This is a genomic window from Mesorhizobium sp. CA14, from assembly GCF_020165195.1.
Lineage (GTDB): Bacteria > Pseudomonadota > Alphaproteobacteria > Rhizobiales > Rhizobiaceae > Mesorhizobium.
On record NZ_JAIUHR010000013.1, the window covers coordinates 1 to 55,415 of the forward strand.

Below are 55,415 nucleotides of genomic sequence, written 5' to 3' on the forward strand. Positions count from 1 at the left end.
TGCCCACCCCGCCGCCGATCCCGGAGCCGAAGCCGGTGCGCGAGCCGGATCCGGACCGGCTGCCCGACGAGGAGCCTATCCCCAATCCCGACGAGAATGACGCGCCGCCCAAGCATTCCGCAACCAGGCGGCGCCGGCGTTGACAGCCTTGCGGGAGGCGCGCCGAACGCGCCTCCCATGCGCTGCCATCATTCCCCGCGCATGGTCGCCTGGAAGGTGGGCAGGTGCTTCTTCTGCGCCTCGATCATGCGCTCGCGGTAGACGCCGTAGATGACGTCGGTGTCGTGCAGCGTGACGCCCGCAATCGTCGGCGAGGCGAAGACCGGCAGCTCGATGCCGCGCTTCGACAATTGCTCGGCGGTGCGCGCGAGCAATTCATGCGCCATGATCATCGCCAGCACCGTCGAGGAACCCGCCACCGGGCGGCTCCAGCCTTCGATCGGCACCACCGCGTCCTCGATCGGCGAGCAGGTGTCGATGACGAGGTCGGCCGCGTCCGCCAACCGCTTGCCCGAGGAATGCGTGGCGGGCTTGTCGAGATTGTTCTTGCTGGTGACGGCGACCACGAAGATGCCGCGCTTCTTGGCATAGAGCGCGGTATCGATGCCCGACGAATTGCGGCCGCTATGGCCGAAGATGATGATGGAATCGCCCTCGTTCAGCGGCTGATGGTCCAAGAATTTCTCGGCATATTTCTCGGTTCGCTCCAGCCACAAAAGCTCGCGCACGCCGCCGGCTCCGAGCACGTTGTGCCACATCACGCGCGGGTCGGTGAGCGGGTTGAAGCCGACGAAGCTACCGTAGCGCGGGAACATCTCCTGCGCCGGCAGCACCGAATGGCCCGAGCCGTAGAGATGGACCAGCCCGCCATTTTGCAGCGTGTCGGCGAAGCGGCTCGCCGCCTGGCCGAAGGCTTCTTCATTGGCCTTCGATGCCTGTTCGATGAGGGCGACGAGACGGGGGATGTAGAGATCGGACACTTCGGTACTCCTGTTGATCGTGTCAGCTTCTGGTGTTCGGGAGGCGGCCGGCGCGCAGCGTCGAGCGTATCTCGTAGCGGTCGCCGCGCATGACGGAGACGGTGAATTCGAACGGGCTGCGCTCGTCGATGGTGATGCGCTCGACGACGAAGGCGGGACTGCCCGCGGGCAGGTCGAGCAACTCGGCGTCCGTCGCGCTGACGGCGCCGACGCGGTAGTTCTCGCGCGCCTCGACCGGCACGATGCCGTACTGGCGCTCCAGCGCCTCGTAGAGCGAGCCCTTGAGCAGGCCGGCGTCGAGGAAGCCCGGCACGCGCGCGGCGGCCAGTTGCGCCGTCTGGATGCCGATCGGCTCGTTGTTGCCCAGCCTCAACCGCCGGATCCGCACGATAGGATCGCCCTCCTCGATCTCCAGTGCGCCGGCCGCCGCCGCATTCGCCGTGGTCAGGCTGCAGTCGAGCAGGCGCGAGCCGGCGACCACGCCGATATTGCCCATCTCCTGGGTGAAGGAGGTGAGCTCTCGCGTGCCGGCGACCAGCGTCGCCGAGCGCACGAAAGTGCCCCTTCCGTGCTCGCGCCTGAGCAGACCGCTTTCCTCCAGATTGCGCAGCGCGTGGCGCAGCGTGATGCGGCTGACGCCGAACAAGGCGCAGAGCCGGTCCTCGGCCGGGATCTGGTCGCCGGTCGCCCACTCGCCGCTCTTGACGATGGCGCGGATCGCCTCCTCGACCTGGTACCAGAGCGGCTCAGGCCGCCTGCGGTCCGGCTGCTGAAAGCTCGCTTCGCTCATCGGATCTGCCTCCACCCGCTTCCCGCCTGTCCGGCAAGCGCGGCACCGACCAGGCCGGCGCGAGAGCCGAATTTTCCAGGCCTAAGTTCGATGCCGCGCAGATGCGGCGGCAATTGACGCCGCAGCGCCGCAAGCAAAGGCGGCGCGATCACATCCAGCGCATCCGCCAGGCCGCCCGAGATCAGGACGACGCCTGGATCGAGCAATCCCACGGCGCCGGCGAGCGCCGTGCCGAGCTGGCGCGCTGGCACCTCGAGCAGGGTCTGCGCGGCAAGCTGGCCTGCCTTGGCGGCGGTGATCAGCTGACGGCTGTCAGCCAGTCCGATCTGTGCGGCGAGGGCGTCCAGCGCACGGCCGGAGGCGACACGTTCCAGCCAGCCGCTGCGATCCTCGCCGTGGTCCTTGATGTCGGCGCTGGCCCAGCCGAAGGAGCAGGCGCCGCCATGCGCGCCGGCAACAATGCGGCCATTGGCGAGCACCGCCGAACCGATGCCGGTGCCGATGGCAAGCAGGATCGCGTCGGAGACGCCCTCGGCCGCGCCTTGCGCCGCTTCCGCAAGCAACGCGATCTGCGCGTCATTGCCGACCGCCACGCGAAGGTCGGGAAACAGCGTCGCAATATCGATGCCGTCGAGCCAGGGCAGGTTCGGGATCCAGCGGCAGACCGACCCTTCGATAAGGCCCGGGACAGCAAGCCCGAGCGCTTCGGCCTCGCCCGCGGCCGCAAGCGCGCGGATACGCGTTTCGAACGCGTCGAGACTGCCCGGCGCCGGCTCGCGGACTTGCGGCGCAAGGGCGCCGATATCGCCCGTGTTGACGGCGGCGCGCAGATTGGTGCCGCCGAGATCGATGGCAAGAACCCGTGTCATGTCTCGCGGCTCCGGTCAGCGGGCGGCGCGAACAAGCCGCTACCGGCATTCCAGGAATGCGAGGCCGCCGCGAAGGCCTGCGCATGGCGCGTGCCGCGCAGGCAGCCGCGCAGCCGGTAGAGCGCGCTGTAATAGTCGACATAGGGAAAGCTGCTTAAGCCCCGCGCCAACTCATACTCCATCACGGCCTCGTGCCAGGCATCGAAGCCGGCGCTGACATCGATGAGATGCTCGGGGCGAAAACCCTCGTCATCCTCCCAGTTCTCGCCGAAGAGCAGGAGCTGCGGCGTATGCGCGGGACGGGCACGCTTCAGCGTCGGCAGCGCGGCAAAGAAGATGCCGGTCTGGCTGAGATGCGCCGCCGCGCGATGGTCCTTGTGCCAGCTGCCGTGCCAATGCGTGATGACGACCTCCGGCCGCACGTCGCGAATGACGTCGCAGACTTGCAGGGCGGTCGCGTTGTCGTTGGGCAGGAAGGCGTCGCGCAGCTTCATGTTGCGCATGTCGACACCCAGCCGCGCGGCGGCCTTTGCCGCCTCATCTTCCTTCTGCGCCGAATAGTGCTCCGGGATCAAGCAGGGATGGCCCTGCTCACCCATCGACAGATGCAGGAAGGTGACCTCGGCGCCGCCCTTGACAGCAGCCGCCGCAAGAGGCCCGGCAATGACCTCGGCATCGAAAGCATGCGCCCCGACGACCAGGATCGAGCGCGCGGCATAGACCTTGTCCTCGATCATTTCATGCCTCCCCCGGCGCCGACGCCCTCGCGAATCTGGCGCGCCAGCAAACAATACATGATCAGGATCGGCGCCATGGAGATCGCCAGTGACGCGAACACCAGGCCCCAATCGGTGCGGAATTGTCCGACGAACACGCTGATTGCCAGCGGCACGGTCTTGTAGCGGTCATCGAAGATGAAGATCAGCGGGAAGAAGAAATCATTCCACACCGCAATTGCCGTGAAGATGGCGACGATCGACACCGCCGGCTTCACCATCGGCAGGACGATCTGGAACAGGATCCGCGCCTCGCCGGCGCCGTCCATGCGCGCCGCCTCGTCGAGCTCGGAGGGCAGGACGCGCATGAAGTTGGCGAAAATGAAGACCGCGAAGGGGATGCGGATCGCCGAATAGACGAGGATCAGCCCGGTGAGCGAATCGAGCAGGCCGAGGCTGCGCATCAGCGTGAACAGCTCGACCGAAGCCAGCCGGATCGGCAGCATGATGCCGGACAGGAAAAGGCCGAGCATGATGCCGTTCCAGCCGAGCCTGTAGCGGCTGAGCGGATAGGCGGCCATCGCCGAGACGACGATGGTGAGGACCACGGCGCCGCCGGTGACGATCAGGCTGTTGATGAAATTGTGGCCGAGATCGGCGCGCGTCCAGGCGCGGACGAAATTGTCGAAGGCGAAGCTTTGCGGCAGGCCGAGCCGGTTGTCATAGATCTCCGCCGTCGTCTTGAAGCAGGAGACGACGAGGATATAGAGCGGCAAAAGCACCGCCGCCGTCCAGACGAGCAGGATGGTCCAGCCGGGCAATCTCGCCAGCCTCTGCGGGATGGCCAGTTGTTGCTGAAGAGACGGCGCGCTCATAGCTCGACCGTCCGCTTGTCGAAGAAGCGCAGCATCAACAGCGTACCGATGCTGAGGATCAGGAACAGCATCGTGCCGAGTGCCAGCGCCAGCCCGATATCGGTGATGCCGACGGCGCCTTCGGCGCCGAAGGCGAACCGATAGAAATAGGTCACCAGCGTGTCGGTCGAATAGCTCGGATTGCCCTGCACGCCTTGCATCACATAGACGATGTCGAACTGGTTGAAGGTGTTGATGAAGGAGAGCGTCGTCAGCGTGCCGAGCGCCGGCATCAGCAGCGGCAGCGCGACGGAGAACATCATGCGCGAATTGCCGGCGCCGTCGAGCTTAGCCGCCTCGAACACCTGCGGCGAGATTTGCCTCAAGCCCGCCGTATAGATCAGCACCGGCAGTCCCATCCAGTTCCAGGCATCGACGGCGATCAGCATGCCAAGCGCGGTGTGGCTGTTGCCGAGCACGGTAAGGCTGCCCTGGTGCAGGCCAAGCCCGTTCAGCGCCCACTCGACGATGCCGCCGGGCGCCAGGAGCAGCCGCCACAGCGCGCCGACGATGACGGGGCTGAGCACCGCGGGGAAGAAGAACACCGACTGGAAGAAGGCAGCGCCCCTGTTGCGCAGGAAAAGCAGCCAGGCGAACAGCAGGCCGAGCCCGTTCTGCAACGCCATGATGCCGAAGAACCAGGCGATGTTGTGCCAGAGCGCCCCGTAGAGTCGCGCGCCGCTCGGGAACACGAACAGACGCGAGAAGTTCGCGAGCCCGGCGAACTCCTGCATGCGCAGCCCCTTCCAGCTGAAAAAGCTGCCCCACAGTGACATGAGCAGCGGATAGAGCACGAACAGCCCATAGATGGCCAAAGCCGGCAGGATGAACAGCACGGTCATGCGCTGCTGCGTGCGCTGGAGGCTGGTCGTGCGGCGGAGCTTGATCATACGCTGCGTTCTATCGAGGAAGGGCCCCGGCCGACTGGGGCATGATGCCGAAAAGTATGAAGCGGTTTTCGGACGACATCATGCCCCGTCTCTCTGACAATGCGGCCGGCGGCGCTCCTTACTGCTTGGGCTTGAACCAAGTGGCGACGGCGGCCTGCATGTCGGCCGCCAGCTTCTCCGGCGCGACATTGCCTTCGACCATGTCGATGATCTCGGACTGCAGCACCGACGACGCTGTCGGCGCCTGCCAGCGGAAGCCGACCAGCGTCAGATAGGGCGTCGAATTTTTCGCCATCTCCATCATCTTGGAAAGCACCGGATCTTTCACGGTGACGTCGGTGCGGGCCGGCGGCCAGCCGAGCTCATCGGCGAAGGCCTGGGCGAATTCGGCCGAGGCCGTGTAGTTCAGCACCTTGGTCGCCGCTTCCTTGTTCTGGCTTTCCGAGACGAGGCCATAGGAGCCATCCGAGAAGGCCGAGGTGTAGAGCTTGGTCGAGGCGTCGTCGGCGGGGAACGGGAAGATCGAGAATTTCAGCTTCGGGTTCTGCGATTTGAAGCTGCCATTCTCGAACGAGCCGCCGAAGAACATCGCCGCCTTGCCGCTGATGAACTGCTGCGTCGCGGTCGTGTAGTCGATGCCGGCAAAGCCGTCGGAATAATAGGGCTTCAGCTCGGCGAAGCGCTTCAGCGCCGCGACATAGCGCGGGTCCTCGAAGCTCGCCTTGCCGCTCATCATCTCGTCATAGAAGCCCGGGCCGTAGAGCGTCGGCCCGATGACGCCGACGCCGATCTCCAGCTCCCAGGCCGAGCCGTTGGCACCGCCATTGGCGATCGGCGTGATGCCGGCCGCCTTAAGCTTCTCGCACGCGGCGACGAAGTCCTTGTAGGTCTTCGGGATTTCGATCCCTTGCGCGGCAAAGATCTCCTCATTGTAGAAGACGCCCATCATCGGCACCGAATAGGGCACGCCGTAGAGCTTGCCGTCGGCGCGGCCGCGCGCGCCGCCAAGGGCTGCGTCCGGCATGTTCTTCAGTTCCGCCACGCTGTCGTCGAGCGCGTCGAGATAGCCGCCCTCGATGAAAGGCTGCAATTCGCCATAGGCCTTGAGCTGCGCGATATCGGGTCCGCGGCCGCCGCGCAGCGCCGTGCTCAGGCGGTTCTGGTAATCGGCGTCGGGCGTGAACTGGATGTCGATCTTGATATCGGGGTTCTTCTTCTCGAACGCCTCGAAGATGCGGTGCATCGCGGCCTCGTCCTCGGTGCGCCAGCTCCATAGCGTCACCGTCGAATCGGCGCGGGCTGGCAGCGTCGAGATGATGCCGGCGCAGGCGGCGGCAAGGCCGCCGATCAGACCGAGCGCGGCGCGCCGGTTTATGGAAAGCATGCTCATTGCCAGTTCTCCCATTGTTTCGGTTTTGAGGTTCAGCGCGGCAGCGGCACGAAGGCGCTCGTCGGCACTCGTCTGCTTTTCCGCAAAGTCATTATAACGACATGATGCTGTCCGCAAGAGCCGCAAGGAGGTTGACGGCTACTGATCGATCGGAGATCGGCTAGGAAGCCGCATCTCATCTTGCTGATTTACTTACGTTATATGCCTGGATTGACATCATTGAGTTTTTCATCTGCAAACATGATCCGCACGTCCATGTGCGAGAGGACTTGCGCCTTTGCTCAAACTTGTCATAACGTCAGCTGCTCTCATACGGTGAAGTGGAGGATGCCGATGTCGCTTGCTTGGATCTCGAAACTGGCTCTCGCCGCGGGCCTCGTTGCGCTGCCCGCGACCGGCTGGGCGCAATCGGTGAACATCTCCTATCTGACGCATTGGTCGCCGGACACGGTGGCCCTGCTCGAAACGGCGGCCAAGGATTTTTCCAAGGAGCACCCGGATGTCGCCATCTCCGTGCGCGCGGTTCCGTTCGGCGACCTCTTGACCACGCTGCGCTCGCAGGGCGGCTCCTCCGACGGTCCGACGATCGGCGGCATCTACGATCTGTGGCTGCCGGAACTGGCGCGGGACAAGCTCGTCGCCCCTGCTCCCGACGCGGTGGCAGCCGAGGTGAAAAGCGCCTGGCCGGCGGGCGTCGTCAGCGCCGCCTCGGTTGGCGGGACGCTCTACGGCATTCCGAACGAGATCGACGTCTACGCGCTCAACTACAACAAGGAACTGTTCAAGGAAGCGGGCATCGCCGCGCCTCCAAAAACCTGGGCCGAATTCAAGGATGCCGCCGCGAAGCTGACCAATAAGGACAAGGGGCAACAGGGCTTCGGCATGATCAATTCATGGGCGGCGGGGGTGGTCCATCCTTTCGCCTCGCTGCTCGTCTCCAATGGTGGCAACCTGGTCAAGGATGGCAAGCCGGCGCTGGACAGTCCCCAGGCCGGCGAAACCTTCGCGCTCTATGAAGACTTGATAAAATCCGGCGCGAGCAATCCGGCGATGGCGACGGCAGACGCCAACACAACCGGTCCGTTCCTCGACAATTTCGTGTCCGGCAAGACCGGCATGATCATCATGGCCAACTGGTGGGAAAGCGCGCTCAAGACCGGCATGGGCGACAAGTTCGCCAACGTCGCCACAGCGCCGATCCCCGTCGGCCCGAGCGGCGACAAGCCGCATTCGATCTCCTATTCCTGGATGACCGTCGTCAACGCCAAGGCTGGCGAAGCCGAGCAGAAGGCAGCCTGGGAGTTCCTCGCCTGGCTGAACAGCCCGAAGTCGGGCAAAAGCGGCGCCTCGGCCATGTCCGATATCCTGATGTCGATGGGCATCCTGCCGTCACGCAGTTCCGATATCGAGGCGCACAAGGACAAGCTTAGCTCCGAATTCCTGTCCGGCTATGTCTCCGTGCTTGCCGATGCGCGCCCCTTCCCGGTCGTGCCCGGCGGCCAGGAATTCTCGGAATCGCTGCAGCAGACGCTCGAGGCGTTGCAGTATGGCCAGGTCTCGGCCAAGGATGCGCAGGCGAACGCGCAGGCCGACGCCACGTCGATCCTGGAGCGCGCGGCGAAATAGAGTCGGGTTTCAGCCCGGCATGTTTTGGGTCCGATGAATGGCCAAAGCTTTTCGTGCCTCGGCGGGCATCCTGCTTGCGCCCGCCGTGACCTTGATCGGCGTGTTCGTTGTCGTGCCGATGCTGCTCACCATCTGGCTGTCCTTCCAGGACTGGTCGACGCAAACGCCCTTTTCCGACGCGAGCTTTACCGGCCTCGGCAATTTCCGCGAGATCTTCGGCCCCACCTCGGTCGGTCGCGACTTCAAGACGGCCCTGCTCAACACCGCGATCTACACCGCGCTGTCGGTCGTCCTCATCCTGCCTTTGTCGGTTGTCTTCGGCCTGATGGTCTATCAGCGCGAGGTCGCCGGCGGCACGGCGCTGCGCACGGTGCTGTTTTCCACCTACATGGTGCCGATGATCGCGGTGGCGCTGGTCTGGTCGAAACTCTATGCGCCGAGCGAGGGCCCGCTCAACCAGCTGCTCGGCCTGATCGGCATCGGCCCCCAGCCCTGGCTCTCCTCGCCACGCTCGGCGCTGGTCTCCATCGTCTTCCTCAATGTCTGGCAGCAGGTCGGCTATTTCACGGTGCTCGCCATCGCCGGACTGACGCAGATCCCCGGCAGCCTCTATGAAGCGGCGACGCTCGACGGCGCCAACGGCCGGGAACAGTTCCGCTTCATCTCCCTGCCCTTGCTTCGCCGCACGCTTCTGTTCAGCGCCGTCATCGCCATCATTAACGCGGTGCAGGTGTTCGAGCCGGTGGCGCTGATCACGCAAGGCGGACCGGTGGGCTCGACCAATGTGCTCACCTACCACATCCGCCGCGTCGGCATCGAACGCGCCCAGGGCGGGCTGGGCTCCGCCATGGCGGTGATGCTGATGCTGTCGCTGATCGTCAGCGTCTCCGCGCTGTTTGCCTTTGTCAATCGCAAGGACAGCGAATGAGCGCGGCAACCCGATCGCTGTCCCGCAAGCGCCCTTCGGGCCGCAAGGCGCTGCTTGCGACCGCAATGCTTCTGGTCGCCGTCGCATCCGCCTTCCCGCTGGCCTGGATGGTGCTCACCAGCCTGAAGACGCCGGCCGAGACCATGCAGGTACCGCCGGTCTGGCTCCCGCATACGCCGACGCTGGAGGCCTTCGGCAAGGTCGCCGACGTGATCAATGTCGGACGCTCGATGTGGAATTCCTTGGTCATCGCCACAGTCACCACCGCCGGCATCCTGGTCACCAGCATGATGGCCGGCTACGCCTTCGCCAAATATTCCTTCCCCGGCCGCTCGCTGCTCTTCTCGCTGCTGATCGCCACCATGTTCCTGCCACCGATCGTGACGCTGATCCCGCTCTACCGCATGGTCGGCTCGATGGGCTTGAGCGCCAGCCTTGCCGGCATCATCGTGCCCAACCTCGCCAACGCCTTCGGCATCTTCCTGATGCGCCAGTTCATAGCCGGCGTGCCCGACGATTTGATCGACGCCGCCCGCATGGACGGCGCCTCCGAGCTGCTCATCCTGTTCAAGATCGTGGCGCCGAGCGTCGCGCCCGCGATCGCAGCGCTCGCGCTCTTCGCCTTCGTCTATCACTGGAACAGCTATCTCTGGCCGCTCACCGTGCTGCAGGGCAATGCCGACGCCTATCCGATCGTCATCAGCCTCAGCCGGCTGCTCAGCTACAACCGCGGCGCCGTCAACACCGGCCTGGTGATGGCCGGCGCCACGCTCGCCGTGCTGCCGCCGCTGGTGCTCTTCGTCTTTCTGCAGCGCTTCTTCGTCGATTCGATCGTGGGGTCCGCGATCAAGGGGTAACCATCAGCACGACCGCTATCTTCATGATTTGATGCCCCGCAAGTAGTGCAGGCCGAGCCAGTTGAGCGGGCCGCCTTCTATGCGCTCGAATCCGGCTGCCGCCAGCGGTTCGCGGAAGCGGTGCAGGTCGAATTGGCCATGTAGGCCGTGCTTTGCCGACATGTGTCTGCGCTCGCTGACGGGGCCGGCATAGTCGATCAGCAGCAGCCGTCCACCAGGGGGCAGAACACGTGCGGCCTCGCGCAGGCAAAAGCCGCGCCTTGCCTCCGGCACCATGTGCAGCACCGTCGTGAAAGTGACGACATCGAAGCGACCTTCCTCGAACGGCAGCTCGGCCGCATCAGCATGATGAAATGGGATATCGAGGCCGGCCCGGCTCGCCTTGTGGCGCGCGGCGGCAAGCATCTTTTCGGAGACGTCGACCCCAACCACCGATCCACCGGGCTGCACGCGGCGCCAGGCCGAAATCGCCTGGGTGCCGGTGCCGCATCCGACGTCCAGCAAGTGGAAGCCCGGCGCCAGGCCGGCCAGATCGAGCAGCGCCTCGCGATAGGCCCTGTCGCGTCCACGGGTCAATATGAGCACCAGCAGATCATAGAGGCGCGGAAAGCCGATGCCCCTGTTGGCCTCGGGGCCGATTGCGGCCCCGGCGTGTGCCTCGCTTCGCATATGGTGCATATTCGTCACGTCCTTTCTTCAGCAGCGCAAGGTCCAGGCCAACACCGGCATAGCGACCGCGGCTGGCGCAGTTTCGAAACAGCTCATATGATAATGGACAGCTTGTTCGGATTTTCGACGGAAGAAGCGGAGGGAACGTTCGTTACCGGACAATCCGAGCCCGCTGTCCCGGAAAAGTCGTATCCGTGCGGACAGCAAAGGAGCGAACCCATGCCTCGGGAAATGGACCGGAGGGCCGCCCGCACCCGCAAAGCCCTTCATCAGGCGCTGCTGGCGCTGATGCTGCGCAAGGGCTACGAGGCCCTTTCGGTGCAGGACATTATCGACGAAGCCGACATCGGCCGCTCGACATTCTATGCGCATTATACCGGCAAGGAGGACTTGCTGCGCAGCGGCTTCCAGATGCTTCGGGAGGAGCTCAAGGAGGCGCAGTCGGCGGCGAGCGCCGGAGCCGAAGCATCGCACGATGATCCGTTAGGCTTTAGCGCAGCCATGTTCGAGCATGCGGCCCGATATGCCGACCATTACCGCACGATGATCGGCGGTCGGGGCGGCACCGTGACGGAGAACGAAATCCGCCTGATCCTGTCGGAAATGGTGCGGCAGGAATTGCCCCCTACCCTCCACGGCGATGCCGTCCCACGCGACTTCGTCGTGCAATTCATCGTCGGCGCCTTCCTCACGACGCTGAACTGGTGGTTCGAGCGAAAGCCGAAACTGTCGCCGTCCCAGGTAGACGCCATATTCCGGCGCCTCGCGCTCGAGGGGCTTTCACAGCTGATCGGCGACGAGCGCCGGCAGGTCGATCGCCCGGATGCAAGCCGCGATACCGCTTGATCGGTCTCAAAGACGCAAGAGACGTAGCGCTTATCCAAACCTCGCCGTCGTCCAAGCCCCTCCCGCCGCATTCGACTCCACCGCGGCGGCGACAAACTTCACGCCGCGCGCGCCGTCGACGACATCGGGTACCTGCGCCGCGCGCGCCACATCGATCGCACCGCCCGATCGATGCGCACGAATGATATCGGCGGCGTCGCGGTAGAAATTGGCGAAGGCCTCGATATAGCCTTCCGGATGCGCCGCCGGCATGCGCGAGACGCGCCGGGCTTCCGCCGTCGAGCCATGGCCGCCGCGCACCAGCGTGCGGGTTTCCTCGCCATAGGGCGAGAAGCGCAGTTCCTCCGGCCGCGAGCCCGACCACTCGAGCCCGGCCTTCTCGCCATAGATGCGTACCGAAAGGTCGTTGTAGTGACCGGGCGAGGTCTGGCTGGCGAGGATCGTGCCGCGCGCTCCGCCCGTCCAGCGCACGAGCACATGCGCGTTATCGTCAAGCCGCCGTCCCGGCACGGCGGTGAAGAGGTCGGCCGAGACCGCCTCGGCCTCGAAGGCGGAGACGAAGCTTGCCAGGTTGAAGGCGTGCACGCCGATATCGGCGAGCACCGCCGATTGTCCGGCACGCGCCGGATCGGTGCGCCATTCCGCCTGCTTCTGACCCTCGGCGTCGATCGGCTTGGTCAGCCAGTCCTGGATATAGGCGCCATGCACCGACACGATGCGGCCGAGCTCGCCCGCCGCCACCATCTCGCGCGCCTGGCGCACCATGGCGTAGCCGGTGTTGTTGAGCGTGACGACGAAGCGGCGCTGCTTCGCTTTGGTCAGCGCAACCAGTGCTTGCGCCTCTTCAAGCGTCGTCGACAGCGGCTTGTCGCAGATGACGTCGATGCCGGCCTCAAGGAAGGCGGTGGCGATCGGTGCGTGCAGATGGTTGGGCGTGACGATGACGACCGCCTCGATGCCGTCGGCCCGCGCCGCTTCGGCCTTCGCCATGGCGCGGTAGTCGGCATAGCTGCGCTCCGGCGCGATGCCGATCTCCGCGGCGGAGGCGGCTGCGTTCTCCGGATCGGAGGACAACGCGCCCGCGACCAGCGCGATCTGGTCGTCGAGCCGCATGGCCAGCCGATGCACGGCGCCGATGAAGGCGTTACGGCCGCCTCCGACCATGCCGACCCGCAAGCGTTGGCGCGACGTACCATCGGCGGTTGCATAGACCATGTTTCGATTCCTCGCGGATAACTGTCGTTGGCAGCGCGCGACTATACGGGGCTTCCCACCAGTTTCGAACAGTTTTTCCAGATTTTGTTTTGTAAAACGATCGTGCCGCACTAGGTTTGCGCGGACCGGTCGAAGGAGGGTTCGATGAGTTTGCGCGATTTTCCGTGCGCTAGCGCCGCCCCTCATCCACCTACCCGCACCTTCTCCCCGTATAGTGACGGGGAGAAGGGGACTGGGCGCGGCGCCGGCTCGTTTCCTGCAACGCTGGCGATTGGCGAAACCATCGATGACAGCGCCCCTCTCCCCGTCACTATACGGGGAGAGGATGCCGGCAGGCAGGTGAGGGGCGGCGCCGACATCGACAATTGGTGGTCCTCCGGTGTGATAGCTCAAACCCGGGCCGCCGCCACATGAGCGGCGTGCGAACCTCACCCGGCCAGGCCGGCGACAGCGCTCCCCGCAAACAAGGCCGTTCGCTGGCGGCGCTTGGCTACACCAAGCCGCAAACCTACGAGGAATTGCGGGCGGTGCTTGCGTCGGGGACCGTGCATTTCCCGAAACGTCTTCGCCAGGTGGCGATCTTTCTCTGGCAGCATCCGAGCGAGGTGGCGCTTGGCACGATCGCGCAGGTGGCGGACCAAGCCGGCGTGCAGCCTTCGACCCTGGTGCGCTTCGCGCAGATCTTCGGCTATTCCGGCTTTTCCGATTTCCAGCTCCTGTTCAAGGACCGCATGAAGGGATCCTGGCCGGATACGCAAGGCAGCCCGGACAAGGCCGAGGAGCCGAACGCCAACCTGCATTTCCTCAACGGCATGGTCGGTGCCTGCCAAGCCTCGCTCGGCCGCATCGGCAATGATTTCGATATCGCTGCCTTCGAGACGATGGTCGATCATCTGGCAGCGGCCGAACTGATCTATGTCATCGGCAGCAAACGCGCCTTCCCCGTCACCACCTATCTGTCGCTGACGCTGTCGCAGCAGGGCGTGCGCAACGTGCTGGTCGACAATGTCGGCTCGACCGCGCTCGACCAGGTCGGCTGCATCTCGCCGCGCGACGCGGTGCTGGCCGTCTCCTTCAGCCCCTACAACTCGATCACGCCCGATCTCGTCGCCGTGGCGCATGAGCGCAAGGCGCGCATTCTCACCATCACCGACAGCACCTTCTCGCCGCTGGCAAAACTCTCCGACACCTGGCTTGAAGTGGTCGAGCAGGACTTTGGCGGTTTCCGCTCGCTCGCCGCCTCGCTCGCGGTTGGCATGGCGTTGGTCCACGGCGTCGTCGCGCAGCGGACAGGCTGACAAGAGCAACTCCAGGAAAAGTGTGAGCGGTTAAGTTCGGCGTCTTCGCCGTAACCTTCCGTCCGGAATTGCGAAAGACAAGGAGACAGGGCGGTTCACCGGTTGCATGAAAACGGTGAACCGCTTTAGCACGATTGACTAAAGAGAACTATCATTCCATATTTGGAAAAATGGAAACTTTGTTCCGGGAGGAGGAATGGAGGTTCGTCTCGACGGCAAGGTGGTGCTGGTCACCGGCGCAACGCAAGGCATCGGCCGCGCGATCGCCGAGACTCTTGCACGTTCCGGCACCGCCGGACTGCTGATCACTGGCCGGGACCAGAAGCGCGGCGACGCGGTCACCGCCGAACTCGCGGCCATGGGCACTCCCGCCGCCTTCGCTGCTGCCGATCTCGGCGACCCCGAGGCCCCGGCGCGGCTGGCGCAAGCCTGCATCGACCACTTCGGTCGCATCGACGGGCTGGTCAACGCCGCCGGTCTGACCGATCGCGCTTCCTTCGTCGATGCCACGCTCGACGACTGGGCGTCGCTGTTTGCCGTCAACGCCCGCGCGCCCTTCTTCCTGATACAGGCGGCAATCGCCGATATGAAGAGACGCGGACAGGGCGGCTCGATCGTCAACATCCTGTCGATCAACGCGCATTGCGGCTCGCCGGAACTCGCAGTCTATTCCGCCACCAAGGGTGCGCTGGCGACGCTGACCAAGAACGCCGCCAATGCCCATCGCTTCGACCGCATCCGCGTGAACGGCATCAATGTCGGCTGGACCGATACGCCGGCCGAACGGATCATGCAGGCCGAGACGCTCGGCCATGGCCCGGGCTGGCTGGATGCGGCCAATGCGACGCAGCCCTTCGGCCGGCTTTTCTCCGTGACCGACATAGCCAATCTTGCCGTCTTCCTGCTTTCCGACGCGGCAGGTCCGATGACCGGGGCGCTAATCGACCAGGAGCAATGGGTGATCGGAGCCAATCGGTGAGCCCCGAGAACCTCAGCCCTGCCCTGCTCGGTCGACTGCCGCCCGAGGTCCGCACGCCGGCTTACGATCGCGCCGCGCTGAAGCCGAGCATCGCCCATATCGGCGTCGGCGCCTTCCACCGCTGCCACCAGGCCGAATACACCGACGACCTCCTGGCGAAGGATTTCGACCGCTGGGGACTGGTCGGCATCAATATCCGCCCTCCTCTGCTGGCCGGCACGCTCGGCCGGCAGAGCGGCCTCTACACACGGCTGATCCGCCAGAACGACGAAGTCGAAGCGCGCGTCATCGGCAGCATCGTTCGCGTCGTCGACAGCCAGGACAGTGCGGCGCCGGCGCTGGACGTGCTCGCCTCGCCCGACATCGAGATGGTCACCATGACTGTGACCGAGAAAGGCTATTGCCACATCCCCTCGAGTGGCGCGCTCGACCTCGACCACCCCGATATCGTCCACGACCTCGCCAATCCTGAGACGCCGCGCAGCGTGCCCGGTATCCTGGCGCGCGCGCTGGAACTGCGCATGGCCACGCATGCCAGGCCGGTGACACTGTTGTCCTGCGATAACATCCCGACCAACGGCATCATCCTCGGCACTGTCGTGCGGACATTTGCCAAACGGCGCGGCCGGCGGCTGGCGGACTGGATCGAAGCCAATGTCGCCTTCCCCTCGGCCATGGTCGACCGCATCGCGCCGGCGACGACCGAGGCCGATATCGACACCGTTGAGCAGCGCTTCGGCTACCGCGACGGCGCCGTGGTGGTGGGCGAGCGCTTCCGCCAATGGGTGATCGAAAATCGCTTCGCCGGCCGCGTGCCCCGCTGGGACCTTGTCGGCGCAACCTTCGTCGACAATGTCACGCCATTCGAGCATCTCAAGATGCGGGTGCTGAACGGTGCCCAGACGACGCTCAGCTATCTCGGGGTTTTGGGCGGCTTCGAACACACGTTCGAGACCATCGCCGACCCGGTTCTGGCCCGTTTCGCTCGGCGCATGCTGACCGAGGAAGTGGTGCCGACGCTGACGCCCGTGCCCGGCGTTCGGCCGGCGGCCTATGTCGAGCAGAGCCTGTCGCGCCTCACCAACACGGCAATCCGCCACCGCAACCACCAGATCGCCACCGACGGCTCGCAGAAGATCGTGCAGCGCCTGCTCAACCCGATCCGCGACCGGCTGGCGAAGGGCGAGGGCGTTGCGCTCCTCTCGGTGCCGGTCGCCGGCTGGATGGCTTACCTGATCAAGGCTTCCGCCCGCTTCGGCCGCGCCTGGCAGGTGTCAGATCCGTTTGCCGACAGGATCGCCGCCATTGCCGACCGCATCGGTGCGGACAACAAAGCGCTCGTCGATTCGATCCTCGCCATCGACGCTGTCTTCGACCCGTCCTTGGCCGCCAACGCGACATTCCGGGCGCATATCATCGCCGGGCTCGATGGTTTGCTCTCGAACGATCCGATGGGCTTTGTCGGACAGGTCTGCGCTGGGCCAACCGATGCGCGGTTGAAGCAGCCGGCGCGATCTGCATAGTTAGCAACCGGGAGGGATCATGAAGCTTGGACTGCTGACAGCACCGTTTCCGGATACGCCGCTCGGCGAAGTTGCCGACTGGGCGCGCTCGGCCGGCTTCGAGGCGCTGGAAATCGCCTGCTGGCCGAAGGCTTCCGGCGCCAGCCGGCGCTATGCCGGCACCAGCCACATCGACGTGGACGTCTCGGCCGCTGAGGCCAAGGACATCGCCGCCAAGCTTGCCGGCAACGGCCTGGCCATCTCCGGCCTCGGCTTCTATCCCAACCCACTCCATCCCGACCGGGCACATCGCGAAGCGGTGATCGATCATCTGAAGAAGGTGATCGTGCTGGCGAGCCGCATGGGCGTTCCGCTCGTCAACACCTTCTGCGGCGGCGACGCTTCGAAGACTGTCGACGCCAACTGGGAAGATGCGCAGAAAATCTGGCCGGCGATCATCGCCCATGCCCGCGAGCATGGCGTAAAACTCGCCTTCGAGAACTGCCCGATGATCTTCAGCTATGACGAATGGCCGGGCGGGCATAACATCGCCTACTCGCCCTATGTCTGGCGCCGCATCCTCGAAGCCTGGGGCGGCGATGTCGGCATGAATTTCGATCCTTCGCATCTCGTCTGGCAGATGATCGACAAGGAGCGCTTCATCCGCGAGTTCGGCAAGAGCGTGCTGCATGTGCATGCCAAGGACCTGATGATTGACCATGATGGTTTGTACGAGCGCGGAATCCTTTCGGCTGGCATAGGCTGGCAGGTGCCGCGCATGCCGGGGCTTGGGGACATCGACTGGAGCAGGATTTTTTCGGGCCTCTACCGGGCCGGCTATGACGGGCCGGTCATCATCGAGCATGAGGACCGGCGCTTCGAAGGGACGGACGAAAAGGTCAAGCGCGGTTTCCTGCTTGCCCGCGACGTGCTGCGCCCCTTCATCAAATGACGAAAAGCTTGGCGCCGATCGCATCGGCGCCCTGGAACTGAACTGAAAAGATCAATGTGGAGGAGTACTGAAATGAAAAGACATTTGACCGTGGCCTCGCTCCTTGCCGGCGCCGCGCTGCTTGCCTCGGTGGGCGGCTCGGCCGCCGCCGGCAAGTACACGATCGGCATTTCCAACACCGTGCAGGGCAATGGCTGGCGCGAGGAAATGATCTGCGCCATGAAGGCGCAGGCGCTCGCATCCGGCGAGGTGGCGAAGCTCAACATCGCCCACCGCAACACCGACGCCGCCGGCCAGCTCGAGGACATCCGCAACCTGATCAGCGCCAAGGTCAACGCCATCGTCGTCAACCCGGCCGATCCGGCCGGCATCAAGGCCGGCCTCGAGGAAGCCACCAAGGCCGGCATCGTCGTCGTCGCCGTCGACCAGGCGGTGACCGAGCCGTCCGCCTACATCATCTCCAACAACCAGGAACAATATGCCTATCTCGGCGCCAAGTGGCTGTTTCAGCAGATGGGCGGCAAGGGCGAGGTGCTCTATATGCGCGGCGCCGCCGGCGCTTCGGCCGACTCAGACCGCGACAAAGGCTTCAAGAAGGCGCTCGCCGAATTCCCCGACGTGAAGGTCGCGCAGGAAGTCTTCACCGGCTGGCAGCAGGATCAGGCCAAGCAGCAGATCCTGTCCTTCCTCGCCACCGGCACCCCGATCAACGGCATCTGGACCTCCGGCATCGACAACGTCATCGTCGACGCGCTGGTCGAGCAGCAGGCGCCGATGGTGCCTGTGGTCGGCGCCGACAATGCCGGCTTCGTCGGTCAGTTGAGCTCGGTCAAGGGCCTGGTGGGCGCGGCCGTCACCAATCCCGGCTCGATCGGCGGCGCCGGCGTGACGCTGGCGCTCCAGATCCTCGACGGCAAGAAGCCGGCGCAGCAAACCGTTCTGGTCGAACCGCAGCTTTGGGAAAACGCCACCGAGGAAGGCAAGGCCAAGCTGAAGAGCGTTGTCGATCCCTCGCTCAGCCCCGAATGGCCGGTCTCGATCTCGATCCCGGACTGGACGACCTACACCAAGGACCAGATCATCGCCTGCAAGGGCCCGGGCGAATAAGCGCCTGATCCGAACGCAAGCGCAAGGACGCTGGACCAAGGTCTGGCGTCCTTGCCATTTGATTTGGCACGCATAATTTGAGCCGTTAGACCGAGAACGCTTTGACCACCAATCCCCTCCTCGACGCCACCGGCGTGACGAAGAACTATGGCGCGGTTGCCGCGCTGCGCAACGCTTCGCTGTCCGTGCTACCGGGCGAAGTGCATGCGCTGATGGGCGCCAACGGCGCCGGCAAGTCCACGCTGGTGAAGATCCTGACCGGTGCGATCAAGGCGGATGCCGGACGCATCCTGATCCGCGGCCAGCAGCTCGATGTCCGTTCGCCCGCCGATGCCCGTCGTGCCGGAATGCTGCCGGTCTACCAGGAACCGGCGCTGATCCCCGATCTCGATGTCCTGTCCAACCTGCGGCTCACCGGCACGCCGGTCGAGCCGTTCCGCGCCTGGGTGCGAGAGCTCGGCATTCCCGACCTCGATATCCGCGAGACGGCCCGCCATATCCCGTTGGCCATCTTACGCGTGCTCGACCTGGCGCGCGCGCTCGCCGTCGAGCCCGACGTGCTTCTGCTCGATGAGATGACTGCGGCTCTGCCGGCGAACCTTGCCGAAAAGGTGCTGGAAGTCGTGCGCCGCCAGGGCGACGCCGGCCGCTCCGTCATCTTCATCTCGCACCGTTTCGTCGAGATTTCCGCGCTCTGCGATCGCGCGACCGTCTTGCGCGACGGCGCAACCGTCGGTGTCGTCGACATCGAACCGGGCATCGAGGAAAGAATAGTCGAGATGATGCTCGGCATCCGCATCGAGAAGACGCTCGTCGCCGCGCGCGCGGCGAATGAGGTGGCGGTTGCGGGCGGCGGTCGTCCGCGATTGTCGGTCCGCAATCTGCAGCTTGGCACCAAGCTCAACGACGTCTCCTTCGATCTCGCCAATGGCGAGGTCGTCGGCGTCTTTGCGCTCGAGGGACAGGGCCAGGACGAGCTCTTCGCCGCGCTTGCCGGCTCGATCCGCCCGACAGGCGGCACCATCGACGTCGATGGCTCGCCAGTGAAATTCTCGCATCCGAGCGACGCCATCCAGGCCGGCATCGCCTATGTGCCGGGCGACCGCGCCGAGGCTTTGGCCATGCAGCGTTCGGTGCGTGAGAACATCGCGCTGCCCTTCAGCGCGGCGCCGCGCAAATGGGGGCCGATCCGCATGCGCCGCGAGCAAGTGGTGGTTTCCGGCGCCATCGGCAGATTGCAGATCGACACCCGCGCCCAGGGCGAAGTGCAGCGCCTGTCCGGCGGCAACCAGCAGAAGGTGACCATTGCCCGCTGGATCGCGGCCAACGCCCGCACCATCCTCTGCTTCGACCCGACGCGCGGCATCGATGTCGGCACCAAGCAGGAGATCTACAAGCTGCTGCGCGAGCTCGCCGGCCAGGGCAAGTCGGTGCTGTTCTACACATCCGAGATGGAGGAGGTGCAGCGCGTCTGCGACCGCGTCATCGTCATCTTCGGCGGCCGCATCGTCGACACTTTCCCGGTGGAAGAAGCAGACGAAGCGGCCTTGATGCGGGCCGCCTACGGCCTGCCGCGCGGCGCCAAGGCGGATGTCGGCATCCTTGCCGAGGTCAAACCCGGCTCCAGCGCGGAGGCCGCGTCATGAGCCGCTTTCTCCGCAATCAGGGCTGGGTCGCGGGCCTCTTCGCCCTGCTGATCTTCCTCTTCGTCGTCACCAAGCTGATCCAGCCGGGCTATGGCAGCGGCGACTTCGGCTCGCTGGCGCGGGCGGTTCTGCCTTACGCCTTCGCGGTCGCGGCCCAAACGGTCGTCGTCATCGCCGGCGGCATAGACCTGTCGGTCGCCGCCATGATGGCGCTGACCAGCGTGACCGCGGCGTCGATGATGAACGGCGCCAGCGAGGAATATGCCTTGTTCGTCGTGCCCTTCGTGCTGGCCATGGGGCTGGTGCTCGGCGCTCTGAACGGCGCGCTCATCGTCGTCACGCGGGTGCCCGACATCGTCGTCACCTTGGCCATGCTGTTCGTGCTTCAAGGCGCGGCGCTGCTGGTGCTTGGTGCTCCCGGCGGCGCCGCCGCCGAGTGGCTGAAGGCAAGCGTCATCGGCACCGTGCCGATCCCCGGCCTGCCGGATTGGGCCGACGCCTGGGTTCCAAAGGCGCTGGCGCTGCTCGTCGTCTGCCTCTGCATCGTGTGGATACCGCTCAGGCGCTCGCGGCTTGGCCTTTCCATCTACGCCATCGGCAGCAACGAGCTCGCCGCCTTCCGCAGCGGCGTGCCGGTGGCGCGCACCAGGATCGTCGCCTATGCGCTCTCCGGCCTGTTCGCGGCGATGGGCGGATTGTCTCTCACCATCAGCACCGGCATCGGCGCGCCCATTCCCGGGCCTTATCTGCTCGCCAGCGTTGCCGCGGTGGTGCTGGGCGGCGTCGCGCTCGGCGGCGGCAAGGGCGGGCTGCTCGGGCCGATCATCGCCGTCTTCGTGCTGAGGCTGGTGCGCACCGACCTGACGCTTCTGGCCATCGATCCGAATGTCACCGCAATCATCGAAGGCGCGATCATGGTCGCGGTCGTCATGTTCGGCGCCTTCATCACCATCCGCGGCCGTCCGTTGGGAGCAACGCCATGACCGACATCGCGACCATGCCCCGGCCTGTCTCGTTCGGCCGCCGCCTGAAGCGCTTCATGGCGGACCGGCCGCTCATTCCGCTGATCATCCTTTTGATCATTCTCGTGGTCATCCTGCAGATCCTGCGCCCCGGCATCCTCAACGAGCGCTGGATTGCCAACACGGCGAAATTCGCCATCCCGCTGGCGATCCTCGCCGGCTGCCAGACCATGACGATGCTGACCGGCGGCATCGACCTTTCGGTCGGCACCGTGGCGACGATGAGCGCTTTCATCATGGCCACGCAGATCGTCAACCAGGATCCGGCGGTGGCGTTCCTGCTGGCCATGCTGCCCGCCGTGCTGATCGGCCTCATCAACGGCATCGGCGTCGGCGTGTTTCGGGTGCATCCACTGATCATGACGCTCGGCACCAGCCTGATCGGTACCGGCTTCCTGCAGGTCTACCAGCGCACCGTGATCGCATCCGGCGCCAGGATTCCCGATTTCCTCAACTGGCTGGGCACCGGCCTCACCTACGGCTTTCCCAACGCGCTTCTCCTGTTCGTGCCGGTGGCGGTGCTGATCGTCTTCATGCTGAACCGCACCGGCTTCGGCCGCCTGCTCTATGCCGTCGGCGACAATGAACGCGCCGCGCGCCTGTCAGGCGTCCGCTACTGGCAGGTGATCACCGCGCTCTACGTCCTCTCCAGCCTGCTCGCCGGCATCACCGGCCTGCTCTATATCGGCCTGATCAAGGCGCCCTCGCTCTCGCTCGCCGAGCCGCTGGTGCTGCCTTCGGTGGCTGCCGCCGTCATCGGCGGCACCTCGATCTTCGGCGGCCGCGGCGGCTACACCGGCACCATCGTCGGCGCGCTGATCCTGACCGTGCTGACGACGCTGCTCACCATCCTGCAGATGCCCGAAGGCGGCCGCCGTATACTCTTCGGCTTCATCGTGCTGTTCGTGACGGCGGCGTATTTGAGGATCATCGAGGATCGGTAGTATTTGAGCTAGGGTATGTCGCGCAAAAGTGTGCAGCGGTTTTGCGGCAACGACATGCATAAAATAAGGATTTAAAGTGCGTCGCCTGAATCCGTTTTCGGGCGACGCACTTTAAGGCGGCCCATCCCTGTCGCATCGGAGAGGCATCCCTTATGGCCGAGCGTTCGCGTGCTGCTGCAAACAGTCCCGCCGACGATGATCCTCGTCTTGCGTTCATCTATCAGGAGGCGGTGAGAGGTCTCACTCATCAGCAGACCGTGGTGGAGAACATGAGCACCCGCGCCGGGAGCCTGATCTTCGCCACAGCATTCGCGAACTCGCTGCTCGGCGGCGCGGCGCTTTCCGACGGGCTTGGGCTTTGGGAATGGATTGCGGTGTCCCTGCTGTTCAGCATCGGCGGGCTTATCGTCTTCATGCTTTGGCCTTATCACCAATACTCATTCCGCTTCGATCCGGAAGAACTGCTGCATCAATATGTCGATGGCGATGGGCCGGCATCGATGTCGGCGATGCACCGCGCGCTTGCTCTTCGCATCAAGGCGGACATGGCCGCCAACTGGCGAATTATCCAGCGCCTGCGGGTGGCTCTGCAGATCGCGCTGCTCTTTCTGTTGCTCGACATTCTGGCCTGGCTCTTGGCGATCGCGGGCGTCTGAGCAAAACCGCGCCGTGGCCTTTGCGGGACGTGGAGCGAAGGTCGAAGTAGAACATTTCGAAGCCGGCGACGGCGACACGCATGGGTTACTCGGCGGCCTGCACTCGGCGCGAGTCGATGATCGCCCTGATCTCCGAACGGCATGAGCCGCAATTGGTGCCGGCGCGCAGCGTCGAGCCGATGGCTTCGAGGCTGTCGCATCCCGAGGCGACCGCCGAAGCAAGCTGGTTGGCGCCGACATGGAAGCAGGCGCACACGACGCGCCCGATGGCGGGCATCGGCACCGGCGACCGGCCGGACAGAAGCGCGTGGCGATCGGCGGTCGACAGCGGCTGGCGCGTGGCGAGCAACGACACCAGCCAGTCCCGCATGGGCAACTGGTCCGGGGCGGCGACCAGCAAGGCTTCGGCCATGGCGCCGCCTTCGTCGATCGCAGCGGCGCGATAGGCGAGTCCGCGACGGTCGGTGTATTCTAGGAGCTGATCCCGTCGCTGGGCGCCGAGCAGCTTGCGCGCCAGCAGAATGCCCTGGTCCGGTGGCTCGGTTCCGGTCAGCTCGTAAACCCAGCCGCCCTCGACAGCATGCCGGCTCCAATGGACGAAACCGGTTGGCCTGAGATCGCGCCGCGTAATGAGCACGCCCGCCCAGCCAGTCTCTTCCCGCACGATCCTCACCGGAACATGCTTGAGCTCCGGCTGGCCGGAATGCGGATCGGTAACCGGCGAGGATAATAGGCCGGCTGCTGCCCTGGCCGCGAACTGACTGCTCCAATGCATGGACATGAAGGCTTGGCCGCGCCGCTGTGCGTCGGCCACACGCACCCTCGCGCGAACGAAGCCGAAGCGGGTTGAAAGATGAGCGAGGTCGCCATCCTTGAGCTGATGCGCGGCCGCATCCGCCGGATGGAGATCGACCGCCGGTTCCGGCGCGTTCGCCATCAAACGCGGCACGTTCCCCGTGCGCGTCATCGTGTGCCACTGGTCGCGCAGCCGGCCGGTGTTCAAAGCAAGCGGATAGTCGGCATCGACAGTGAAGGCCGTCGCCTCCTGCCGCACCGGCACGAAACGCGCGCGGCCGTCTTGTGTCGGGAAACGACCGTCGGAGAAAAGTCTCGTCCGCTGCTCGTGTCGTTCCGACGTGGGCCAATGGCGCGGCGCGAAGACGGAATAATCTTCATCACTGAGATCGGCCACGCCGCCAAGGTCGAACAGGCGCTTGCCGTCGTTCTCGAAGGCGGAGAGCGCTGCATGCTCGCGGAAGATCTCGGCTGGCGTCCGATAGGCGAAGGCGTCGCCAAAACCCATGCGCGCGGCGACCTCGCAGATGATGCGCCAGTCGGCTTTCGCCTCGCCGGGCGGCGACAGGAAGGGCCGCTGGCGCGAGAGGCGCCGTTCCGAATTGGTGACCGTGCCGTCCTTCTCGCCCCAGGCGGCGGCTGGCAGCAGCACGTCGGCATAGCGCGTGGTGTCGGTGCGGGTCACATCCGAGACCGCGACAAAATCGCATTTGGACAACGCAGTGCGCACGCGCGAAGCGTCGGGCATCGAGACGGCGGGATTGGTGCCCATGACCCACAGGGCCTTGATGCGGCCGTCGGCGACCGCCTGGAACATGTCCACGGCCTTCAAGCCGCCGCGCCGGGCGATGTTCGGCGCATTCCAGAAGCGGGAGACCCGGTCGATACTGGCCTCATCCGCGAAGTCCATATGCGCGGCAAGCTGGTTGGCCAGACCGCCGACCTCGCGGCCGCCCATGGCGTTCGGCTGCCCGGTGACCGAGAACGGCCCCATGCCGGGCTTGCCGATGCGGCCAGCGGCGAGATGACAGTTGATGATGGCGTTGACCTTGTCGGTTCCATGCGCCGACTGGTTGACGCCCTGGCTGTAGACGGTGACCGTTCGCTCGGTCTCGGCGAAGAGATCGTAGAAGGCCTGGACGTCGGCTGCCGCCAGCCCGCAGCCCTTTGCCACGCGTGCGATCGAAGGCGCATCGGCACCGGCCAAAGAAGCTGCGGCATCAAAGCCCGAGGCACTCTCGCGGATGAAATCGGCATCGATCTTCCCGGCCTGCATAAGATGCGCAAGCAGCCCGTTGAACAGCAGCACATCCGTGCCCGGATCGAGCGCCAGGTGCAGGTCGCATTCGTCGGCTGTTGCGGTGCGGCGCGGGTCGATGACGACGATCCTGGTTCCGCGTTCCTTTCGCGCCGCGAGCATGCGCTGGTAGAGCACCGGATGACACCATGCGGTGTTGGAGCCGGTGAGCACAATGAGATCGGCGCACTCGAAATCCTCATAGACGCCGGGAACGATGTCCTCGCCGAAAGCGCGGCGGTGGCCGGCGACCGACGACGCCATGCAGAGCCGCGAATTGGTGTCGATATTGGCCGAGCCGATGAAGCCCTTCATCAGCTTGTTGGCGACGTAATAGTCCTCGGTGAGCAACTGGCCGGAAACATAGAAGGCGACCGAGTCCGGGCCGTGCTCGGCTACAGCCTGCGAGAATTTCGCGGCCACGAGGTCGAGCGCTTCGTCCCAGCTCGCCGGCTTGCCGAGAATTTCCGGCCGCAGCAAACGGCCTTCGAGGCCGAGCGTCTCGCCGAGAGCCGAACCCTTCGAGCAGAGCCGGCCGAAATTGGCCGGATGATCGGGGTCGCCGCGGACGGTCGCCGTACCGTCCGCGGCGACCTCGGCGAGCACGCCGCAGCCCACCCCGCAATAGGGGCAGGTGGTCCTCACCTCGCGTGCTTCTTGCATGCCTCAGGCCGCTTTCGAGGCCAGCGCTTCGAGCGCGATGAACAACCGTTCGCCCTCGACCTTGACCGGGATAGTCCGGACAGAGCCTTCGTCGGCGCCAAGCGCCTTGCCTGTCTCCAGCGAGATCACCCAATTGTGCAGCGGGCAGGTCACCGCCGCACCATGGACGATCCCCTGGCTGAGCGGCCCGCCCTTGTGTGGACAGTGGTCGTCGATGGCATAAACCTGATCGTCCGCAGTGCGGAAGACGGCAACCTTGCCTTGCGGTGTCGCAACGCAACGCGCGCCGCGCGGCGGGATGTCGGCGATGGAGCCGATGGCGATCCAGGTCATTGGCACATCTCCGCCTTCGCTCGATAGGGATGCGCCCAGGCCCCCCCCTCTGTCCTACCGGACATCTCCCCCTCAAGGGGGGAGATTGGCAGCTTCGGGCTCACCGCCCATTCTGCAACGCTGGTGAGTTGCGAAGGCCGCAGTGACGGCTGATCTCCCCCCTTGAGGGGGAGATGGCCGGCAGGCCAGAGGGGGGTGCCTCGCGCTGACATCTCCATCATTCCGCCGCCTCCGCGAACCCGACCGACGCCATCGGCCTGAACTCATGCTTGTCCTTGCCGGAGACGCGCTCCGACCATGGGTCGACCTGGGCGAATTTCTGGCTGAAGACGAAGCGGTCGAAGAGCGTCCTGCGGCGCTCGGCATCGTCCAGGACCTGCTTCTTGATCTCGGCTGTGCCGATCCGCTTGGCCCATTTGTAGATGCGCTCGAGATAGCGGGCCTGCTCGCGATACATCTGGACGAGCGCCACGATCACCTCCAGCGCCTCGTCCTCGGTCTTCACCAGGCCGAGCACTTCCGTGCCCTTGATATCGAGGCCGGCGGCGCCAGCGAAGTGAATTTCGTAGCCAGAATCGACGCACACCACGCCGACATCCTTGCAGGTCGCCTCCGCGCAGTTGCGCGGACATCCCGACACCGCCATCTTCACCTTGGCCGGCGTCCAGGAACCCCACATGAACTTCTCGATGCGGATGCCGAGCCCGGTCGAATCCTGCGTGCCGAAGCGGCACCAGTCCGAGCCGACGCAGGTCTTCACCGTGCGCAGACCCTTGGCATAGGCATGGCCGGAGACGAAGCCCGCCTTGCCGAGATCCGCCCATACCGCCGGCAGGTCCTCCTTGCGGATGCCAAGCATGTCGATGCGCTGGCCGCCCGTCACCTTGACCATCGGGATATCGAACTTGTCGACCACGTCGGCGATGGCGCGCAATTCGCCGGCGCTGGTCACACCGCCCCACATGCGCGGCACCACCGAATAGGTGCCGTCCTTCTGGATGTTGGCGTGCACGCGTTCGTTGATGAAGCGCGACTGGTAGTCGTCGGCATATTGGTCCGGCCAATCGCAGACGAGATAGTAGTTGAGCGCCGGCCGGCATTTTGCGCAGCCGCAGGAGGTCTTCCACTCTAGCTCCTGCATGACGGCGGGGATCGTCTTCAGGCCCTTCGCCTTGATCAGACGCCGCACATCGTCATGGCCAAGGCTCGTGCAGCCGCACATGGACTGTACCGCCGCCGGATTGTAGGCCTCGCCCAGCGTGAGTTTCAGCAGCTGCTCGACCAGACCCGTGCACGAGCCGCACGAGGCTGAGGCCTTGGTGTTGGCACGCACGTCGTCGAGGCCGGTCAGCCCCTTGCCGGTGATCGCGCCGGTGATCTTGCCCTTGCAGACGCCGTTGCAGCCGCAGATTTCCGCATCATCCGCCAGTGCCGCAACGGCCGCCAAAGGGTCCGAAGAAACGCCTCCCTGGAACGCCTGGCCGAAGATCAGCGTGTCGCGCATCTCAGAGATGTCAGTCGCCTTCTTTTTAAGGTCGTTGAACCAGGCGCCGTCGGCGGTCTCGCCGAACAGCACCGTGCCGATGATTCGGTTGTCCTGCAGCACCACGCGCTTGTAGATGCCGGCAGAGGCGTCGCGCAGGATGATCTCCTCGCGGTCGTCGCCATCGGCAAAGTCGCCCAGCGAATAAAGGTCGATGCCGGTGACCTTGAGCTTGGTCGGCGTATCGGAGTGGACGAAGCGCTTATCCTCGCCATCCGTCAGCCTGGCAGCCGCGACGCGGGCCATCTCGTAGAGAGGCGCAACAAGTCCATAGACATGGCCGCCGACCTCGGCGCATTCGCCGAGCGCCATGATTGCGGGGTCGGACGTCTGCATGCAGTCGTCGACGACGATGCCGCGATTGACCTCGAGCCCTGCGTCCTTGGCCAAGGCGCTGTTCGGGCGGATGCCGACCGCCATCACCACCAGCGTTGCCGGGATGATCGTGCCGTCCATCAGCTCGACGCCCTCGACCTTGCCGTTGCCGACAATGGCCTTGGTGTTGGCCTTGGTCATGACCTTGATTCCGCGCGCCTCGACAGCCTTCTGCAAGAGGTAGCCGGCGGCGGGATCGAGCTGGCGTTCCATCAGCGTCGGCATGACGTGGAGCACGGTGACGTCCATGCCGCGCTCCTTCAGCCCGGCAGCAGCTTCGAGCCCGAGCAGGCCGCCGCCGATGACGATAGCCTTGGCGCGCGACTGCGCGGCAAGCAGCATTGCGTTGACGTCGTCTAGATCGCGGTAGCTAAGCACGCCGGGCAAGTCCTTGCCCGGCACCGGAATGATGAAGGGCACCGAGCCGGTGGCGATGACCAGCCTGTCGTAGGCCTCGGTCACGCCGTGGTCCGAGGTGACGGTCTTGGCCTCCCTGTCGATGCCGACGATCCGGTGACCCTTGTAGAGGGTGATGCCGTGCTTGATGTACCAGCCGTCGCCATGGATGACGATTTCCTCGAATTCCTTCTCGCCCGAAAGCACCGGCGACAGCATGATGCGGTCGTAGTTCACGCGCGGTTCGGCGTTGAAGATGGTCACGGCGTAGCGGTCGGGCGCGGCTTCCAGCAGGTGCTCCAGCATCCTGCCTGGCGCCATGCCGTTGCCGATGATGACGAGTTTCTCGGTCATGTCCGGTCAGCTCCGATCTATTCGGCGGCGTAGGATAGGGACGGGCTCTTGACCTCGGCCGCGCGCTCCATCCGGCGGATGGTGACGTGCATCCAGACCAGGCAGGAGACGACGATGAGGAAGAGCAGCATGAAGCAGCTCGACCAGACGCCGGTGAGATCGTTCAGCGCGCCAAAGGCGATCGGCAGGATGAAGCCGCCGAGCCCGCCGATCATGCCGACGACGCCGCCGACCGCGCCGACGCTCTGCGGATAATAGACGGGGATGTGCTTGTAGACGGCGGCCTTGCCGAGGCTCATGAAGAAGCCAAGCACGCAGGCGACGGCGATAAAGGCGAGCGGGCCGATCTCGACGTGGAACGGGATCGGCCCGCTGATGCCGCGCACGACATAGTCTGCCGAGGGGAGAGACAGAGTGAGTGTCGCGACGGCACAAACGCTGAAGGTCCAGTAGAGCACGGTGCGGGCGCCGATGCGGTCCGAAAGCACGCCGCCATAGGCGCGGAAGATGCTGGCGGGGATCGAATAGGCGGCACCGATCATGCCGGCGGTGGCAATGCCGAAACCGTAGACGCCGATGAGATAGCGCGGCAGCCAGAGCGACAGCGCCACGAACGCCCCGAACGAGAAGAAATAGTAGAAGGCGAAGCGCCAGACCTGCAGGTTCTTTAACGGGGCGAATTCCTGCCAGAAGCTTCTTGCGGGCATCGCCTTGCCGGCGCGGCGTTCGCGGATGACCGGATCGTCGCCGGTGGTGAACCAGAAGATGATCGCCATGACGACGAGCGCGGCGGCCCAGACCAGCGCCACCGACTGCCAGCCCCAGGCAAGCAGCACGAGTGGCGCCAGGAACTTGGTGACCGCGGCGCCGACATTGCCGACACCGAAGATGCCGAGCGCGGTGCCCTGCTTTCCGGCCGGGAAGAAGCGCGAGACATAGGCGACGCCGACGGCGAAGGAGCCGCCGGCAAGGCCAACGCCAAGCGCCGCAATCAGCATCTGCGCATAAGTATGCGCAAAAGCGAGCAGGAGGGTCGCGATCGCCGCCGCGAGCATCGTCATGGTGTAAACCAGGCGTCCGCCATAGCGGTCTGTCCAGACGCCGAGCACCATGCGCACGAGCGAGCCCGTGAGGATCGGCGTGCCGACGAGCAGGCCGAACTCGGTCTCGTTCAGCCCGAGCTCCTGCTTGATGCGCACGCCGATGATGGAAAAGATCGTCCACACAGCGAAGCAGACGGTGAAGGCGATAGTGGAGATGATGAGCGCCTGCCTGGGGGCATTATCCTGGCTGGGCGCGGCTGGGAGGGTGGCGGTCATGGTCGGCTCCGGTTTTGCGGCGTGGGAGGCACCGCGTGTTGCGTTGGTCAGAGGCGCGGCATCGGTCAGCGCGGCGAGACCGGGACTTGCGCGGTCACTTGCGGCCCCTTGGCCTCGGTTTCGTGATTGGCGGGAAACAGCAGGAGCGCCGCGATGAACAGCGCCGCCGTCAGCGCGCTGCTCGCCAGGAAATCGCGGCGGGAGAAATCCTTGAGCAATGTTGTTGCGATCCGCTTGGTCATCGTCGTCTCCGGTCCAAAACGAAAAAAGCTGCCGTCCAGGCCTCGCGCTTCCGTACATCCGGGATCGCGCATTGACCTGAGCGGCAGCTTTGCCTGTGGCGCCCGCCATTGGACGCCTGTTCCATTGCCCGCGAACGGGCTCGATTATTTCAAAGCACGAAGCGTGCCAGTTTCGCGTGGAAGCTGAATTTCAAGGAAAATCAATGCAGTGGGAGGTTTGCCCTTCGGCCGGGCCGAGCGGCGGCGCGGTCAAACATTGATCAATGGCATAAACATACAGCATAAATTTTGTGCAATGCACAAGATTGGCGCGCAAATGATCAGGCGCGTTTCTGGCCGGCGATGTAAGCGTCGACCCGGTCCGGATCGAAGATCTGGCCGTCGAAAAATCCGTCAGGACCAAGGACAAGACTCGCGCCGGCCGAGCCGACCGGCGTCGCCGTCTTCAGCGCCCCTTCGACCTTGGCGTTGGCGCCGGGCAGCGCCACGCCGAGCGGCTTCAGCGCCGAGCGATAGAGATCGGGCCGGTAGCAATCGCGCGCGATGGCGAGGTTTTGCGGCGTATGCGGCAACTGACCCCAGCGCACCATCTGCGTGTAGAACCACAGCGCATGGCTCTTCCAGGGAAAATTCGCCGCCTTGTCGAAGGGCAGGAAGAAATCCTCGACGTTCCGTTCCACGCCTCCGCCGAGTTGAAGGCGTCCGGTGAGTGCCGGCATCTGGATCGCCGCCGGCTGGCCGAGAAAGTCAGGCCTCGCCATCAGCGCCGCCAGCTCGCCGCGGTTTGCCGGATCCTGGCACCAGCGGGCGGAGTGATGCAGCGCCCTCAGCAACGCTGCCAGCGCGTCCGGGTTTTCTTCCGCCCAGACTTTGCGCACGCCGATCACCTTTTCCGGACTGTTGCGCCACAACAGCGCCTTGACCGTGACGATCTGGCCGGTGCCTGCCGCGACGGCGGCGCTGTTCCAGGGCTCGCCGACGCAATAGCCGTCGATGCGGCCGGCCGCCAATGCATCGGCCATGAAGGGCGGCGGCACGATGACGACTTCGATCTCGCGGTCGGGATCGATGCCGCAGGCAGCAAGCCAATAGCGCAGCTCGTAGTTGTGCCCGGAATGCGGATGCACGACGGCGAAGCGCAAAGGCTCGCTGCCGGCGCCGGCTCGCTCGCGGATCAAAGCGCCGAGCGCCGCCCCGGCGCGCGCCGGATCGAGGTCGGGCGACGCGCCACGCGCCGTCATGCCGTCCCACACGGCATTGGAGACGGTGACGCAATTGCCGCCAAGGCCGAGCGAGAACGGCACGATGGTTTCGGAAGCGAGCGGCGTGAGGCCGAGGCTGCAGGCGAGCGGCATTGGGCCCAGCATATGCGCCACGTCGAAATGGCCGATGGCGATGCGGTCGCGGATGTTGGCCCAGGAGGTCTCGCGCTGCAGCTTGAGCTCGATGCCCTCACGGGCGGCAAAGCCCATCTCACCGGCCGCGACCAGGACCGCGCTGTCGAAGAGCGGCATGAAGCCGGCGGTGATTTCGTGCGCCATGCTCATTCGCCCTCCAGCGGTCCCAGCAATCCCGCCGCCGTCACCAGGCTCTGAGCGATATCGGCGATCTTGCGGTTCTGGTTCATGGCGGTCTTGCGCAGCAGCGCATAGGCCGCCTCTTCGCTCAAACCGCGCGACTTCATCAATATGCCCTTGGCCCGGTCGATGACCTTGCGGTTCTCCAGCTCGCTGCGCGCCTCCTCCAACTCGCGCGCCATGCGCGAGAAGGCGTTGAAGCGGCTGATCGCCATGTCGAGGATCGGCTTGATGCGTTCTTTCTTCAGCCCGTCGACCACATAGGCGGACACGCCGGCATCGACGGCCGCCTCGATCGAGGCCTGGTCGGAGCGGTCGACGAACATGGCGATCGGACGTTTTACCGCGCGCGAAAGCTGGAACATGTTCTCCAGCATGTCTCGGTTGGGATTTTCGAGATCGATGACGATGACGTCCGGCTCGATCTCGGCGATGCGCTTGGCGATGCCGGCCACGTCATGGACCACCGTGACTTCGAGATGGCCGGCGTCCCGCAATCCGGCCTCGATGATTGAGGCGCGGATGCGGTTCTCGTCGACAACAAGGATGGTCAACGAACCGGCGGACATGCGCCTATTGTGCAGCCGGACGGAGATTGTGCAATGCAGTAATCCACAGGGATTGTTCTCGGCCGCTTTCAGGGCACGGGCTGCGACGCCATCGCGCCCAACCCTGCGTTGCCGTTACGGGCCGGGATATTATCGGTGTCCCATCGTGCGCAGCCTCGCGATATCCGCACAGTCGGGCTGCAGCCGTGATCACACCCCCGGGCTGTCCTGCTCCGCGGCATTCGGATCGCCCGGCGCCGTCGCCCAGGCGAGCTCGACCAGCGTCACCGTTCGCCGGCCGACGCCGTCGACCTGGCAGACGATGAGCCCCTGCTCCTCGATATAGTCGAGCAGCCGGCGCGCGCGGCGCAGAGAATGCGAGCCATAGGCGCGGGCAATCGCGGCGTCGCTGGGACAAGGCCAGCCCTCCTTGGCAGCGCGGGCGATCATCATGAACACGCCTTGCATGTCCTCGGGCAACAGCGATGCGCGCACCGAGACGTCCCGCCACGCATCGTCCTCGGCCATGTCGGAGCCGACGCCCGCGCGGGCGCGCGTCAGCATGCGGCGGAATTCCGAAAGATCGGGCACGACCGAAGCGAGACCCTCGATGCGGCAGCGGACCACGAATTCCTGGTAGAGCACGCCAATGACCCGGAAGCCCGCATCGGGCTCGGCCAGGATCGCGCGCAGAATGCGATCCATCCGCTCGCGCCGTTCGGCCAGGTCCTCGGCGCTTGGCTGCGGCTCCATCGGCTCGGGGCGGATGTCCAGCGGCGCGGCCTTGGCCGCCATCAGCTGGTCGAGCAGGTCGGGCGAAGGCCGGCGTTGCGGCCTGACCGTCTCCGGCGGCGGCGCGGCAAGAATGATCGAGCGCGCATCTTCGAGCGCGGTTCCCGGCATCGGCATCAGCCGCGGCGTGCCGTTGCGCGGGCTGGTTTCGGTCTGGCCGATGCGCAGGCCGAGCGGACGGCGCGACAGCGCCGGGCCGAGCGCCATGAAATGCCCGCGCTCCAGGTCGCGGAAAGCTTCGGCCTGGCGCCGCTCCATGCCGAGCAGGTCGGCCGCACGCGCCATGTCGATGTCGAGGAAGGTGCGGCCCATCAGGAAGTTGGAGGCTTCCGCCGCGACGTTCTTGGCAAGCTTCGCCAGCCGCTGCGTGGCGATGATGCCGGCAAGCCCGCGCTTGCGGCCGCGGCACATCAGATTGGTCATGGCCCCCAGCGAAAGCTTGCGCGCCTCGTCCGAAACCTCGCCGGCGGCGGCGGGCGCGAAGAGCTGCGCCTCGTCGACCACCACCAGCATTGGGTACCAATGGTCGCGCGCGACCTCGAACAGCCCGCCGAGGAAGGCCGCGGCGCGCCGCATCTGATTTTCGGCATCGAGCCCTTCGAGGTTGAGGACTGTCGAGACGCGATGGATGCGCGCCCGCTCGCCAGCTGCCTGCAGGCCGCGCTCGGTATGCTCCTCGGCGTCGATCACCAGATGTCCGAAGCGTTCGCCAAGCGACACGAAGTCGCCTTCGGGGTCGATGATGGTCTGCTGGACCCAAGGCGCGCTCTGTTCGAGCAGCCTGCGCAGCAGATGCGACTTGCCGGAGCCCGAATTGCCCTGCACCAGCAGGCGGGTAGCCAGCAATTCCTCAAGGTCGAGGGCCGCCGGCGCGCCTGCCGTCGTCTGCCCCATCTCGATTGCAACGGTCATATTTCGACTCGGATCGTCTCCCTGCGCGCGACGGGCTTATCAACCTGAGCGCGGTGCGTCGAGCTTGCCGGCCATCGGCCAACCGATGTCCACATCTAAGGGCGGGCGTCAGCCCGTCCCCTAAGGGCGGCCGTCAGCCCGTCCCCTAAGGGCGGGCGTCCCGTCAATAAGGGCCGAATCGGCGGCAGGCTGTCGGCAATCGCACTGGTCGGACCACCATTTTGCTGGCGCAACCCAACCATTGGCGTATCATCCTTTTGAAAGAAGGTTCATGGCAGGAGGAGGCCAATGAACATCGCTGCGGAAGTGCCGGTCCCAGACCTGACGGTGCAAGACCTTGTTTCGTCTGCTCTTTCGAACTTTCGCGCTGGCGACACGGTGTCCACGCGCGCCATGCTCGATGCCATACGCCACGCGGACCCATCCTGCGTGGACAGCGACGACCATCTGGTCGAGCTGATCGTGATGACCGCCGTTGGTAAGACCATGGGCGTCGTCTTCGACCACCGCTCGCCCGATGAGCGGTTGCCACGGCTGTCCTAGCGAGCCCGTCGGCTGAAGCCTTCGCTGACGTCGTCAATGACGAACTGACAGGCGCCTCGGCTAAGCTCCACAATGGTCGATTTTGCCAACGCAGGCGGCGTCCGATAGCCACTCCTAGCTTCCAAGCGGATGCGGCATGTAGCCGACGAAACCGGCGATCTTCCAGCGGCTGCCGACCTTGCGGCAAAAGTACAGGGTCTGCCACTTCAGCCGATCGACGCCGCCATCGGCCCTGGCGACCGAGCCGTCGAACTTCTTGTGCAGCACCGCGCGGTCGCCGTCGACGTCGATGTCGCGCATGTTGGTGACGCGAAACAGCGCTTCGCGCAGCGGCTCGGCGAATTTCGTCGCCGCGGTTTCCTTGGCCTGCCGCAGCCATTCGTCGCGATAGACTTCGAGCCTTGGGAACTGCAATCGCCAGGCGTCGGCGTTGCTGAGGAATTGCGCATGCATGCCGAAGAAACTTTCGGCGATGAAATCGTCCTCGACCATCGACCAGTCCTGCCCGAGGAAGGCATCGATGTCGCGCCGCACCAGCATTTCCCAAAGCGCGTGGCGGTCGGCATCACCCTCGGGAAACGGATTCTTGTCGAAGGTCATGCTGGATCTCCCCTCACAATGCCGCAGCCGGCCGGAAGCGGCGTCCAGCGCAACATGCTCAGGCTTCTGTAATAAAGCAACATGAATTTCGAAAAAATGTTGCTTTCCGACATTGCCTCTATGAGGATCATGCCGACCAGCGTAGATGGCCCTATAGCAGTCTCGCTCAATCGCCAAAAGGAGGCTCATTTGCCCAAGCAGTGCTTTGGAAAATCGCATGTCCCGCTCTCGCCCGCCGTGCGCGCCGGCGATTTCGTCTATGTCTCCGGCCAGGTGCCGGTGGGCAGCGACGGGCTGGTGGTCAAGGGCGGCATCGCCGAGCAGACCGAGCAGGTGCTGCAGAACGTCAAGGCGGCGCTGGCGCTCGCCGGCTGCACCATGGACGATGTGGTGAAGACCACGGTGTGGCTGGAGGACGCGCGCGATTTCGGCACATTCAACACCGTCTACGCAAAGCATTTCTCCAAGGATCCGCCGGCGCGCACGACGGTCGAGTCACGCCTGATGATCGACATCAAGATCGAGGTCGAGGCCGTCGCTTACCGGCCGGTCTGATCGCTTAAAGCAATTCCAGGAAAAGTGCTTAGCGGTTAGGTTCGGCGACTTCGCCGTAGTCTTCCGTCCGGAATTGCGTGAAACAAACAAAGGGAGGGCACCGATGCAGTTCGATCTCCTGATCAAGGGCGGCCGCGTCATCGATCCCGCATCGGGCCTGGAAGCGCAACGCGACGTTGCTATCGCCGATGGCCGCATCGCCGCGATCGATGCCGCGATCGACGCCGAGCACGCCACGCAGGTGGTCGATGCCAGGGACTGCATCGTCACGCCCGGCCTCATCGACCTGCACAGCCACGTCTATTGGGGCGGCACCTCGCTCGGTGTCGATGCCGACCGGCTCGCCGCCAAGAGCGGCACCACCACCTTCATCGATGCAGGCAGTGCCGGCGCCGGCAATTTCTTGGGTTTTCGCCGCCACGTCATCGAGCGTTCGAAGGTCCGCATCCTGGCTTACGTCAACATTTCCTTCGCCGGCATTTTCGGCTTTTCCAAAACCGTGTCCGTCGGCGAATGCAGCGATCTCAGGCTCTGCGAGCCGCGCGAAACGGTGGCTGCGGTGCGCGAGCACGCCGACGTCGTTGTCGGCGTGAAAGTCCGCTCCGGCAAGCATGCCGGCGGCTCGAGCGGCATCGCGCCGGTCGACCTCGCGCTCGAAGCCGCCGACAAGGTTGGCCTACCGCTGATGGCGCATATCGACGAGCCGCCGCCCGGCCGCTCGGAAGTGCTGCCCAGGCTGCGGCGCGGCGACATTCTCACCCATTGCTTCCGGCCGTCCCCCAACGCGCCGGTCTTCGCCTCCGGCGCGGTGCGGCCGGATATGCGGCTGGCGCGTGAGCGCGGCGTCGTCTTCGACATCGGCCACGGCATGGGCTCCTTCGACTTCGAGGTGGCGAAGGCGATGCTCGCCGAGGGTCTCGCGCCCGACGTCATCTCCAGCGACGTGCATCTCTACTGCGTCGACGGTCCGGCCTTCGACATCCTGGTCTGCATGTCGAAGCTGATGGCGCTCGGCATGCCGCTGATCGACGTGCTGCGCGCGGCGACGCAGCGGCCGGCGGAGGCAATCGCCAGACCGGAACTAGGCGCGCTGAAGGTCGGCGGCACCGGCGATGTCGCCGTGCTGAAGCTCCAACCCGGCCGCTTCACCTTCGTCGACGCCGTCGGCGCGTCATTGATCGCGGATCAGCGGCTGGTCTCCAACGGCATCGCCATCGGCGGCAAATGGTGGCCGAACGAAGCGCCCGACCACAACGAGACGGAGCGCTTCGAGGCCCATGCACATCATACGCATGTCGGTGTGGCGGCGAGGCATTTTGGCCGGGGGTATGATTAGCTGATCTCTCCCTGAGGGCAGATGGCCGGCAGGATTGCGGCGGCGGCGCGTTTGACGAATGGCTTCCCCCACTCCGTCGCTGCTTCGCAGCGCCACCTCTCCCCCCTCCGGAGGGAGAGGAAGGAGCCAGCTGGAACAAGCGCGCGCCTTCCTCTCCCCCGTCGATCGGGGGAGAGGTGTCGAGCGAAGCTCGACGGAGTGGGGGTCGACCTTACCCAGCGTTGCTCGGCTCCCCATACACCGGCGTCGCAATCCCTTCCATGCGCGCCTTGAGCTGCAGCGCAACGAATTTCGAGTAGAACCTCGACAGCGCCAGATTGCCGCCGTGGAACCACAGCGCTTCCTGCGCCGTGGGCTTCCACATGTTGCGCAATTCGCCCTGCCAGGGACCGGGATCGCCCTTCACGCCGGAGCCGAGGCCCCAGCACGGGCCGACCTTGTCGGCGACCTCGCGCGAGACGATTCCCGCAACCGTCTCGTTCATCGATTGGTAGCCGGTGCAGCAGACGATCGCGTCGACGGCGAGTTCGCTGCCGTCCTCGAACAGGATGCCGTCCCGCGTCAGCGACTTGATGCCGACGCCGCTCTTCACCTTGATCTCGCCGTTCAGGATCAGCTCGCAAGCGCCGACGTCGATGTAAAAGCCCGAGCCGGTGCGGTAGGCTTTCATCAACAGCCCTGTCTCGTCCTCGCCGAAGTCGATGGCAAAGCCGCTGTCGCTGAGACGCCGGTAGAAATCGGCGTCGCGCGCCCGGATCACATCATAGAGCGCGCGCTGGCCCTTCGGCACCAGCGCGAAGGGCGTCGAGGCGACGATCATGTCGGCCTTGTCGGTGGTGATGCCGCGCGCCAGCGCCTTCTCCGAGAAGATCTCGAAGCCGACATCCATCAGAGTATCGGATTTCACCACTGTCGTCGGCGAGCGCTGGACCATGGTGACCTTGGCGCCCGCTTCCCACAGATCGACGCTGACATCGTGGCCTGAGCTTGCAGCACCGATCACCGCGACGCGCTTGCCGCGGAATTTCTCGCCGGTCGAATATTGGCTGGAATGCAAAAGCTCGCCCTTGAAGCTCTCGGCGCCCGGCAATTCGATCTGCCGCGGCGGCCCATAGGCGCCGGTTGCGAAGACGATGTGCTTCGGCTTCAGCGTGATGCGCTGGCCGACCCGGTCGATCACCACGGTCCAGACTTTCTCGGCCTCATCATAGGCGGCGCTGACGCATTTAGTGGCGACCCAGTAGTTCAGCTCCATGACGCGGGTATACATCTCCAGCCAGTCGCCCATCTTGTCCTTGGGCGTGAAGACCGGCCAGTGTTCCGGGAACGGAATGTAAGGCAGATGATCGTACCAGACCGGATCGTGCAGCACGAGCGAGCGGTAGCGGTTGCGCCAGGAATCGCCGGCGCGCGCATTCTTCTCGATGATCAGCGTCGGCACGCCGAGCTGCCGCAGCCGGGCGCCGAGCATGATGCCACCCTGACCGCCGCCGATCACCAGACAGTAGGGCTGCTCGTGCACGCCGAGATCGCGCGCCTCGCGCGCCCGCGCTTCCGCCCAGGTCTCGCGCTTCGGGTCGGCCTTGTGGCGGATGCCGAGCGGCCGCGCCGGGCCTTTCCGCTCCTCGAACCCCTTCAGCTCGGTCATCGCCGTGAACAGCGTGCGGCAGCGGCCGTCCTTGAGCCGCAGGATCCCCTCGCCGCGTGCCACCGCCGTCTCGAATGTGAACCAGGCTTCCACGGCGCCGTCGTCGACGCTCGGCTCCCCGGACATTCGCCAGTGCGATGGCTGCGCCGATGGCAGCGTGGCCTTCAGCATCTCGCGGATCGCCGCCTGTCCTTCCATGGTCTTGATGTTCCATGTGAAGGTCAAAAGATCGCGCCAGTAGCAATCCTGCGCGAAGAGGTTCGTCGCCGCCTCGATATCGCCGGCCTCGAGCGCCCGGCCAAATGAGCCGAGCCAGGTTGCCGCCTGTTGCGATGGCGCGATGTCGAGCATTTTTGTCCTTCCCTTCAGTTCGATCGTTATGGAAGCCGGCGGCGCCGATCTTCCCTTCTCCCCTTGTGGGAGAAGGTGGATCGGCGCGATAGCGCCGAGACGGATGAGGGGTGTTCCAGCGGAGTGAGACGCTGGCTTTCCCTGGAGCACCCCTCATCCGACCTCGCTTCGCGAGACCACCTTCTCCCACACGGGGAGAAGGAATTGCCTCAATCTCCCAGCGGCTCCATCTCCTTGCCTGTCCGATAGATCTGGGCGTTGTATTTGGTGCGGCGCACCGTCTCGCGCGCAGGTCCGTCGATCCTGTAGGCGGTTGCCACCGCCAGCAAGTCGTTGGCCGCCAGAAAAGCATAGCGCGACGCGGTCGGCTTCAGCGTGTCGGGGTATTCGGGAACGGCCATCGTCAGCCGCACGTCGCAGACGCGCGTCAGCTCGGTGTCGGGCGCCGTCACGCAGATCGCGTTGGCGCGGTAATGCTTGGCAAGCTCGACCGCTTCGATCACCTCGCGCGTGCGGCCGGTGGCCGAAATGGCGATCACCAGATCGCCCGGCTTCAGCGTCGAGGCGGTCATGCGCATCAAATAGGGATCGCATTGCGCGCTGATGGTGATGCCGTAGCGGAACAGCCGGTATTGCGTTTCCTGCGCCAACGCCGACGAACTGCCGCCGAGGCCGAACACCGTCACCTGCCGCGCCTTGCCAATCAGATCCGCCGCCTTCTGCAACTGGCCCGGGTCGATCTGCCGCTCCGCCTCCTGCAGCGCGCGCCGAGCCTCGCCGAACACCGCGTTCCAGAACGGCATGCCGCTGTCGCCGTTCACGGGTTGCGGCTTGGTGGCAAGATAGAGCGCGCCGACGACCAGGCTTTGCGCCAGCTTCAGCTTGAAATCGCGCACGCCCTCGCAGCCGATGGCGCGGCAGAAGCGGGTGACCGTCGGCTCGCTGACCCCGGCGCGCTGGGCGAGCGCGGCGTTGGAAGCGTCGACCGCATATTTGACGTCGTCGAGCACGACATCGGCGACGCGGCGCTCGGCCGGCCGCAGCTCCGCATAGCTGTCCTTCACCTGCGAGATGATATCGGGAATGCGCCTGACATGATCGTGCCGGTCGCCATCCTCGTCCGTCATTCGCAACGCCTGGCTGTCAGCTTCGGTCATTGGCCAGTCCTGTCCAGCCCGCTTCGGGTCCTGTCATTCTCGCGATTATCCGCCTGCTGACCATAGGCAATCAACCGAGATGAGTATGCGAGGTCGATTGAAACGAAAAGGGCGACCGACTTTCGCCGATCGCCCGAGTGAAACCTTGCCGTTCGCTCAGTCCGCCGACAAGTCCGCCGTCCGCGCCAGAGCGCTGCCGAAGCCGTTGAGCGAGATGGTGAAGGAGATCGGCTGCGTCGTGTCGGCCGCCGTGGCGTTGACCTTCAGCGTGGTGCCGTTCTGCAGCAACGGCGTGATATTGGCATCGAACGTCACCGGTACCAGGCAGCCTACCGCCTGGCAGGTGTTGAACTGCAACGTGCCGTCCAGCTTCTTGTCGTCGATTTCGAACGAGATGCCGTTGGCCAAGGCAAGCCCGAAGGGCAGCGCCAGCGTGCCGGCGGCGTCCTGGCCGGTCTTGGTCGTCAATTCGATCGCCAGCAGCCGCTGGCCACTCTGCTTGTTGAACTGCTGATGCGACAGGCTGCAGACCTTGTTGGTGCCGGTGACCTGGCAGTTGACCGTCCAGTCCCCATGCGTTTCCGACAGCGCCGAGGCGCCGCCCGGCAGTTGCGGCTTGGCCGCCGCATCGGCGGGCCGGGCCGCTGGAGCCACCTTGTCGGTCTTGTTCTGCGCGGCAAGTCCCGCCGCCGGCACACCGGCAACGCAGGCGGCTGCCAGCATCGCTGCGAGATACGCGTACTTCGTCCTCATGAGATCCCTTCTTGGCCGTCGCCCCCGCGTCAGCTGGAAGCTGACCTTCAGAGACGCGCTGACCGCGTTCTGCTTGACCGTTTGCCCGAAGGCGCCGTTGTACCTGACAGCCAACCCCACGCCGTTGACGCCATTGAGCTCCAGCCCAACGCCGACCCGATAGAGCGGCGAATCGATGGCTTCCGTCAAGTGCAATGCCGGATTGCCGGGCAGATTCTCGGCGCTGGCGAAACGCCCCTCGATCTCCCACCGCTTGGTGGAGAACTCGACGCCGGCCTTCCCGTAGATGCGGAAACTGGCGATGGCGCTGACCCGGATGTCGGCTCCGACCTCCAGCTCCGGCGTCACGGCACAGTCGATCACGCGGCGTGCGTGAGCCGCATCACGTTTCGCAGTTGCCCATAGCGTTATTGGCCGTCTGCACTATATGAAACGCATGGTTTTTCGTATGGGAGCCTTGCGGATGCTTCGTCTGGCTGTTCTGGCAGGTGCCGTGCTGGCGGCCTCGGTTTCTCTGATTGCGCCGTCTCATGCGCAAATCGTCATCCCGACGAACCGCAACGCATTGGTGCAGCAGAATGAGCTGCAGCAGTTGCAGAACCGCTTGCAGCGACAGCAATTCCAGCAGCAGCAGCAAATCTATCGCGAGCTCGATCGGCCGGCCCCACCCAGGAGCCAGCCCGATGTGCCTGTATTTGACAAGACATGCCGGATGGAAGCGGTCGGCAACACGATTTCCAGGGTTTGCCGCTGACATTTTGTTTTTTTCAGTTTATTAGCCGACTTACTTGCCGGCAAAAAATGCCGGATTGCAAGGGCGGCGGTTTTAGGGTTTGCAGGAGGACAGGGTTTTTGCCGCGCGGATAGCGTGCGGCAAGACGCTGCTCTCACCGGAATCTGGGATGGCAACAACCAAGAAGAAAGCAGTTCGCAAAGCCAGGAAAGGCCAGCGGATTCGCCAGGTGGCGGCCATTCCGTATCGGTTGCGAGAGGACGGCAGCCCCGAAGTGCTGCTGGTCACCTCACGCACGACGCGGCGCTTCATCGTGCCGAAGGGTTGGCCGATGAAGGGCAAGAGCGGGCGCAAGGCGGCAACGATCGAAGCCCAGGAAGAAGCCGGCGTTCTGGGCAAGGCGCTGAAGCAGCCTGCCGGCGCCTATTCCTATTGGAAACGCATGACCAACGGCTTCATCCGCGTCGATGTTGCGGTCTATCTGCTCGAGGTCACCGAGGAGCTTGCCGACTGGCAGGAAGCCGCGAACCGGCAACGCGCGTGGCTGCCGGCGGCAGACGCCGCATTGCTCATCGACGAGCCGGAGCTTTCGACGCTGCTGAGGGATTTGATCGTTCCGGCGGCGGCATAAGCAAGCCCCCTGTTCGGGTGTCGCTCGGAAGGGTCGCGGCGTGCCGGCCCGGGCCCAGAGCCATTCCCTGGTGCGCTTTCCCGATATTGTTCCGAGGCGGACTCATCTTAGGCGTTGCGATTTCGAGTGGCCCTCATTCGCTGCTTGACTTATACATATCCCAGTGGTTATACGTCAATCAATAGCCAGCGAGTTATCGATCAGGATGACGACCGCGCATGACATGCTGTTCAGGACGCTTGCCGATCCGACGCGGCGCGCCATCTTTGAACGTCTGTGCCGCCAGGGCGAGCAGACGGTCGGAGCTCTCACCGCACAGGCGGGCGTATCGCAGCCGGCGGTGTCGAAGCATCTGGGCGTGCTCAAGGAGGCCGGTCTGGTGCGTGACCGTCATGAAGGGCGCCAGACCCATTACAGCGCGCAGATCAAGGCGCTTGCGCCCTTGATGGACTGGACGCGCGACATGGCGGGTTTTTGGGAAAGCCGGTTCGACGATCTGGAAGACCTGCTCAAAAGGATGGATCAATGAATGAAGCCGCAACGCGCTCCGTCGTCGTCGAGCGCGAGATACCTTTTCCGCCGGAAAAGATCTGGCGTGCGCTCACCCAACCGCATCTCATCGAGGAGTGGCTGATGAAGAACAGCTTCAAGCCGGTCGTGGACCATCGCTTCAGCCTGAGCGCGGAATGGGGAGGCGTCGACTGCCAGGTGCGGACGGTCGAGCCCAACAGGACGCTGTCCTACAGCTGGGACACCAAGGATCTCGAGAGCGTCGTCACCTGGACGCTCACCCCGACGGGCAGGGGCACGCATCTGCGCATGGAGCAGGTCGGTTTCCGCCCCGACCAGGAGCCGTACTATCGCGGCGCCACGGTGGGCTGGAAGCGCAACTTCACGGCCCTGGAGCAGCTGCTTTCGCGGATCGATTGACGTCCGCCGAAGCCCTCAAAAGACAGACACGGCCCTGGCGGGGCGGCAAACCGCAGGCGTAAGCAATGGAGGCACCAAAATGAAGATCAAGCTGACCAGCATCTATGTCGACGACCAGGAAAAGGCCCTCGGCTTCTATACCGACGTGCTGGGCTTTACCAAGAAGGCCGACTTCACCAACGGGCCGTTTCGCTGGCTAACTGTCGTCTCGCCGGATGACCCTGACGGCACCGAGCTGCAGCTGGCGCTCAACGACAATCCGGCAGCAAAGACCTATCAGCAGGCCATCTTCAAGCAGGGCAAGCCGGCGCTGATGCTGTTCACCGACGACATCAAGGCAGATCATGAGCGCATCAAGGTCAATGGCGGCAGCTTTGCCATGGCGCCGACAGCGGTGACCGGCGCGACCATCGCGCAGCTCAACGACACCTGCGGCAACCTCATTCAGCTTTCGCAGCTGGCGCGCTGGTAGGCGGCTCGATCCGTATCGTCATTCGCAAGGGAGGTTATATTGAACTGGAGCAAGTGGATCAGGCAGCTTCACCGCTGGCTTTCGATCATCTTCACCGTCACCGTCATTGCCAATTTCGCCGCCATGGCCATGGGCCCGCCGCCCGCCTGGATCGTCTATTCGCCGTTGATCCCGCTTTTCCTGCTGCTGTTCAGCGGCCTCTATATGTTCATGACGCCCTATGCCGTCAGATGGCGCGGTGAGCCGGCGGGCGAGCGCACGGGATCGGTCTGATGGCGCAGGCAAAATCGAAGGCCGCCGCGTCTCCGGACAAGAAGCCCGTCCTGCTTTCCGGCGGCAACCCGCAGATCGCCAAGGGCTACGGCGACGCTCCCGTGCAGGCCTATATCGCAGCGATGCCGGGCTGGAAGAGCGAAGTCGGGCGCCGGCTCGACCAGCTCATCGTGCAGGCCGTCCCCAACGTGCAGAAGGCTGTCAAATGGAACTCGCCATTCTACGGCATGGAAGGCGAAGGCTGGTTCCTCGGCATCCACTGCTTCGCCAAGTACATCAAGGTGGCGTTCTTCCGCGGGCTGTCGCTGAAGCCCGTGCCGCCAGTCGAATCCAGGAGCAAGGACACGCGTTATTTCCACATCCATGAGAACGATCGGTTCGACGAGGAACAGTTCGTCTCCTGGGTGAAGCAGGCAAGCCAGCTGCCCGGCGAACGGATGTAGACGCACGAACGATCAAGCGCTGTCTCCCCGAAAGAGACACGATTGCACTTTTCCATTCAGCTCAGGAGAACCGAACATGCAAGATGGCGGCGTACAGGACGGCAAGTCTGCGTCCGAACTGATCGACGGACGGATCAAGGAGCTGGGCGACTGGCGGGGCGAGACGCTTGCCCGGCTCCGCGCTCTTATCAGGGAGGCCGCCCCCGAAGCCGTCGAGACGTGGAAATGGCGCGGCGTGCCGGTCTGGGAGGATGCCGGCATGATCTGCACCGGCGAGACCTACAAGACCGTCGTCAAGCTGACCTTCGCCAGGGGCGCGGCGCTGCCCGATCCCAAGAAGCTCTTCAACTCCAGCCTCGAAGGCAATACGAGGCGCGCCATCGATTTCGAGGAAGGCGACACGATCGACGCCGATGCCCTGAAGGCGCTCGTCCGCGAGGCCGTGGCCCTCAACAAATCCAAGACCAAGCGCTGAGACGCGACTGCCCCGGCGCTATCGATCGATGTTGCCGGCTTTTTCTTCCGCGCCTTCGCACCGTGGATCGATACTATGCGCCAAATGTCGCCATCACGCGGCGTAAGCATCCTTCTGTTGCTTAGCAATAACTCATGAAAGCACTTCTCTTTCCGGATCCGGCCTGCCGTTCCAACAGGATCGTCGGCTTCTCGTGATAGGTGGTCCGCAAGATCTTTCTATAGCCGTTCCTTTCGGCCACCTTCTGCGAAGCGCCGTTTTCCGGATCGATGATGCAGACGGTTCTCGCCTGTCCGAACGTCTCGTCACTCCAGGCGACAATCCGCCTGACGACCTCGCTCGCAAGCCCCCGGCCATGCGCCTCCGAGGCCAAGGCCCAGCCGGCTTCCGGCACGCCTTCGATCGAAGGTTCGATCTCGCGCTTCAGGTCGTGGAAACCGGCCTCGCCGATGAAGCGCCCCGTCGCCTTGTCCTCGATCGCCCAGAACCCGTAGCCGATCAGCGACCACAGGCCGGCATGGCGCAGGAAGCGCATCCAGCTCTCCTCGCGCGTGCGCGGCTTGCCGCCGATGAAACGGGTGACGGCGGGCTCCGCCCACATGGCGGCATAGGTCTCGAAATCGTCCAGCCTGTGCGGCCGCAAAACGGTGCGCGCCGTTTCGAGGATCGGCACGCCGGCTTCCGTTTTGATGCTCATGGCATTGCCCTCCATTGACGCGACAGCGCTTAGCAAACCAGCGGGCTCGATCAAGGGCCAGGACAATGCGTTGGCTCTTCCAGCCATAAAACCATGCACGGCTGCATCGCTATGGGCTTTTCGCCTGGCGATGCTAGTTTGCGCCCCGAAGCCGACCCGGAAATGCAAGTCTACCGAAGGAAGAACCATGGACACCACAGACCTGTTGCTGGCGATCACGCATCACCTTCTGGTGTTTTCGCTGGCCGGCATCATCGGCGCCGAGTTCGTGCTGGTGCGCGGCGATCTAGGCCGGGCGACGCTCAAGCGCCTTGCCGGCATCGACCGTCACTATGGCATCATTGCCGCACTGATCGTCATCGTCGGCATCTGCCGGGTGTTCTTCGGGCTGAAGGGCTGGGAATTCTACGTCTACAATTGGGTGTTCTGGGCAAAGATGGTGGCCTTCATCATCGTCGGCCTGCTGTCGATCGTGCCGACTATGCGCTTCCTCTCCTGGAACAGGCAGGCGAGCGGCAATCCGTCTTTCGCGGTGCCGGCGACGGAACTGGCTTCGGTGAAGAACTATGTCCGTGCCGAGGGCTTCATCTTCCTGCTCATTCCGGTTTTTGCCGCGGCGATGGCGCGCGGCTACGGCTATTAGAACACCACTCTAGGCCTCGACCGGAAACGTCTCATCCAGCGGCGCGATCGGCACCAGCGGGGCCGGCACGTCGGTGGTCTTTTCCTTCGACTTGCAGATATCGGCGATGACGCAGATCGGGCAATCGGGCTTGCGCGCCTTGCAGACATAGCGGCCATGCAGGATCAGCCAGTGATGCGCGTGGCGCATATATTCGGCGGGGATGACTTTGAGCAGCCCCTGCTCGACCTGTTCAGGCGTCTTGCCGGGCGCCAGCCCGATCCGGTTGCCGATGCGGAAGATATGCGTGTCGACCGCCATGGTATGCTGGCCGAAGGCGACGTTGAGCACGACATTGGCGGTCTTGCGCCCGACGCCCGGCAGCTTCACCAGCTCGTCGCGGTCCTGCGGCACCTGGCCTGCATAATCGTCGATCAGCGCCTTCGACAGCGCGATCACATTCTTGGCCTTGTTGCGCCACAGACCGATGGTGCGGATATAGTCGCCGACCTTGGCCTCGCCCAATGCCAGCATCTTGGCCGGCGTGTCGGCCGCGGCGAACAGCGCCTTCGTCGCCTTGTTGACGCCGGTATCCGTCGCTTGCGCCGACAGCACCACCGCGACCAGCAGGGTGAAGGCGTTGACATAGTCGAGCTCGCCTTTCGGCTCAGGCCGCTGCACGGAAAATCGCCGGAATATCTCATGCACCTCGGCGGGGCTGTAGAGCGATCGCGTAGCGGCTTTTCGCGGCCGTCGACCAGGCGCCCGCCCGCCGCCCGCGATAGCGGGCTGAGGTTTTTTGACAGCTGCGGATTTTTTCGACTTGGGAGGCGCCATTTCCCTCCTATAATATTCCCTCATGAGCGACACAAACGCCTCGTTCCGAGCCGACGAGCCATTTTTCCAGGCCTTGCTGACGCCGCACCGCTCGCTCGGCCGCACCGGCTTCCTGATCCTGATGGGAGCGCTTCTGTTCGGCTGGGCGGTCACCGGCGCTTTCTTCCTGGCGCATGGCGCCTGGCCGGTGTTCGGCTTCTTCGGCCTCGACGTGATCGCCGTCTACATCGCCTTTCGCGCCAATTACCGCGCCGCGCGCGCCCGCGAGGAAATCTCGGTCTCGCGCACCAGCCTCGACATCCGCAAGACCGCACCGTCCGGGCGATCCGAAGCGCATCATTTCAATCCGTTCTGGACGCGGTTTTCGATCGCCCGCCATGCTGAGATCGGCATCACCAAAATGGCGGTGGAAGCGCAGGGCAGGAGCGTGGCGATCGGCGGTTTCCTCAATCCCGACGACCGCGAAAGTTTCGCCACCGCCTTTTCGCGCGCGCTGGCGACCGCCAAGACACGCTGACACACAGTTCCTCAGAACCGGTAGCGCAGCAGCCTGCCCACCTTGCGCATGGCGGGGATGAGCTTCCAGAGGCCAACGAACAACCGCGCGGACCAGCCCAGGCGCGCCCCTTGCTCCGGCTTGTAGGACGGAACCTCGCTGATGAAGCGAAGTTTCGGGATGGCTCGCTCCAGTTCGCGCGGATCCTCAATGGCCCAATGAACTTCGGCGCCCGTCGCCTTCAAGGCAGGGCTGAGACGCATCAGCCTCAGCCCGAAAAGGCTATAGGCATCGAACATCAACTCGCCGCCGGCCAGATGCGAGACAAGCCGCGCAAACAGCCGCGGCCCCTCGTCGGCGGCGAGATACGGCGTCAGCCCCTCGGCCACGATCATCGCCGGGCGGTTGCGCGGCACCTCGGCCAGCCAGCCCGGTTCGGTCACCGACGAAGCGATCAGATGGTACTGATCCCTGTGCGGATAGAGCCTGCGCCTGAGCGCGACGACGTCAGGATAATCGATGTCGAACCAGTCGACGCCTTGTGGCGGATCGACCCGGAAGACCCGAGTGTCGAGCCCGCATCCCAGATGCAGCACGATCGCGTCGGGATATCGCGCAAGGAAATCCCGGACGCCGACGTCCAGCGTTTTCGCCCTGATCGCGAATCCCAGCCCGAGATTGCCGTCGACCTTGAGCCTTGAGAAATCATAGTCGATCCTGCGCACCGCCTCGTCGGCGAAGCGATCCTGGAGCAGCGAATTGGGCAGCCGGCTCTCCAGCGCCTTGCCGTAGAGCGTCATCAGCAAGGTCTCCCTCGCGCCGGTCAGATCGACCTTTTCACCGGCCATGCTTGTCCTCTTCGGTCCGAAGCTGACTCTATCTGGGTGCCGACGGCGGGAAGGCAAGTTTCGGGTGGTTGCAAAGCTCTGGAGGACCGATATTCGCGACCAAGGAGATATTGCCATGAACGCTCAGATGACCATGAATACGCGGATGAAACCGACCGCGATCCTTGAGAACGACATCACGCCGGAAGGCAGCGACTATGACGTCGTGCGCCGCGCCATCGAGAAGATCAGCCTCGACTATCGCGACCAGCCCTCGCTGGAGGTGCTGGCCGAGGAAGTCGGCGAGACGCCGACCGGCCTGCAGAAGCTGTTCACGCGCTGGGCCGGCCTGTCGCCGAAAGCCTTCCTGCAGGCGGTGACGCTCGACCATGCGCGCAGGCTGCTCGATTCCGGCATGCCGCTCCTGGAGACCTCGTTCGAGCTCGGCATGTCCGGCCCCGGCCGGCTGCACGACCTCTTCGTCACCCATGAGGCGATGTCGCCCGGCGATTACAAAACGCGAGGCGCGGGTCTCACCATCCGCTACGGCTATCACATCTCGCCTTTCGGCATCGCGCTCATCATGGTCACGGACCGCGGTCTCGCCGGCCTCGCCTTCTGTGACGCCGGCGGCGAGCGGGCTGCCTTCGCCGACATGTCCGGCCGCTGGCCGAACGCAACCTATGTCGAGGACATGTCCGCCACCCAGGCTTACGCGGCGCGGGTCTTCGACCCGACGAAGTGGCGCGCCGACCAGCCGCTGCGCGTGGTGATGATCGGCACCGATTTCCAGCTTCGCGTCTGGGAAGCGTTGCTGCGCATCCCGATGGGCAGGGCCTGCACCTATTCCTCGATCGCGGCAAGCATCGGCGCGCCCAGCGCCAGCCGGGCCGTCGGCGCGGCGGTCGGCGCCAACCCGATGTCCTTCGTGGTGCCCTGCCACCGGGCGCTGGGCAAGTCCGGCGCGCTCACCGGCTATCACTGGGGCCTGACGCGCAAACGCGCCATCCTCGGCTGGGAAGCGGGTCAGGTGGCTTCCTGAAAGGCTTGGGCCGGTCAAGCGTTGCTAGTCTGCTCTAATTATTTGTAGTCATGCAGCTTCCGTACGAAAACGCTTCTCCTGGAATTGCTCCAAAGGGAGGCTCGCACCGCCGCTATTGCCCGCGCTGACGGCGCGCGGTGCCTGTCTCCTTGGCGGCAAATCTGCCAACCTCATCAGCATATGCCTCGATCGGATGAGGACGTCCGATCAGATATCCCTGAAGCGCGTGACAGCCCTCGTCGCTGAGAAAGCTCAACTGCTCGAGCGTCTCGACGCCTTCAGCGATGATGTCCATCGACAAGCCCCTGCCCAGTCCGACGATGGCGCGAATTATGGCGACCGTTTGCGGATTCTTCTGGATCATTCCGACAAAGGACTTGTCGATCTTGATCTTGTCGAAAGGAAAAGACTGGAGATAGGAAAGCGATGAGTATCCGGTCCCGAAATCGTCCAAGGCGACCTTCACGCCGAGCGATTTCAGCCGCCTAAGGATCGAACTTGCCCGCGAAAGGTCGTCGAGCAGGACGCTCTCGGTTATTTCAAGTTCAAGCCTTTTCGGGTCGAGCCCCGATTCGAGCAGGATTTGGTGCAGCAGACCTGGAAGATCGCCCTGGCGAAATTGTACCGGAGACAGGTTGACGCCAACCTGAACCGGGTTGGGCCACGACGCTGCCTCGCGGCATGCCTGCCGCAGCACCCATTCTCCCAAGGATACGATCAGTCCGCTCTCTTCGGCCACCGGAATGAACTCGGCAGGCGGGATTATTCCTCGTTCCTTGTGGGACCAGCGGACCAAAGCTTCAAAGCCGACAATCTCGCCGGATACGTTCGCCTGCGGTTGGTAATGCAGGAGCAGCTCGCCGCTTGCCAGTGCCGAGCGCAAGTCTTGCTCGAGCGCACGGCGTTCGCGCAGCTTGCGATCCATGTCGGCCTCAAACATCCGGAAAACGCCGCGGCCGTCGGCTCTTGCGCGATCAAGCGCCGCACGAGCATTGCTCAAGAGCGCCGCAACGTCTGTCGCATCGTCGGGGAAGAAGGTGATGCCGATGCTGAGCCCAACCCGCAGCGCACGACCCTCGACATCGAAAGCGTCGGCGATTGCCGCCAGCAGACGGTCTGCCAATTCGATGGCTGTTGCTGGATGCGGGCCCTCGCTGACGATTATGGTGAACCCGCTGCCGCCTGTCCGCGCAAGGAAGTGCTTGCCAGCAACTCCTGCAAGGCGCTTCGCTGCCTTGCCAAGCAGAGTGTCCGCGACCACCGGGCCATAGACGTCGTTGACCTCCTTGAAACCATCGATGTCAACGCGCATGACAGCGAAAGATTCACGTCCAGACGTCGCCCGCTCGAGCGTGAATTCGAGGCGCTCGACAAGCATCGTTCGGTTAGGAAGATCGGTCAACGCATCATGGGTGGCCATGTGGGCGATCCGCGCGGCATCTCGCTTGCGGTCCGTGATGTCCTCGGCGACTGCAAGCACGTATTTCGATTTGCCGTCGTGGCTCTCTACGGCCAATCGCCGGGTTATGAGATCGCGTACGCCCTTATGCCGCGTGGGGATCTTCTCTTCCGCCGCAATCTGTACGGTATCGCAACGCAAGGCCTCCTGATCACGTGTCAGAAAGGACTCCGCTTCTTCCGGCGGAAACAGCTCGGCGTCGGTCTTTCCGATCAGTTCCTCTCGAGGGATGCCGAGCAGCCCCTCGCCCGCCCGATTCATCAAAACGTAGCGCCCGGCCTCTTTGGCGAAGAGCATGACCGGGATGTTCTCTATCACCGTGTCCAGGAACTCCCTCGCGCGGCGCATGCCGTCTTCCGCGAGCTTTCGCTCCGTCACATCGATGATGGCAACCATGAATGAGGCACGGCCATCATATTCGATAGGCTTGGAGTAGGCGACAATGTGGATCACGCTGCCGTCCGCCTTGACGTGGCGCCAGCTGCGTCCGCTTCTGTCCGAGCCCTCGCCAGCAACCACGATCCGGCGGAACGCCTCGACGTCTTCCGGGGGCCTGATGTCGAGTATCGATTTTGAAAGGAACTGCTCGCGCGAGTAACCATAGCGCTCGATGGCGGCATGGTTGACGGCCAAAAAACACAGGCTATCCCGGTCAAACACCCACATCGGAACCGGGTTCTCCTCGAACAGCAAGCGAAGCGAGGCCTCGTGCTGTTTGAGCGTCGTGATGTCCGAAATGCAACCGACCACGAAGCGAGCGCCATTCGGCAGCAATGCGCGGGCCTTGCGTGTCATCAACGTGCGGACCTTGCCGTCGGGGCCCCGAATGATCTCCTCATTCTCGTTAACTTCGCCGGTGTCCAGCACCAGCCGGTCGATCCGACCGAACACATCCGCATGTTCCTTGGGGACGAAATCATAGTCGGTGCGGCCGGCCAGTTCCTCGAAGGATCGGCCCATGAAATCGCACATGCTTCGGTTCATCACGAGGAAGCGGGATTGGCTGTCCTTCACGAATATGGGATGCGGAACCGCGTCCAGCACGAGCCGCACGGCGTCGGCATCATCGGTGGAAAATGACTTTGCGAGTTGGTCGAGCGGAGACTCTGAGCTGGGCATTCTTGTCTCGCGTTGCAGCCAGGAACCCAGCGGAAACGTTTACATCCATAACTCTTACTTATCTGTAATCATCGAAACACCAGTCGTAACAAAAATTTAGGCCTCGTAGAGACCGTCATCGGAACACTGGTAACAGCGTGCCTTCCGGGGTAGCTTCCGGCGCGTCAGCAGGAGGCACTTCTTGATTATCGTTGTCGGTTCGATCAACCTCGACCTCATCGCCAATGTCGACCGCTTGCCGGAACCCGGCGAGACGGTGCGCGGCTCAAGCTTCGTCACCGCGCCCGGGGGCAAGGGCGCCAACCAGGCGCTGGCCGCGGCGCGCGCCGGCGCGCAAGTGCGCATGGTGGGCGCGGTCGGCAAGGATAGCTTTGCCGGCGATGCGCTCGCCCTTCTCAAGGCCGGCACTGTCGATCTGTCCGGTGTCGGCGAGAGCTTCGCCTCCACCGGCACGGCTTTGATCCTGGTCGGCGCCGACGGAGAAAACGTCATCGCCGTCGTGCCGGGCGCCAATGATTCGGTGGTGCCGGGCGATGTCGCCAAGGCCTATCTCAAAAAAGGCGACGTCGTGCTCTTGCAGCATGAGATCCCGCTGCAGACGGTCGAGGCTACGCTTGACGCGGCGCGCGCGGCGGGCGCCGTCAGCGTGCTCAACACCGCACCCTTCCGTCCCGAAGCAGTAGGCTTCACCGGCAAGGCCGACTATGCCGTCGCCAACGAAACCGAGTTCGATCTCTATGGCGAGGAGCTGGCGCTTTCCGGGCGCGACCGCCCGGCCCGCATGCGCGACTATGCCCAAAAGATGGGCCGCGCCATCGTCGTCACGCTCGGCGGCGACGGCGTGCTTGCCGCCACGCCTCACGATTTCATCACCGTTCCGGCGCTGAAGATCACGCCGGTCGACACGGTCGGCGCCGGCGACACCTTCTGCGGCTATTTCGGCGCCGGCCTCTCGTCGGGTCTCTCGCTTCAGGATGCGCTCACCCGCGCCGCCGCGGCCGGGTCGCTCGCCTGCCTGAAGCCAGGCGCGCAACCGGCGATCCCGCTGGCCAAGGATGTCGACGCGGCCTTGCCGGGGACCCGTTAAGCGATGCGCCCTGTCACAAAACATGCCGTGTCGCCGGCCGGCGACACCTGCCGCCTCTCCGCCGTCGAGCTCGTTGACGGGATCAGACGGCGTCGCTTTTCGGTTCGCGAGGTGGTCGGCGCGTTCCTTGACCGCATCGAGGCCGTGAACCCGCTGGTCAACGCCATCGTCTCGCTGCGCGAGCGCGCCGACATCCTGGCCGAGGCCGACAGGGCCGATGCTCATCTCGCCCGCGGCGGCGAGGCCGGATCGCTGTTCGGCCTGCCGATCGCCATCAAGGACCTTGCCCTGACCAAGGGGCTCAGAACCACCTTCGGCTCGCCGATCTTCGCCGATTTCATTCCCGGCACGGACGACTTCTTCGTCGAACGTATCCGCAAGGCCGGCGCTATCATCATCGGCAAGACCAACACCCCGGAATTCGGGCTGGGTTCCAACACCTACAATCCGGTCTTCGGGCCGACGCTCAACGCCTTCGACCCCGCACTCACCGCCGGCGGCTCGAGCGGCGGCGCAGCCGTGGCGCTGGCGCTCGACATGGTGCCGGTCGCCGACGGCAGCGATTTCGGCGGCTCCCTGCGCAACCCGGCGGCCTACAACAATGTCTACGGCTTCCGTCCGTCTCAGGGCCTTGTGCCTGCGGGCCCGGACGTCGATGTCTTCCATGCGCAGATGGGCGTCGAGGGCCCGATGGGCCGCAGCGTGCGCGATATCGCGCTGCTGCTCGATGAACAAGCCGGCTATCACCCGCACGCGCCGCTGTCATACGCCAAGGAGGGGTCTTTCCTCGACGGCTTGGGAGCGAAAGCGTCCGGCGGCCGCATTGCCTGGCTGGGCGATCTCGGCGGCCACCTTCCGACGGAGCGGGGCGTGCTCGACCTCTGCGAGGCTGCGCTTGCCCGCTTCGCCGATGCTTCCTTCCACAGCGAAGCCTTGGTTCCGGATGTCGATTTCGAGGCGCTGTGGCAGGCTTTTGTCACCTTGCGCCACGCAAGCAGCGGCTGCGGGCTGAAGACGCATTACGACGATCCGGCAAGACGCAGCCTTCTGAAGCCTGAGGCTGTCTGGGAAGTGGAGCAGGCGATGCGCTTGACCGCGCCGCAGATCCATGCCGCCAGCGTCCGGCGCACCTCATGGCATCGCACGCTGCTGTCGCTGTTCGAGCGCTTCGACCTCATCGCCCTGCCTACCGCGCAGGTCTTCCCGTTCGACGTGACTACCCACTGGCCGCGCGAGGTCGCGGGACGGATGATGGACAGCTATCACCGCTGGATGCAGGTCTCCGCCTTCGCCACGCTGGGCGGCTGCCCGGCGCTCAACGTGCCGGCCGGCTTCGACGAGAGGGGCCGGCCGATGGGCATGCAACTGATCGGCCGCCCGCGCGGCGACCTCGCCGTGCTCAAGGCCGGCGCAGCCTATGAGGCGACACTGCCATGGGCGGCGGGGGCTGCGTGACGGGCCGCCCTGCCCGGCCAGCTTGCGCCGGCGTCAAACCCGTGCATTGATCGCGCTCCGCCCAAGTCGGCGCTGTCCTGTTCGAGGGAAGATCATGTCGCTGGAACTCTACGCCGCCTATGTCGTCGCCTGCATCGTCATCATCCTGGTGCCGGGACCCACGGTCACGCTGATCATCGCCAACAGCATCCGCCACGGCTCGCGCGCGGGCTTGGCCAACGTGGCCGGCACCCAGGCCGGCCTTGCCATCATGATCGCCATCGTCGGCATCGGCCTCAACACGCTGATCGCCGGCATGGGCCACTGGTTCGAATGGGTGCGGCTGATCGGCGCCGCCTATCTCATCTGGATGGGCGTGCAGATGTTCCGCGCCAAGGGCGCGCTGAACCCCGACGGGTCGGTGAAGAAGCCGCGCGGCGGTTTCTTCCTGCAAGGGTTTCTGGTCGCCGTCAGCAATCCGAAGACCTTGGTGTTTTTCGGCGCCTTCTTCCCGCAGTTCATCGCGCCGCAGGGCAACTATACGCTGCAGATCGTCGTCATGGGCCTGACCGCGATGATCTTCGCCGCCATGTCGGACTCGACCTACGCCCTTGCCGCCGGCCGCGCCGGCCGGCTGCTGTCGGCCAGCCGCGTCAGGCTGATGTCGAGGATCAGCGGCAGCTTCCTGGTCGGCGGTGGACTGTGGCTGGCGTTCTCGAAGGCGAAATGAGCGACGAGCTCGCCGGCGCGCAATTATTTTTTGAAGCATATTGAAGAGTTGTGAGCGCCCTCACAACTCATAGTTATGAACAAGTCAAACGTTTCCCTCCGGAATCGCTTGCTTATTTTGCAATACGAGTACGGCGATGCTGTCATAGTATCTGCTGTATTTTGTGCTTTTGCACTGATGCGAAGTGCTGCGGTAATCCGGCTTGAACTCGATCCGGTCACCG

At 64.5% G+C, this 55,415-nt stretch carries 56 protein-coding genes (1 of these 56 running past the window's edge); 31 read left to right on the plus strand and 25 right to left on the minus strand.

Annotated features, from left to right (window positions below):
• Nucleotides 1-188: 188 nt before the first annotated feature.
• From LB565_RS15570 to LB565_RS15600, 7 genes are all read right to left on the minus strand, one after another.
• Nucleotides 189-980: a sugar isomerase domain-containing protein gene (locus LB565_RS15570; protein WP_224585464.1), complete on the minus strand. Its 792-nt coding sequence runs from the start codon at nucleotides 978-980 to the stop codon at nucleotides 189-191.
• A 22-nt stretch (nucleotides 981-1,002) separates the two neighbouring features.
• On the minus strand, nucleotides 1,003-1,770 hold the full coding sequence (locus LB565_RS15575; RefSeq protein ID WP_224585465.1) for a GntR family transcriptional regulator: 768 nt from the start codon (nucleotides 1,768-1,770) through the stop codon (nucleotides 1,003-1,005).
• The gene (locus LB565_RS15580) at nucleotides 1,767-2,639 is read right to left on the minus strand and encodes an ROK family protein (RefSeq protein WP_224585467.1); all 873 of its coding nucleotides are present in this window, start codon (nucleotides 2,637-2,639) and stop codon (nucleotides 1,767-1,769) included. The genes LB565_RS15575 and LB565_RS15580 overlap by 4 nt, the downstream gene beginning before the upstream one ends.
• Nucleotides 2,636-3,376, minus strand: coding sequence for a PIG-L deacetylase family protein (locus LB565_RS15585; protein ID WP_224585469.1), 741 nt, complete (start codon nucleotides 3,374-3,376; stop codon nucleotides 2,636-2,638). The genes LB565_RS15580 and LB565_RS15585 overlap by 4 nt, the downstream gene beginning before the upstream one ends.
• Nucleotides 3,373-4,230, minus strand: a complete 858-nt coding sequence (locus tag LB565_RS15590; RefSeq protein ID WP_224585471.1) for a carbohydrate ABC transporter permease — start codon at nucleotides 4,228-4,230, stop codon at nucleotides 3,373-3,375. Before LB565_RS15590 ends, LB565_RS15585 begins: the two co-directional genes overlap by 4 nt.
• Entirely contained in the window at nucleotides 4,227-5,159 is a 933-nt protein-coding gene (locus tag LB565_RS15595) for a carbohydrate ABC transporter permease (protein ID WP_224585473.1), read from the minus strand. The genes LB565_RS15590 and LB565_RS15595 overlap by 4 nt, the downstream gene beginning before the upstream one ends.
• Before the next feature lie 118 nt (nucleotides 5,160-5,277).
• A complete protein-coding gene (locus LB565_RS15600) occupies nucleotides 5,278-6,549 on the minus strand; it encodes an extracellular solute-binding protein (protein WP_224585476.1) in 1,272 nt (423 codons plus the stop codon).
• A 333-nt stretch (nucleotides 6,550-6,882) separates the two neighbouring features.
• Here LB565_RS15600 and LB565_RS15605 point away from each other — a divergent pair, with 333 nt between their 5' ends.
• The 3 genes from LB565_RS15605 to LB565_RS15615 are packed head-to-tail and all read left to right on the plus strand — an operon-like array spanning nucleotide 6,883 to nucleotide 9,960.
• Entirely contained in the window at nucleotides 6,883-8,175 is a 1,293-nt protein-coding gene (locus LB565_RS15605) for an ABC transporter substrate-binding protein (protein ID WP_224585478.1), read from the plus strand.
• Nucleotides 8,176-8,212: 37 nt separating this feature from the next.
• Nucleotides 8,213-9,103: a carbohydrate ABC transporter permease gene (locus LB565_RS15610; RefSeq protein ID WP_224585481.1), complete on the plus strand. Its 891-nt coding sequence runs from the start codon at nucleotides 8,213-8,215 to the stop codon at nucleotides 9,101-9,103.
• Nucleotides 9,100-9,960 carry a carbohydrate ABC transporter permease gene (locus LB565_RS15615; RefSeq protein WP_224585482.1) on the plus strand — a complete coding sequence of 287 codons (861 nt, stop codon included), beginning with the start codon at nucleotides 9,100-9,102 and terminating at the stop codon, nucleotides 9,958-9,960. The genes LB565_RS15610 and LB565_RS15615 overlap by 4 nt, the downstream gene beginning before the upstream one ends.
• Nucleotides 9,961-9,981: 21 nt before the next feature.
• Here LB565_RS15615 and LB565_RS15620 read toward each other — a convergent pair whose 3' ends face one another.
• Nucleotides 9,982-10,638 (minus strand): class I SAM-dependent methyltransferase, encoded by a 657-nt coding sequence (locus tag LB565_RS15620; RefSeq protein WP_224585675.1) that lies wholly within the window; start codon nucleotides 10,636-10,638, stop codon nucleotides 9,982-9,984.
• Nucleotides 10,639-10,731: 93 nt separating this feature from the next.
• Between LB565_RS15620 and LB565_RS15625 the strand changes: the two genes are divergently transcribed.
• Nucleotides 10,732-11,475, plus strand: coding sequence for a TetR/AcrR family transcriptional regulator (locus LB565_RS15625; protein ID WP_224585484.1), 744 nt, complete (start codon nucleotides 10,732-10,734; stop codon nucleotides 11,473-11,475).
• Between the two features lie 30 nt (nucleotides 11,476-11,505).
• On the opposite strand, the gene LB565_RS15630 is transcribed toward LB565_RS15625, so the two are convergent.
• A complete protein-coding gene (locus LB565_RS15630) occupies nucleotides 11,506-12,690 on the minus strand; it encodes a Gfo/Idh/MocA family protein (protein WP_224585486.1) in 1,185 nt (394 codons plus the stop codon).
• Nucleotides 12,691-13,100: 410 nt separating this feature from the next.
• On the opposite strand from LB565_RS15630, the gene LB565_RS15635 reads away from it, so the two are divergent.
• From LB565_RS15635 to LB565_RS15675, 9 genes are all read left to right on the plus strand, one after another.
• Nucleotides 13,101-13,988: a MurR/RpiR family transcriptional regulator gene (locus LB565_RS15635; RefSeq protein WP_224585488.1), complete on the plus strand. Its 888-nt coding sequence runs from the start codon at nucleotides 13,101-13,103 to the stop codon at nucleotides 13,986-13,988.
• Between the two features lie 196 nt (nucleotides 13,989-14,184).
• Complete coding sequence (locus LB565_RS15640; protein ID WP_224585490.1) at nucleotides 14,185-14,967, plus strand: SDR family oxidoreductase; 783 nt, start codon at nucleotides 14,185-14,187, stop codon at nucleotides 14,965-14,967.
• Nucleotides 14,943-16,490, plus strand: a complete 1,548-nt coding sequence (locus LB565_RS15645; RefSeq protein WP_224585492.1) for a mannitol dehydrogenase family protein — start codon at nucleotides 14,943-14,945, stop codon at nucleotides 16,488-16,490. Before LB565_RS15640 ends, LB565_RS15645 begins: the two co-directional genes overlap by 25 nt.
• 19 nt (nucleotides 16,491-16,509) lie before the next feature.
• Entirely contained in the window at nucleotides 16,510-17,421 is a 912-nt protein-coding gene (locus tag LB565_RS15650) for a sugar phosphate isomerase/epimerase family protein (protein WP_224585494.1), read from the plus strand.
• A gap of 54 nt (nucleotides 17,422-17,475) precedes the next feature.
• Nucleotides 17,476-18,528 (plus strand): ABC transporter substrate-binding protein, encoded by a 1,053-nt coding sequence (locus LB565_RS15655; RefSeq protein WP_411970654.1) that lies wholly within the window; start codon nucleotides 17,476-17,478, stop codon nucleotides 18,526-18,528.
• Nucleotides 18,529-18,629: 101 nt separating this feature from the next.
• A complete protein-coding gene (locus tag LB565_RS15660) occupies nucleotides 18,630-20,174 on the plus strand; it encodes a sugar ABC transporter ATP-binding protein (protein ID WP_224585498.1) in 1,545 nt (514 codons plus the stop codon).
• Nucleotides 20,171-21,157, plus strand: coding sequence for an ABC transporter permease (locus tag LB565_RS15665; protein ID WP_224585500.1), 987 nt, complete (start codon nucleotides 20,171-20,173; stop codon nucleotides 21,155-21,157). The genes LB565_RS15660 and LB565_RS15665 overlap by 4 nt, the downstream gene beginning before the upstream one ends.
• Nucleotides 21,154-22,140 (plus strand): ABC transporter permease, encoded by a 987-nt coding sequence (locus LB565_RS15670; protein WP_224585502.1) that lies wholly within the window; start codon nucleotides 21,154-21,156, stop codon nucleotides 22,138-22,140. Before LB565_RS15665 ends, LB565_RS15670 begins: the two co-directional genes overlap by 4 nt.
• 152 nt (nucleotides 22,141-22,292) lie before the next feature.
• Complete coding sequence (locus tag LB565_RS15675; RefSeq protein ID WP_181164935.1) at nucleotides 22,293-22,796, plus strand: hypothetical protein; 504 nt, start codon at nucleotides 22,293-22,295, stop codon at nucleotides 22,794-22,796.
• Nucleotides 22,797-22,881: 85 nt separating this feature from the next.
• Here LB565_RS15675 and LB565_RS15680 read toward each other — a convergent pair whose 3' ends face one another.
• The 8 genes from LB565_RS15680 to LB565_RS15715 all read right to left on the minus strand — a co-directional run bounded on the left by LB565_RS15680 (nucleotide 22,882) and on the right by LB565_RS15715 (nucleotide 33,942).
• Nucleotides 22,882-25,551, minus strand: coding sequence for a nitrate reductase (locus LB565_RS15680; protein ID WP_224585504.1), 2,670 nt, complete (start codon nucleotides 25,549-25,551; stop codon nucleotides 22,882-22,884).
• Nucleotides 25,552-25,554: 3 nt separating this feature from the next.
• Nucleotides 25,555-25,884 carry a nitrite reductase small subunit NirD gene (nirD, locus tag LB565_RS15685; RefSeq protein WP_224585505.1) on the minus strand — a complete coding sequence of 110 codons (330 nt, stop codon included), beginning with the start codon at nucleotides 25,882-25,884 and terminating at the stop codon, nucleotides 25,555-25,557.
• Between the two features lie 217 nt (nucleotides 25,885-26,101).
• Nucleotides 26,102-28,552 carry a nitrite reductase large subunit NirB gene (gene nirB, locus LB565_RS15690; RefSeq protein WP_224585507.1) on the minus strand — a complete coding sequence of 817 codons (2,451 nt, stop codon included), beginning with the start codon at nucleotides 28,550-28,552 and terminating at the stop codon, nucleotides 26,102-26,104.
• 17 nt (nucleotides 28,553-28,569) lie between these two features.
• The gene (locus LB565_RS15695) at nucleotides 28,570-29,871 is read right to left on the minus strand and encodes an MFS transporter (RefSeq protein WP_224585509.1); all 1,302 of its coding nucleotides are present in this window, start codon (nucleotides 29,869-29,871) and stop codon (nucleotides 28,570-28,572) included.
• Nucleotides 29,872-29,936: 65 nt separating this feature from the next.
• A complete protein-coding gene (locus LB565_RS15700; RefSeq protein WP_224585511.1) occupies nucleotides 29,937-30,113 on the minus strand; it encodes a twin-arginine translocation signal domain-containing protein in 177 nt (58 codons plus the stop codon).
• A 320-nt stretch (nucleotides 30,114-30,433) separates the two neighbouring features.
• Entirely contained in the window at nucleotides 30,434-31,660 is a 1,227-nt protein-coding gene (locus tag LB565_RS15705; RefSeq protein ID WP_224585512.1) for a CmpA/NrtA family ABC transporter substrate-binding protein, read from the minus strand.
• The gene (locus LB565_RS15710) at nucleotides 31,657-32,259 is read right to left on the minus strand and encodes an ANTAR domain-containing response regulator (protein WP_224585514.1); all 603 of its coding nucleotides are present in this window, start codon (nucleotides 32,257-32,259) and stop codon (nucleotides 31,657-31,659) included. The genes LB565_RS15705 and LB565_RS15710 overlap by 4 nt, the downstream gene beginning before the upstream one ends.
• 189 nt (nucleotides 32,260-32,448) lie before the next feature.
• Complete coding sequence (locus LB565_RS15715; protein ID WP_224585516.1) at nucleotides 32,449-33,942, minus strand: ATP-binding protein; 1,494 nt, start codon at nucleotides 33,940-33,942, stop codon at nucleotides 32,449-32,451.
• 288 nt (nucleotides 33,943-34,230) lie between these two features.
• Here LB565_RS15715 and LB565_RS15720 point away from each other — a divergent pair, with 288 nt between their 5' ends.
• Complete coding sequence (locus LB565_RS15720; RefSeq protein WP_224585518.1) at nucleotides 34,231-34,485, plus strand: hypothetical protein; 255 nt, start codon at nucleotides 34,231-34,233, stop codon at nucleotides 34,483-34,485.
• Between the two features lie 114 nt (nucleotides 34,486-34,599).
• Here the strand turns inward: LB565_RS15720 and LB565_RS15725 are convergent, their stop codons facing one another.
• Entirely contained in the window at nucleotides 34,600-35,085 is a 486-nt protein-coding gene (locus LB565_RS15725) for a hypothetical protein (RefSeq protein WP_224585520.1), read from the minus strand.
• A 189-nt stretch (nucleotides 35,086-35,274) separates the two neighbouring features.
• On the opposite strand from LB565_RS15725, the gene LB565_RS15730 reads away from it, so the two are divergent.
• Both LB565_RS15730 and LB565_RS15735 read left to right on the plus strand, forming a co-directional pair.
• Nucleotides 35,275-35,640: a RidA family protein gene (locus LB565_RS15730; RefSeq protein ID WP_224513888.1), complete on the plus strand. Its 366-nt coding sequence runs from the start codon at nucleotides 35,275-35,277 to the stop codon at nucleotides 35,638-35,640.
• Between the two features lie 103 nt (nucleotides 35,641-35,743).
• Nucleotides 35,744-36,976 carry an amidohydrolase/deacetylase family metallohydrolase gene (locus LB565_RS15735; RefSeq protein ID WP_224585522.1) on the plus strand — a complete coding sequence of 411 codons (1,233 nt, stop codon included), beginning with the start codon at nucleotides 35,744-35,746 and terminating at the stop codon, nucleotides 36,974-36,976.
• Nucleotides 36,977-37,187: 211 nt separating this feature from the next.
• Here the strand turns inward: LB565_RS15735 and LB565_RS15740 are convergent, their stop codons facing one another.
• The 3 genes from LB565_RS15740 to LB565_RS15750 form a co-directional block, all read right to left on the minus strand.
• Nucleotides 37,188-38,975 (minus strand): NAD(P)/FAD-dependent oxidoreductase, encoded by a 1,788-nt coding sequence (locus LB565_RS15740; RefSeq protein ID WP_224585525.1) that lies wholly within the window; start codon nucleotides 38,973-38,975, stop codon nucleotides 37,188-37,190.
• 209 nt (nucleotides 38,976-39,184) lie between these two features.
• Nucleotides 39,185-40,132 carry a MurR/RpiR family transcriptional regulator gene (locus tag LB565_RS15745; RefSeq protein WP_224585527.1) on the minus strand — a complete coding sequence of 316 codons (948 nt, stop codon included), beginning with the start codon at nucleotides 40,130-40,132 and terminating at the stop codon, nucleotides 39,185-39,187.
• Between the two features lie 156 nt (nucleotides 40,133-40,288).
• On the minus strand, nucleotides 40,289-41,248 hold the full coding sequence (locus LB565_RS15750) for an invasion associated locus B family protein (RefSeq protein ID WP_224585529.1): 960 nt from the start codon (nucleotides 41,246-41,248) through the stop codon (nucleotides 40,289-40,291).
• A gap of 100 nt (nucleotides 41,249-41,348) precedes the next feature.
• Here LB565_RS15750 and LB565_RS15755 point away from each other — a divergent pair, with 100 nt between their 5' ends.
• The 8 genes from LB565_RS15755 (at nucleotide 41,349) to LB565_RS15790 (ending at nucleotide 44,842) form a co-directional block, all read left to right on the plus strand.
• Nucleotides 41,349-41,639 carry a hypothetical protein gene (locus LB565_RS15755; RefSeq protein WP_224585531.1) on the plus strand — a complete coding sequence of 97 codons (291 nt, stop codon included), beginning with the start codon at nucleotides 41,349-41,351 and terminating at the stop codon, nucleotides 41,637-41,639.
• Between the two features lie 148 nt (nucleotides 41,640-41,787).
• Complete coding sequence (locus LB565_RS15760) at nucleotides 41,788-42,249, plus strand: NUDIX hydrolase (protein ID WP_224585532.1); 462 nt, start codon at nucleotides 41,788-41,790, stop codon at nucleotides 42,247-42,249.
• 205 nt (nucleotides 42,250-42,454) lie between these two features.
• On the plus strand, nucleotides 42,455-42,778 hold the full coding sequence (locus LB565_RS15765) for an ArsR/SmtB family transcription factor (protein ID WP_126064393.1): 324 nt from the start codon (nucleotides 42,455-42,457) through the stop codon (nucleotides 42,776-42,778).
• Complete coding sequence (locus tag LB565_RS15770) at nucleotides 42,775-43,179, plus strand: SRPBCC domain-containing protein (RefSeq protein ID WP_224585535.1); 405 nt, start codon at nucleotides 42,775-42,777, stop codon at nucleotides 43,177-43,179. Before LB565_RS15765 ends, LB565_RS15770 begins: the two co-directional genes overlap by 4 nt.
• A 79-nt stretch (nucleotides 43,180-43,258) precedes the next feature.
• Nucleotides 43,259-43,651 carry a VOC family protein gene (locus LB565_RS15775; protein WP_224585537.1) on the plus strand — a complete coding sequence of 131 codons (393 nt, stop codon included), beginning with the start codon at nucleotides 43,259-43,261 and terminating at the stop codon, nucleotides 43,649-43,651.
• Nucleotides 43,652-43,690: 39 nt separating this feature from the next.
• Nucleotides 43,691-43,924: a hypothetical protein gene (locus LB565_RS15780; RefSeq protein ID WP_224585538.1), complete on the plus strand. Its 234-nt coding sequence runs from the start codon at nucleotides 43,691-43,693 to the stop codon at nucleotides 43,922-43,924.
• Nucleotides 43,924-44,367: a DUF1801 domain-containing protein gene (locus tag LB565_RS15785; protein ID WP_224585540.1), complete on the plus strand. Its 444-nt coding sequence runs from the start codon at nucleotides 43,924-43,926 to the stop codon at nucleotides 44,365-44,367. The genes LB565_RS15780 and LB565_RS15785 overlap by 1 nt, the downstream gene beginning before the upstream one ends.
• Before the next feature lie 76 nt (nucleotides 44,368-44,443).
• Nucleotides 44,444-44,842, plus strand: a complete 399-nt coding sequence (locus LB565_RS15790; RefSeq protein ID WP_224585542.1) for a DUF1801 domain-containing protein — start codon at nucleotides 44,444-44,446, stop codon at nucleotides 44,840-44,842.
• Nucleotides 44,843-44,963: 121 nt separating this feature from the next.
• Here LB565_RS15790 and LB565_RS15795 read toward each other — a convergent pair whose 3' ends face one another.
• Nucleotides 44,964-45,539: a GNAT family N-acetyltransferase gene (locus LB565_RS15795; RefSeq protein WP_224585544.1), complete on the minus strand. Its 576-nt coding sequence runs from the start codon at nucleotides 45,537-45,539 to the stop codon at nucleotides 44,964-44,966.
• 187 nt (nucleotides 45,540-45,726) lie between these two features.
• On the opposite strand from LB565_RS15795, the gene LB565_RS15800 reads away from it, so the two are divergent.
• Entirely contained in the window at nucleotides 45,727-46,182 is a 456-nt protein-coding gene (locus tag LB565_RS15800) for a DUF2214 family protein (protein WP_224585547.1), read from the plus strand.
• 9 nt (nucleotides 46,183-46,191) lie between these two features.
• Here the strand turns inward: LB565_RS15800 and nth are convergent, their stop codons facing one another.
• A complete protein-coding gene (nth, locus tag LB565_RS15805; protein WP_224585549.1) occupies nucleotides 46,192-46,998 on the minus strand; it encodes an endonuclease III in 807 nt (268 codons plus the stop codon).
• 22 nt (nucleotides 46,999-47,020) lie between these two features.
• Between nth and LB565_RS15810 the strand changes: the two genes are divergently transcribed.
• Entirely contained in the window at nucleotides 47,021-47,515 is a 495-nt protein-coding gene (locus LB565_RS15810; RefSeq protein ID WP_224585551.1) for a DUF2244 domain-containing protein, read from the plus strand.
• Nucleotides 47,516-47,526: 11 nt separating this feature from the next.
• On the opposite strand, the gene LB565_RS15815 is transcribed toward LB565_RS15810, so the two are convergent.
• Nucleotides 47,527-48,342, minus strand: a complete 816-nt coding sequence (locus tag LB565_RS15815; RefSeq protein ID WP_224585553.1) for a class I SAM-dependent methyltransferase — start codon at nucleotides 48,340-48,342, stop codon at nucleotides 47,527-47,529.
• Between the two features lie 115 nt (nucleotides 48,343-48,457).
• Here LB565_RS15815 and LB565_RS15820 point away from each other — a divergent pair, with 115 nt between their 5' ends.
• The gene (locus tag LB565_RS15820; protein WP_224585555.1) at nucleotides 48,458-49,363 is read left to right on the plus strand and encodes a methylated-DNA--[protein]-cysteine S-methyltransferase; all 906 of its coding nucleotides are present in this window, start codon (nucleotides 48,458-48,460) and stop codon (nucleotides 49,361-49,363) included.
• 112 nt (nucleotides 49,364-49,475) lie between these two features.
• Here the strand turns inward: LB565_RS15820 and LB565_RS15825 are convergent, their stop codons facing one another.
• Nucleotides 49,476-51,941, minus strand: coding sequence for an EAL domain-containing protein (locus LB565_RS15825; RefSeq protein WP_224585558.1), 2,466 nt, complete (start codon nucleotides 51,939-51,941; stop codon nucleotides 49,476-49,478).
• Nucleotides 51,942-52,122: 181 nt separating this feature from the next.
• Here LB565_RS15825 and LB565_RS15830 point away from each other — a divergent pair, with 181 nt between their 5' ends.
• The 4 genes from LB565_RS15830 to LB565_RS15845 form a co-directional block, all read left to right on the plus strand.
• Nucleotides 52,123-53,028, plus strand: coding sequence for a ribokinase (locus LB565_RS15830; RefSeq protein ID WP_224585559.1), 906 nt, complete (start codon nucleotides 52,123-52,125; stop codon nucleotides 53,026-53,028).
• Nucleotides 53,029-53,031: 3 nt separating this feature from the next.
• The gene (locus LB565_RS15835; RefSeq protein WP_224585561.1) at nucleotides 53,032-54,483 is read left to right on the plus strand and encodes an amidase; all 1,452 of its coding nucleotides are present in this window, start codon (nucleotides 53,032-53,034) and stop codon (nucleotides 54,481-54,483) included.
• A gap of 94 nt (nucleotides 54,484-54,577) precedes the next feature.
• Nucleotides 54,578-55,192, plus strand: coding sequence for a LysE family translocator (locus tag LB565_RS15840; RefSeq protein WP_224585563.1), 615 nt, complete (start codon nucleotides 54,578-54,580; stop codon nucleotides 55,190-55,192).
• A 75-nt stretch (nucleotides 55,193-55,267) separates the two neighbouring features.
• Nucleotides 55,268-55,415: the start of a hypothetical protein gene (locus tag LB565_RS15845; RefSeq protein WP_224585565.1), read on the plus strand. 230 nt of this gene lie beyond the right edge of the window; only the first 148 of its 378 coding nucleotides appear in the window; the start codon lies at nucleotides 55,268-55,270; the stop codon falls past the right edge of the window.

Bases quoted from the DNA above. Each gene is read 5' to 3' on its own strand.
- LB565_RS15575 (WP_224585465.1), bottom strand. From the start codon at position 1,770: ATGAGCGAAGCGAGCTTTCAGCAGCCGGACCGCAGGCGGCCTGAGCCG.
- LB565_RS15610 (WP_224585481.1), top strand. From the start codon at position 8,213: ATGGCCAAAGCTTTTCGTGCCTCGGCGGGCATCCTGCTTGCGCCCGCC.
- LB565_RS15605 (WP_224585478.1), top strand. From the start codon at position 6,883: ATGTCGCTTGCTTGGATCTCGAAACTGGCTCTCGCCGCGGGCCTCGTT.
- LB565_RS15680 (WP_224585504.1), bottom strand. From the start codon at position 25,551: ATGCAAGAAGCACGCGAGGTGAGGACCACCTGCCCCTATTGCGGGGTG.
- nirB (WP_224585507.1), bottom strand. From the start codon at position 28,552: ATGACCGAGAAACTCGTCATCATCGGCAACGGCATGGCGCCAGGCAGG.
- LB565_RS15800 (WP_224585547.1), top strand. From the start codon at position 45,727: ATGGACACCACAGACCTGTTGCTGGCGATCACGCATCACCTTCTGGTG.
- LB565_RS15600 (WP_224585476.1), bottom strand. From the start codon at position 6,549: ATGAGCATGCTTTCCATAAACCGGCGCGCCGCGCTCGGTCTGATCGGC.
- LB565_RS15615 (WP_224585482.1), top strand. From the start codon at position 9,100: ATGAGCGCGGCAACCCGATCGCTGTCCCGCAAGCGCCCTTCGGGCCGC.
- LB565_RS15745 (WP_224585527.1), bottom strand. From the start codon at position 40,132: ATGACCGAAGCTGACAGCCAGGCGTTGCGAATGACGGACGAGGATGGC.
- LB565_RS15820 (WP_224585555.1), top strand. From the start codon at position 48,458: ATGAACGCTCAGATGACCATGAATACGCGGATGAAACCGACCGCGATC.
- LB565_RS15815 (WP_224585553.1), bottom strand. From the start codon at position 48,342: ATGGCCGGTGAAAAGGTCGATCTGACCGGCGCGAGGGAGACCTTGCTG.
- LB565_RS15625 (WP_224585484.1), top strand. From the start codon at position 10,732: ATGGACAGCTTGTTCGGATTTTCGACGGAAGAAGCGGAGGGAACGTTC.
- LB565_RS15785 (WP_224585540.1), top strand. From the start codon at position 43,924: ATGGCGCAGGCAAAATCGAAGGCCGCCGCGTCTCCGGACAAGAAGCCC.
- LB565_RS15790 (WP_224585542.1), top strand. From the start codon at position 44,444: ATGCAAGATGGCGGCGTACAGGACGGCAAGTCTGCGTCCGAACTGATC.
- LB565_RS15710 (WP_224585514.1), bottom strand. From the start codon at position 32,259: ATGTCCGCCGGTTCGTTGACCATCCTTGTTGTCGACGAGAACCGCATC.
- LB565_RS15635 (WP_224585488.1), top strand. From the start codon at position 13,101: ATGAGCGGCGTGCGAACCTCACCCGGCCAGGCCGGCGACAGCGCTCCC.
- nirD (WP_224585505.1), bottom strand. From the start codon at position 25,884: ATGACCTGGATCGCCATCGGCTCCATCGCCGACATCCCGCCGCGCGGC.
- LB565_RS15835 (WP_224585561.1), top strand. From the start codon at position 53,032: ATGCGCCCTGTCACAAAACATGCCGTGTCGCCGGCCGGCGACACCTGC.
- LB565_RS15640 (WP_224585490.1), top strand. From the start codon at position 14,185: ATGGAGGTTCGTCTCGACGGCAAGGTGGTGCTGGTCACCGGCGCAACG.
- LB565_RS15665 (WP_224585500.1), top strand. From the start codon at position 20,171: ATGAGCCGCTTTCTCCGCAATCAGGGCTGGGTCGCGGGCCTCTTCGCC.
- LB565_RS15620 (WP_224585675.1), bottom strand. From the start codon at position 10,638: ATGCACCATATGCGAAGCGAGGCACACGCCGGGGCCGCAATCGGCCCC.
- LB565_RS15675 (WP_181164935.1), top strand. From the start codon at position 22,293: ATGGCCGAGCGTTCGCGTGCTGCTGCAAACAGTCCCGCCGACGATGAT.
- LB565_RS15645 (WP_224585492.1), top strand. From the start codon at position 14,943: ATGGGTGATCGGAGCCAATCGGTGAGCCCCGAGAACCTCAGCCCTGCC.
- LB565_RS15825 (WP_224585558.1), bottom strand. From the start codon at position 51,941: ATGCCCAGCTCAGAGTCTCCGCTCGACCAACTCGCAAAGTCATTTTCC.
- LB565_RS15590 (WP_224585471.1), bottom strand. From the start codon at position 4,230: ATGAGCGCGCCGTCTCTTCAGCAACAACTGGCCATCCCGCAGAGGCTG.
- LB565_RS15695 (WP_224585509.1), bottom strand. From the start codon at position 29,871: ATGACCGCCACCCTCCCAGCCGCGCCCAGCCAGGATAATGCCCCCAGG.
- nth (WP_224585549.1), bottom strand. From the start codon at position 46,998: ATGGCGCCTCCCAAGTCGAAAAAATCCGCAGCTGTCAAAAAACCTCAG.
- LB565_RS15810 (WP_224585551.1), top strand. From the start codon at position 47,021: ATGAGCGACACAAACGCCTCGTTCCGAGCCGACGAGCCATTTTTCCAG.
- LB565_RS15755 (WP_224585531.1), top strand. From the start codon at position 41,349: ATGCTTCGTCTGGCTGTTCTGGCAGGTGCCGTGCTGGCGGCCTCGGTT.
- LB565_RS15715 (WP_224585516.1), bottom strand. From the start codon at position 33,942: ATGACCGTTGCAATCGAGATGGGGCAGACGACGGCAGGCGCGCCGGCG.
- LB565_RS15705 (WP_224585512.1), bottom strand. From the start codon at position 31,660: ATGAGCATGGCGCACGAAATCACCGCCGGCTTCATGCCGCTCTTCGAC.
- LB565_RS15585 (WP_224585469.1), bottom strand. From the start codon at position 3,376: ATGATCGAGGACAAGGTCTATGCCGCGCGCTCGATCCTGGTCGTCGGG.
- LB565_RS15655 (WP_411970654.1), top strand. From the start codon at position 17,476: ATGTGGAGGAGTACTGAAATGAAAAGACATTTGACCGTGGCCTCGCTC.
- LB565_RS15770 (WP_224585535.1), top strand. From the start codon at position 42,775: ATGAATGAAGCCGCAACGCGCTCCGTCGTCGTCGAGCGCGAGATACCT.
- LB565_RS15670 (WP_224585502.1), top strand. From the start codon at position 21,154: ATGACCGACATCGCGACCATGCCCCGGCCTGTCTCGTTCGGCCGCCGC.
- LB565_RS15765 (WP_126064393.1), top strand. From the start codon at position 42,455: ATGACGACCGCGCATGACATGCTGTTCAGGACGCTTGCCGATCCGACG.
- LB565_RS15650 (WP_224585494.1), top strand. From the start codon at position 16,510: ATGAAGCTTGGACTGCTGACAGCACCGTTTCCGGATACGCCGCTCGGC.
- LB565_RS15595 (WP_224585473.1), bottom strand. From the start codon at position 5,159: ATGATCAAGCTCCGCCGCACGACCAGCCTCCAGCGCACGCAGCAGCGC.
- LB565_RS15735 (WP_224585522.1), top strand. From the start codon at position 35,744: ATGCAGTTCGATCTCCTGATCAAGGGCGGCCGCGTCATCGATCCCGCA.
- LB565_RS15760 (WP_224585532.1), top strand. From the start codon at position 41,788: ATGGCAACAACCAAGAAGAAAGCAGTTCGCAAAGCCAGGAAAGGCCAG.
- LB565_RS15795 (WP_224585544.1), bottom strand. From the start codon at position 45,539: ATGAGCATCAAAACGGAAGCCGGCGTGCCGATCCTCGAAACGGCGCGC.
- LB565_RS15840 (WP_224585563.1), top strand. From the start codon at position 54,578: ATGTCGCTGGAACTCTACGCCGCCTATGTCGTCGCCTGCATCGTCATC.
- LB565_RS15630 (WP_224585486.1), bottom strand. From the start codon at position 12,690: ATGGTCTATGCAACCGCCGATGGTACGTCGCGCCAACGCTTGCGGGTC.
- LB565_RS15725 (WP_224585520.1), bottom strand. From the start codon at position 35,085: ATGACCTTCGACAAGAATCCGTTTCCCGAGGGTGATGCCGACCGCCAC.
- LB565_RS15775 (WP_224585537.1), top strand. From the start codon at position 43,259: ATGAAGATCAAGCTGACCAGCATCTATGTCGACGACCAGGAAAAGGCC.
- LB565_RS15720 (WP_224585518.1), top strand. From the start codon at position 34,231: ATGAACATCGCTGCGGAAGTGCCGGTCCCAGACCTGACGGTGCAAGAC.
- LB565_RS15740 (WP_224585525.1), bottom strand. From the start codon at position 38,975: ATGCTCGACATCGCGCCATCGCAACAGGCGGCAACCTGGCTCGGCTCA.
- LB565_RS15580 (WP_224585467.1), bottom strand. From the start codon at position 2,639: ATGACACGGGTTCTTGCCATCGATCTCGGCGGCACCAATCTGCGCGCC.
- LB565_RS15700 (WP_224585511.1), bottom strand. From the start codon at position 30,113: ATGACCAAGCGGATCGCAACAACATTGCTCAAGGATTTCTCCCGCCGC.